Raw genomic sequence first — 45,057 nt, forward strand, 5'->3', positions numbered from 1 at the left:
GAATCGATAATTACCACTGGATGACACAACGAGATGCTCCAGAAGTAATTAATTATCTTAATCAAGAGAACGATTATTATGAAAAGATGACAGCTCATACTAAACAGTTGAAGGTTGATCTATTTGAAGAAATTAAAAGTCGCATTAATGAGGATGATGAATCAGTTCCTTATTTCTGGAATGGTTACTGGTATTACACTAAAATGAAAAAAGGAGAAAGTTATCCTTTTTACTATCGTAAAAAAGAATCTCTTTCTAATAAAGAAGAGCTGCTTTTTAATGTAAACGAGATGGCAATCGGTCATGAGTTTTTTCAATTAACTGGTATGAGTGTATCGCCAGATAATACAATGGTTTCTTATGGTGTAGATACTGTAGGAAGACGTCAATACACCATTTATATTAAAGACCTGCAAACTCATAAAGTTATGCCTCAGGCATTAGAGTTAACTACCGGTGGTGCTGTTTGGGATGCAAATAATAACACACTATTTTTTGTTAGAAAAGATGAACAAACTCTAAGAGCAAATCAGATTTTTAAATATAAATTGGGTGCTCATCCAGATACAGCCACTATTGTCTATCAAGAGGATGATGAGATTTACAATTGTTATGTATATAAATCAAAGTCTAGAGAATACATCATGATTAAATCATCATCAACATTAACTGATGAAGTAAGATTTATAAAAGCAAATCAACCTGATAGTGAATTTAAAGTAGTACAACCTCGTACAGACCAAATTGAATATAGTGTACTACATTACGGTGATCATTTTTATATAATGACTAATAAAGATGATGCGACCAACTTTAAAATAATGAAGACTGAGGTTACTAAACCTGAAATGGAGAATTGGGTAGATGTAATTCCTCATCAGTCAGATGTACTTCTAGAAGATTTTGAAATTTTTAAAAAATACCTTGTAATATCTGATCGTTTTAATGGTCTCAATAGAATCCGTATTAAATCGTGGGATGATACCGTAGATTACTTTCTGCCTTTTGATAATGAAACTTATACCGCATTCACTGGAGGTAATTATGATTTTGATACTGTAAAATTAAGATATCAATATAATTCATTAACCACGCCACCTTCTGTTATTGAATTTGACATGGATAGTAGGGAAGAAGAAGTACTTAAAATTCAAAAGGTACAAGACCCTAAGTTTACACCTGATGATTACACATCAGAACGAGTTTGGGCAACGGCCGCCGATGGTGTTAAAGTTCCAATAAGCCTTGTCTATAAAAAAAGTCTAAAGAGGAGTTCTGGTAACCCTTTACTATTATATGGTTATGGTAGTTATGGATCGACAATAGATCCTTACTTTTCAATCTCTAGATTAAGTTTATTAGATCGTGGTTTTATATATGCTATTGCACACATACGTGGAAGTGAGTATTTAGGTAGGCCATGGTATGAAGACGGTAAAATGTTTGCAAAACGCAATACTTTTACTGATTTTATTGCGTGTAGTGAACACCTTATTAATAACAACTTCACATCGCCATCACATTTATACGCAAGTGGTGGTTCTGCTGGTGGTTTATTAATGGGTGCCATTATGAATATGGCTCCACAATTATATAACGGTATTCTAAGCGCTGTTCCATTTGTAGATGTGGTCACAACGATGCTCGATGACTCCATTCCATTAACTACTGGAGAATATGATGAATGGGGAAATCCCAACCATAAAGATAGCTATGAATACATGTTGAGTTACTCACCATATGATCAAGTGGCTAAACATGATTACCCTAACGTACTTATCACAACCGGTTATCACGATTCACAAGTTCAGTATTGGGAACCTGCAAAATGGGTTGCAAGGTTAAGAGAACTTAAAACAGATAACAATTTATTGTTATTTAAAACAGACATGACTAGCGGTCATAGCGGTGCTTCTGGAAGATATGATGCTTTAAAAGAGGTGGCGATAGACTATGCATTTTTGCTAGATTTAGAACAAATAGAAAGCTAGCAAAATTTTATGTAAATTTGCCAAGTTTTTGGAATGTTCTGAACGTTCAAAAAATTAAACCCTATTTATGAATAAAGACATAAAAGCTTACGATAGTGTGCTAGATCTTATAGGTGATACTCCACTTATTAAACTATCAACTACAACAGCTCATTATACTGGAGAATTTTTTGCAAAAGTAGAAGCATTCAATCCAGGTCACTCCTCAAAGGATCGAATAGCTCTTCATATCATTGAAGAAGCAGAACGTAAAGGAATATTAAAACCAGGCGATACTATAATTGAAACTACCTCTGGTAATACAGGTTTTAGTATAGCCATGGTAAGTCGCATTAAAGGATATGATTGTATTCTTGCTGTAAGTTCTAAATCAAGTGCAGATAAAATTGACATGCTCAAATCAATGGGAGCAAAAGTTTATGTATGTCCTGCACATGTTAGTGCTGATGATCCTCGCAGTTATTACGAGGTCGCTAAGCGTCTACATGAAGAGATTAAAAATAGCATATACATCAATCAATATTTCAATGAACTTAATATAGAAGCTCATTATAGAAGTACAGGTCCTGAAATTTGGGAACAAACTGGCGGACAGATTACGCACCTAGTAGCCTGTAGTGGTACTGGTGGTACGATATCTGGTACCGCACGTTTTCTTAAAGAGCAAAACCCTGATATCGAGATTTTAGGAGTTGATGCTTATGGTAGTGTTCTTAAAAAATACCACGAAACTAAAGAATTTGACTCAGAAGAGATTTATCCATATCGTATTGAAGGTCTAGGTAAAAATTTAATTCCTACCGCAACAGATTTTGACAACATCGATTACTTTGTAAAAGTTAAAGATGAAGATGCAGCACATATGGCTCGTAAAATATCTCAAACCGAAGGCCTTTTTGTTGGGTATACTAGTGGTGCAGCAATGCAGGCAGTAAAACTTCTCAATGACGAAGGGCGATTTGATGAGAACTCTAAAGTAGTCATCATTTTTCCTGATCATGGCTCACGTTATATGAGTAAAATTTATAATGATCAGTGGATGCAGGATCAAGGCTTTTTTGACTCTAAATCGACGGCTACAGAGCAGCATATAGAGTACATTAAGTAATCTTAATATTTTTTTCACATAACATAAGCCACTGTCTTTTAATAAGATAGTGGCTTTTTTTTATGCTTCGCGAAAGCGTAAAAACTAACACATGTTAACTATCTATTTATCAACAGTTTATTGTTATAAACTTATTTCCTATGCATGCATAATGAATGGTCAATTTGCGTTTAGAATTGTATCTTTGCATGTTTAAAATATTCTTATGAAGGATTTATTTGATAAAATATACAAGGATAAAGGACCATTGGGTAAATGGGCTTCTGTGGCCGAAGGTTATTTTGTGTTTCCAAAGCTAGAAGGTCCGATTGCAAATCGTATGCAGTTTAAAGGTAGAGAAGTAATTACCTGGAGTGTGAACGATTACCTAGGGTTAGCAAATCATCCTGAAGTACGTAAAGTAGATGCAGAGGCTGGTGCTCAATTTGGTAGTGCTTATCCTATGGGTGCTCGTATGATGAGTGGTCATACAGATTTACATGAACAATTACAAAATGAGCTAGCTGCATTTGTACAAAAAGAAGCAGCTTATTTATTGAACTTTGGTTACCAAGGTATGGTGTCTACGGTAGATGCATTAGTGTCTAAAGATGATGTTATTGTATATGATGTGGATGCACATGCTTGTATCATAGATGGTGTTAGATTACACCATGGTAAGCGTTTTACCTATAAGCACAATGATATTGAAAGTATAGAAAAGAATTTACAACGTGCTACTAAAATTGCAGAACAAACTGGTGGTGGAATTCTTGTGATTTCTGAAGGTGTATTCGGTATGCGAGGTGAGCAAGGTCGCTTAAAAGAAATTGTTGCCCTTAAGAAAAAGTATAATTTCCGTTTATTTGTTGACGATGCACATGGTTTTGGTACCTTAGGTAAAACTGGTGCTGGAGCAGGAGAAGAGCAAGGAGTACAAGATGAAATTGATGTTTATTTTGCAACTTTTGCAAAGTCTCTAGCGAGTACAGGTGCTTTTATAGCAGCAGATAAAGAGATTATTGATTACTTAAAGTATAATTTAAGATCTCAGATGTTTGCAAAATCATTACAATCACAATTGGTTGTAGGTGCTTTAAAGCGTTTAGATATGTTACGTACCATGCCAGAACTTAAAGAAAAGTTATGGGTAAATGTTAACGCACTACAAAACGGATTAAAAGAAAGAGGTTTTGACATAGGGACAACACAATCTTGTGTGACTCCAGTTTATCTTAAAGGTAGTATTCCAGAGGCTATGGCACTGGTTAAGGATTTAAGGGAAAACTTTGGTGTTTTCTGTTCCATAGTGGTGTATCCTGTAATACCTAAAGGATTGATCTTATTAAGACTGATACCTACGGCATCGCATACGTTAGAAGATGTTAATGAAACACTAGATGCATTCTCTGCTATACGTGATCGATTAGAAGGTGGTATTTATAAAAGGTTAAGTGCTTCAGTAGCTGCTGCATTTGAATAAATAGATAATTTTACGCTTGTGCGAAAAAATATTATAAAAAAAGCTCTAGGAAACTAGAGCTTTTTTTGTTGTTTAAAATGACATTACTTTGATATACATTTTTAATTCATGAATATCAGAAAGGTTAATAAATAATCTTAAACTGCAAAAATTTTTAAGATGTGATTCAACTTACTACTCTTTAAACAATACAGCCTTTTGCATTACAGAAAGAGGATAGTTTTTTACAATGGCACTTTCTTCATTACCTGTCATAGACGTATCTTGAACACGAGCCATGGTAATCATAAATTCCATATAATCATCGTGAAATACTTCTGTACAGTTTAATAGGTTGCCCATTACCTCATAGGTGCTGAACAAAGTTTGATCTGCATATGCCGTTTCTAATACAATTCCATTATTCTCATCAACTAGGTATAGATTAGGATTATGTGTCTTTTTTAAATTATAAGCTCTTTCAGATCGCTCTTCACCATAGAAGATTTTATATTGATAGTTCAAACTGTCAGTCGTTTCTAATAAGTGAAACTCCATAGGTATGGATTCCTTACCTCTACTAGTGGTAATGTTGAGTTTACCTTTATAAGCACCTAGAAAATCTTGCGGAAATATTTTGTCGGTAGATAGTATGTTCTTATTGGCGGTTAATTGCGATTCTACATTATCGTTATAGACAGTGGTGCTAGTCTCTTGCGCTTCTTTACAGCCAACGCTAGAAATTAAAAGTAGTAAAAGGAGTAGTTGTTTCATGCCATAAAAATAGGTATAAATGAGGAAATCCCGAGTTGTCGCAATGACTTCTCAGGATTTCCTACTAACCAACCAAAAAACTTTATGAATGTAAATTACTCTAATAATTACCTTCATCTATTATATGACAAATTGCGTGCCAAACTATTATGCATGCATAGTTAATTTATAAACTGACAAGTCTATAAAAGAAGAATTCTCAAGAGCATAATGCACCTTGAGAATTCTCACTAACCAACCAAAAACTTTATGAAAGAAACTACTCTTACATTTTCTCTTTCAATTATAACAATTCAATTTGTGTGCCATAAATGGTAAAACTGAATTTACATTTTATAATATGTTAGTCTATGACGAGAGCGGTACCTTACAGTATATATAAGAATTTGAGTAGGTGAGATAAATTACATAATAAACTATTATCCATTACATCATCTTGCTAAAACTTGATATTAGATGTTGGATATCTGATAATGTATAATAATAAAAATTACAGCCATTTTTTCCATTTAAAGAAAGTAAGAAGCACTATAAAGATACCACCGCTCATAATCCAGAAATACTGATAACCGTCTTCCCAACTTAATTCTGGTATATGTTCAAAATTCATCCCATAAATACCAGCTAGAAATGTCAGAGGTATAAAAATAGAAGACATGATGGTTAACACCTGCATGATTTGGTTCATCTTATGGCTTACACTAGATAAATACATGTCTTTAAGTCCAGTATTGATTTCTCTATAGGATTCTATTGTCTCTGTGATTTGTATACAATGATCATAAGCATCATGAAAATAAGTCACAATTTTAGGGTCTATTAAATGACTTTGTTCTTTTAGCAATTTACTAATCGATTCTCTTAAAGGATATATAGCACGTCTTAAGGCTAGTAACAATCGTTTATTGCGTTGTACCTTATTAAGAGACTCTTTATCAGGTTCTTCAAAAATTTCGTCTTCTAGGTCATTTAAATATTCACCTATTTGTTCTACAGCAATAAAATAGTGGTCAATTATACTATCAATTAATGCATAAAAGAGATAATCATTTTTGCTGGACCTTATTCTGCCACGGCTAGTTTCTATGCGTTCCCTAATGTTTTCAAATACATCACCCGTTTTTTCTTGAAAGGTGATTACCGCATTATTTTTTAGAACAATAGATACTTGTTCTTCATTAAGTTCATGCTGCTCAGCATCGTAAGATATCATTTTAATACATTGATAGATACAGTTGTCAAAAAATTCGGTCTTAGGACGTTGAGTCGTATTTGCAATGTCTTCTACTAGTAAATGATGTAGGTCAAAGTCTTTCCCTAACTGTTCTAGTAGTTCAATATCGTGCACACCTTCTATATTAAACCAGTTAACCTGTTCACTTTCATCACTTACTAGATGAATGTTCTCGTACTTTTGATAAAAAGTTTCATCATAACATATGGTTTCAGTAGCTACATTTCCCTCTCTTTCTAGTCCTACATACGATATAGTACCAGGTGGTTGAAATACAGAGTTTCTAGATTTGGGTGTAGCTTTACGTTTACGTCTGCGCGCCATAGTTAATGCAATGATGAATAGTAAACTTACTAAAAGTTAATGGGATTATATGATTTAATAATCATGTTTAGAACTATATAAATATTATAGATACGCTTTCGCGAAATCGTATCTATAACATCACATAAACTTTCAAACGTTAAGCGATTTTTTCTGCAATATGCGGTGCCGTAATGCTCTTTTTAATTTTTGCAACTTCTTCTGGCGTACCCGTTGCCGTTAAATAACCACCATTCATACCACCATCTGGACCTAAATCAATAACATAATCGGCACATTTTACTAAATCCATATTATGTTCTATCACAATAACAGAATGTCCTTTCTCAATCAGTGCATTAAAACTATCAAGGAGCTTGTTTACATCGTGAAAATGCAGACCTGTTGTAGGTTCATCAAATATAAAAAGTGTTTTATCTGCTGTTGTTCCTTTTACTAAAAAGCTAGCCAGTTTAATACGTTGTGCCTCGCCACCAGATAGGGTAGAAGAGCTTTGCCCCAAGGTGACATATCCTAATCCTACATCTTGTAAAGGCTTTAATTTTCTGATGATTTTAGAAATTTCAGCTTCTTCAAAAAAGCTGATCGCATCATCAATAGTCATATTTAAAAGATCATCGATATTCTTATCTTTAAACTGAACCTCTAGAACGTCTTTTTTAAATCTTTTACCATTACAAGTCTCACAGGTTAAGGTCACGTCTGCCATAAACTGCATCTCAATAGTAACTTCTCCATCACCTTTACAGGTTTCACATCTTCCTCCTTCAACATTGAAAGAGAAGTGTTTAGGTTTATAGTTTCTTATTTTAGCAACTTTTTGATCTGCATATAGGTTACGGATGTCATCATATGCTTTTATATAAGTTACAGGATTAGATCTTGAGCTGCGTCCGATAGGGTTTTGATCAACAAATTCGACCGTTTTTATGTTTTCAAATTTCCCGTCTATACTGGTGAATTGTCCCGCTTTTTTACCGTAGCCACCTAGTTTTTTGAGAATCGCTGGATATAAAATTTGTTTAACGAGTGTACTTTTTCCACTACCAGAAACTCCAGTAATCATAGTTAGTACACCTAAAGGGAAACGTACATCAATATTTTTAAGATTGTTTTGTCTCGCACCTTTAATGTCTATATAATGTTTGAACTTTCTTCTTTTCTTAGGTAATGGTATTTCTAGATTACCATTTAAATAGCGCGCTGTGAGGCTAGATGATTTTAAAATTTCTTTTAAAGTTCCTGCAGCAACTACCTCACCGCCATGAGTACCAGCCTCTGGACCTATATCTATAATCATGTCGGCTGCCTGCATGATTTCCTCATCATGTTCCACAACGATAACTGTGTTACCCAAATCACGCAGATTTTTAAGAACTTTAATTAATCTCGCAGTATCTCTAGGATGCAATCCTATGCTGGGTTCATCTAGTATATACATACTACCGACTAAACTACTACCTAAAGAGGTAGCGAGATTGATACGTTGCGACTCTCCGCCAGATAATGAATTAGACTTTCTGTTAAGTGTAAGATAATTTAATCCAACATCTGATAAGAAATTGAGTCTACTTTGAATTTCTGCAAGTAGTCTTTTTGCTATATCTAGTTCGTTTTGAGATAATTCAACTTTTTCAAAGAATTCCTTGAGGTCTTTAATAGGTTGATTTACTAAATCTGATATAGAAACACCTGCAACTTTTACATAACTGGCTTCTACACGCAATCTTTTTCCTTTACAAACGCTACACTTCGTTTTTCCTCTATAACGAGAAAGCATAACGCGGTTTTGAATCTTATATGCTTTTGCTTCAAGCTCTGCAAAGAAGTCATTGATACCTTCAAAATGCTTATTTCCTGACCATACAAGATCCTTTTGTGCGTCTGATAATTCAAACCAAGGTCTATGAATAGGGAAGTCAAATTTACTTGCGTTTTTAATAAGTTGGTCTTTATACCAGCTCATATTATCACCACGCCATGGGAAAACAGCGTTTTCATAGATAGAAAGAGCTGTGTTAGGAATTACTAACTCTTCATCAATACCTATTACATCTCCATAACCTTCACAGTTAGGGCAGGCACCATATGGATTATTGAAACTAAACAAATGCGGATTAGGCTCTAAGAATTCCATGCCGTCCAACTCAAACTTATTACTGAACTCTCGGTGAGTGCTGCCGTCCATATGTTCTATCATACAAACTCCTTTGCCTTCAAAAAAAGCCGTGTCAATGGCATCTGCAAGTCGATTGAAAAAATCTTCATCATCTCGTTTAATGATACGATCTATAACTATAGAGACTTTATCTGACTTTTTAAAAGAATATTCTAATCCTTCAATACGTTCTACGGTATCATTAATTTTAATACGTGTGAAACCTTGTTGTAGTAAAACGTCCAGTTGATCCTTTACCTCACGTTTACCTTTTACTATGAGTCTAGTAAGCAGTAAAAGTTTAGTTCCTTCATCTTGTGTTTTTACATAATTAACGACGTCTGTAACGGTATCCTTTTTCACTTCATTACCTGAAATAGGTGAATAGGTGCGACCTACACGAGCAAAAAATAGTTTTAAGTAATCATAAATTTCTGTAGTCGTTCCTACTGTACTACGCGGATTTGTAGAATTTACTTTTTGTTCAATAGCGATTGCAGGAGCAATCCCTTTGATATACTCAACCTTAGGTTTATTGAGACGACCTAAGAATTGTCTGGCATAAGAAGAAAGACTTTCTACGTATCGTCGTTGACCTTCTGCATAAAGAGTATCAAATGCTAGTGATGATTTACCACTACCAGATAATCCTGTAATGACAACTAGCTTATTACGTGGTATTACAGCGTTTAAGTCTTTTAAGTTATGAAGTCCAGCTCCTTTAATAAGTATATTGTCTTTAGGGCTAAGCTCGTCAATGTTTGCAAATAAGGTATCGTGCGTCATATGCACAAAGATAAAACGCTCAACGACCAATAAAAACAATGTATTTCATATAATATGTTAAATTGTTGGGTAGTATTTTGTTGGTTTGGAACAAATGTTGTTATATTTAACCCGTTACTAATTCTAAACAGACTGCGTATAGCTATATAATTACTTTAAATCAGAGATCTTGAACCTTAATTAAGGTCTTAAAGTTTGTTATAGTTATGAAGTTAGAAAACACTACCACAGATGCGGTTCTAGTAACCCAGTACCTTAAAGGTGATGAAAGCGGCCTTGAGGTGCTTATCACAAGACATAAGCAAAGAATTTACAGTTTTATCTATTCCAAAGTATTGGATCGCGATGTGACGGAAGATATTTTTCAAGATACCTTCATAAAAGTAATTCGTACTTTAAAAAGAGGTAAGTATAATGAAGAAGGTAAGTTTCTTCCATGGGTCATGCGTATCGCCCATAACCTAGTTATAGACCATTTCCGTAGAAATAAGCGTATGCCTAAGTTTTCTTCTAGTAACAGCGACTTTGACATTTTTGACGTGATTAGTAATGGTCAAGAAAGTACAGAGAATGAGATGATATCTTTACAGGTGCAACAGGACGTTAAGAAACTTATTGAAGAATTACCTGATGATCAAAAAGAGGTCTTGATCATGCGCATGTATAAGGACATGTCATTTAAAGAAATAGCAGAATGTACTGATGTAAGTATTAATACCGCGTTAGGTAGAATGCGTTATGCATTAATCAACTTGCGCAAAGTGATTGATAAACACAATATCATATTAACAAATTAAAGGCTTGATTTTATAATAAAGTTTAAAATGCCTCGTTTATATTGAAAATAAACGCAACACATGGCAAAACTTTACAATGAATCAATTCCTGAAAGAGTGACTCCACTAGGACCAAAAGATGACACGGTGAAATTCCTGCTCAACTTCTCAAAAGCATTGAGTGTTATGAAGATAAAGAACATGACGTTTGAGACACTTAACAATTAATTTTCGTTTTCAGCTATAAAAACCCATTGAAACTTTAAGGTTTTAATGGGTTTTTTGTTTTAAATGAAGAAATTTTAACATGTGGAGAAATTTAGGTCATAACCGATATTATGAAATTATAACCTATACGTTTCTTCTGATAAGTTCTGTTTAGCGTCTACTTTTTCAACTTCTTATAGTATTCATCTAACACCGTTTTTCTTCCCACAGTTTTAGTAATGATATCCTTTTCTAGATCCCAACCACGCGCAGGACTATATTCACGACCGTACCAAATAATCTGAAGATGTAAATCATTCCATTTTTCTTCTGGGAAAAGGCGTTTTGCATCTTTCTCTGTTTGAACCACGTTTTTACCGTTGGTCAGATTCCAGCGGTACATTAATCTATGAATGTGAGTGTCCACGGGAAATGCTGGTATGCCAAAGGCTTGTGACAACACCACCGCAGCGGTTTTATGTCCTACAGCTGGCATAGCTTCAAGTTCTTCATAAGTCTGTGGCACTTTACCGTCATGCAAATCAATAATCATGTGTGACAGCCCATGAATTCCTTTTGCTTTCATAGGCGATAAGCCTACAGGTTTTATGATTTCTCTGATTTCATCTATTGACATTCTAATCATGTCATATGGATTATCGGCACGTTCAAAAAGTAAAGGTGTAATTTGATTAACGCGCACGTCCGTACTTTGAGCACTCATTAAAACGGCAATCAATAAAGTATAAGGATCTTTATGATCTAGAGGTATTGGAATTTGTGGGTAAAATTCTTCCAATTTATTTATGATAAAATTGACCTTTTCCTCTTTATTCATTTTTTAAATTTATGCTTTCAACAAAAATACAACTATGACGACATTAAAAGCAGGAGATAAAGCTCCAGATTTTTCAGTACTTAATCAAGATGGTAATACCGTTTCATTATCTGATTTCCAAGGTAAAAAGTTAGTGTTGTTCTTTTATCCTAAAGCGAGTACACCTGGTTGTACTGCCGAAGCTTGTAATCTGAGAGATAATGTATTACGCTTTCGCGAAAGCGGATATGAAATCCTAGGTGCCAGTGCAGATAGTCCTAAAAGGCAATTGAATTTTAAAAATAAATATGAATTGCCTTATGACCTTCTAGCAGATGAGGACCATTCCTTATTGAATGCTTTTCAAGTTTGGGGTCCTAAAAAGTTTATGGGTAAAGAATATGACGGAATTCATAGAACCACATTTGTGATTGATGAAAATGGTATTATTGAAGATGTTATTACTAAGGTGAAAACCAAAGATCACGCAGCTCAAATTCTGTAGTTGAGTAGATTTATAACTTCATAAAAAAAGACCGCTATTAAAGCGGTCTTTTTTATTATTATAATCATATGGTTTGTTATGATGTACCTAATAAATCTACGGTATTACATCCAAATAGATTTTGCTCATCAATAAGGTCAGCAATTCCAGGAGGTAACATTTCTCTCCATCCTTCTTCACCATCTGCAATCATGCGCAATACTTCTCTAGAGAATATATGCATGACTTCTTTATTATAGTCTTCTATATCAATAACGCGACCGTTATATTTAAAGAACTTATAAAGCTCTTTCATACGTGGATGAACTTTTATGTTATCGCTGGTCGTTAATTCACCAGTTTCTGCATCAATCATTGGGTATAGATAGACTCTTAAGTCTTTAAAGAATAATTTACCAAAGGCTTCTAATATCCCACCACTTAAATGTGTGTAGTATTTTGTGTCAAAAATATCTACTAGATTGTTGACACCCATAACTAGTCCGATACGCTCTTTGGTATAGTTATTAAAGTACTCAACAAGTCTATAGTATTCTTTAAAATTAGATATCATAACTGTCTGCCCTAGAGAACACAATAGTTCTGCACGGTGCATGAAATCTTCTTCATCAATTTCTCCTTGAGCCTTTAGATTAGAAAGTGTTATCTCAAAGATCGTCTCGAGCTTATCTTCTTTAACTTTACCAGACTTTATGAACATGGCCTTTGCAGTTTCATACATATCCATGTTTACTTTTGTAACAGGTCTAAAGCTACCTCTTAATGCTAGGACATTCTTCTTATATAGAATGCGTGCGCTTAATATATTTTTACCGTCTGGACCGAACATGACAGCCTCAGTCATGTCATTACGTAATAACTGTAGGGACATCAGGCGATTGTCCACTTGTTTAAAACGTGGTCCATCAAAGTTGATCATATCTATTTCAATCTTATCCTTATCGATATGATCATATAGATATTTCAATAATTTTTTAGGTTGATCATGTTTATAGAAAGCACCATAAATAAGATTAACACCTAATATTCCTAAAGTAATTTGCTGCAATCGAGCATCAGTTTCTTTAAAACGAACATGTAAAATAATTTCAGAGTATTCTTCTAAAGGAGCTGCTTGAAATTTAATTCCTACCCAACCATGACCTTTATACTTTTTTGCAAAATCAATAGTAGCTACGGTATTTGCATAAGTAAAAAACATCTTTTCTGGATGTTTATCACGTGCAATACGTTCTTCAATAAGGTCAGATTCGTGTTGAAGCATGCGTTTAAGACGTGCCTCAGTCACATAACGGCCATCATCTTGCACGCCATAAACAGCATCAGAGAAGTCTTTGTCATAGGCACTCATGGCTTTGGCAATAGTTCCAGATGCACCACCAGCCCTGAAAAAATGACGTACCGTTTCTTGTCCAGCACCTATCTCAGCAAATGTTCCGTAAATATTACGATTCAAATTGATTCTAAGCGACTTGTTTTTTATTGATGGAACTGATTCAAAATCATTATCTCCAGGTAAGGTAACTCCCATTATGGTGTTGTTATATCGTTTACACAAAGGTAGCAAACCACAACGTAGAACAAAAAAATATAGCTATTTTTAACCTAAAATAGTTCAAGTGAAAATCACCATTTTAGGAACAGGAACTTCACAAGGAATTCCTGTCATAGGAAGTGACCATCCCGTTTGTAAAAGTACTGACTCTAAAGATAAAAGATTGCGAGTAAGTGCTATGATAGAATATAAAGACAAAAGACTCGTAATTGATTGTGGACCAGATTTTAGACAGCAAATGTTGCGACATGATGTAAGCCATTTAGATGGTGTTCTTTTTACACATGAGCATGCAGATCATACCGCTGGACTCGATGATTTAAGACCCTTCTTTTTTAGACAAGGAGAGATTAATTGTCATATGACATCTCGTGTTCACAAAGCGTTGCAGGAACGTTTCAGTTATATGTTTGCTACCGTTAATAAATATCCAGGTGTGGCAGACCTAACGGTTCACGAATTTGAGAATGATTCTTTTATGGCCTCTGGCATTAAAATCATACCAGTACTAGCAGATCATGGATTTATACCTGTACACGGTTTTAGGATTGAGGATTTTGCTTATATGACAGACGTGAAAACCATTAGTACTAGCGAAAAGCAAAAACTGAAAAATCTAGATGTGCTAGTACTTAATATGTTGCGAGAACAAGAGCATCATACACATCTTAATTTAGAAGAAGCTCTTGAATTAGTAAGGGAATTACAACCACAGCGTACTTACTTTACACATATCAGTCATCATCTAGGATTCCATGAAGAAGTAGAGAAAAACTTACCAGAAGGAGTCTTTTTAGCCTATGATAATTTAGAAATCAATTTATAATATGAAACGTAACCTTTATTTATACCTATTTATTTTTGCCTCTTTAATAGCATTAATTCTATATGTAAATGGTAGAAATATACAAGAGTCACAAGACCGCGCTTATCGTACATTAGAAGAAAAACTAGAAAACACACAACAGCAACTAGAGGCAGCTCAAGCAGCAAAAGCAGATGCTACTGTGTTTTCACTAGATAATAATGAAGAAGCCTATAATTACTTTGAGTCATCAGGTCTAGATCGTAATAAAATAGAAACTGTGTTACAGGATTACCTACTAGAACAAAACCTTACTGATGGAGGCAATCCGCTTGTTGATTACATAGGTGAAGGACGTGGATATCAAATTAATGATTTACAGGTTTTAAATCACAAATGGTTAATTGCAAATTTTACTGATAATACTAATTGGGGTGAAGTATTGATACAATACAACTTTGACGAGAACAATAATTTATCCATGCAGACTTTAAAATCGGTACTTTATAATAAGTATCGATAATTAAAGATCTCTTTCTAACCATTCTTTCATGTCGTAAAAATTATCTCTAGCCACGCCGTGTCCTATAGGATAATCTTTAAACACATGGTCAATGTTTAATTTCTTCAAAAAATCTGGAGCCAGTTTTGCCCATGCATAAGGAACGACCTGATCTACTGTTCCGTGAGAGATAAAGTAAGATGGTTGATTTTCGCTTTCGCGAAAGCGAGATTCAAGATCTTCTGGCTGTTCAATCATTTCTTCATTTAAATAACCACTCATACAAACCACTTTATTGAATAATGCTGGATGAGAAAGGGATAGACCATATGAGAGAATAGCGCCCTGACTAAAACCAAGAATATTGATTTTATCTTTTGAAATAGGGTAGTGAGCTTTTAATTCTTCTATGAATTTAAGTAATAAGGCCATACTTTCTTTTGCCTGATTCACATCGCTAAACTTACCACCGGTTGCGTCAAAGTTAATAGCATACCAAGCTGCACCTTGAGGTACCATATTATATGGAGCTCGTGCAGATACTATAAAAAAGTCTTGAGAAATCTCTGGAGCAAAAGAAAATAAATCTTCTTCATTACTACCATATCCATGCAGGAGTAGAAGTAGAGGTGCATTTTCTTTATTTGCAGGTCTTATGACATGCTTAAGGGATAAATCTGTGAAAGTCTTCATTACTTGATAAAATTAAACCATTTCTGGAATAGTGGACCGACTATAGGTAATTCGTCTTTTTGATTTCGTAAAGCACTAACAAGTCCTAAAACGGCTAAAAGAACAAAGAAGCATATCATTAAAAGAGGTATAATACCCGTAGGGATAATGCTAGAAAAAGTACTTACAATAACTGCAGCAGCTATAATTCCAAACATTTGTCTTAAATGGAAAGCAGCAAATGGTTGATTTTTTCCATTGTTTAATATTATGGCTACACCAAAAATGGCAATACAAACGATTAAATGAAAAAATAGAAATAGCGCACTTGCATATGCTATGATTGCAATTGATTTACCTGCAGGTTCTTTAACCATTCCAAACTATTTTTTTGTTATTAATAATACCAAGAGCTTTACCTTTTAGTTTATTACCTACAATAGCACTGTTTTTAGAAATTGATAAAATATCTTTTTTCTCAAAGGTGTATTTTACGTCTGGTATAAAAAGACTCAAGTTAGCTAGTTCATCTACTTTAATTTGTGGTCTTTGTAATCCAAAAATTAGGTAACCAGATGTTAAGGCCTTAATCGCTGATTCTGTATCAAGCAATGATTGTAATATTCCATAACTACTTTCTAATCCAGTACTACCGTAACTTGCTTGATCAAATTCAACTGCTTTGTGTTCTACGTTCAAAGGTATGTGGTCTGACGTTACTGTGTCGATAACACCGCTCTTTAAACCATTTATTAAAGCGTTTTTTTGTTTCTCATCACGTAAGGGTGGTTGGATTTTGAAATGCGTATTAAAGTCTGATAGATTTTTAGTATCTAACAGTAAATGATTAGTAGATACACTACAGGAGATATTAGAATATTTCTTTTTTGCTTCCTTTATTAGTTGTACGCTTGCGGCAGTCGTTATGGTAGGTATATGCAACCTAGCACCCGTATATGCGGCCACTTGAATATCACGAGCGATTTGAACTTCTTCTGCAATTGCAGGTTTTGTTTTAATCCCTAAATGAATGGTCGTTTCATCTTCATTTACCATTCCCTTACCGGCAAGATAATTGTCTTGTGGAAAGGACTGAATGATGCCACCAAAGGATTTTACATATTGTAAACCTACTTTTAGTAAGTTAGTATTCTGTATGGATTGCTTGAAGTCATAGAAAGATATCGCACCAGCTTGTTGCATGTCATACAACTCTGCAAGGTGTTCTCCTTTTTGTTGCAAAGTGAAACTTCCAACAGGTAAAACGGTAACAGCTTCTCCAGATGTTTTCCCTTTTAAATAATTAATACCCGACTCATCCTGTGGATTAGGTTGATTATTTGGGTTTAACATCACTGTAGTAAAACCACTTTTTGCAGCAGTATCTAATCCATTTTTTATAGTTTGTCGTTCTTCAAAACCAGGTTCTCCAAAACATACACTACTATCGAACCAACCTATAGAAATGTGAAGATTTTCTTTTTCAATGATTCGAGCTTCCTCGCTTTCAATACGTGTCCCTATTTGAGAAATCTTTCCATTCTTAATTAAAAGATCTCTTTTCTTAAGATGTAGATCACTACCAGCATCAACTATAGTAACGTTCTTTAATAATATCATTTCAAAAACTTTAAAATCAATAATTCACATATTAAAAAGAAGAGAGCACCGATAACAAAATACCTCCATAGACTTAATACTCCATCTTCTTCATTCAATTTGTATACTAAATCCTCTACGGAATATGCAATATTATTACTGCCTAATTCTGATGCGGTAAAGTAATTAAGCTTATTTTCTTGACGACTGCTATTAAAGCTCAGTGTAGTAATACTTTCATTGTCTTTTATGACTTTATAGTTTCCTGAGTTATTTAATTCATCCTCAACCTCTATTAATACAAAAGATTCAAATGCACGTTGTTTTGGGATTATCGCATTACTTTCGTTTCTTAATTCCAAGATTTCATCACGGATTATCTTTTCTGGTATTGCAATAGAGTTTTTATCTCCTATGTGATAATATAATTGTTGTACTGGTAAACTATTGCGCCCCATATTATATAAAATAGGAACTATTAAAGGAGAATTCTTAAAATTAGAATTTTGATTATTTAATGGAGCTGTAAAGTTAAATACATTGCCTTTTTGAAATAAAAAGCTACTACCATCTTCAAATTTAAGAATCGGATTTAAAGCACTTATAGTGTTTGTTGTAGCGTTAACTTTAGGGTATTGAAAGTTTGAAATTTGTTTATTAAATACACCTCTTAATAAAGGATGATTATAATTAATTTCAGTGATACGCTTTTCCTTTTCACTAATGTTATCTGTACCTTTAATATTGTTAATAGAGCTATAACCCGATTGATCTAAAGCCGGTATCATTACTAGATAGCCACCATTTCTCAGGTAGGTATTTATTTCTTTAGCGAGATTAACTGATATACTATTTAATTCGTTAAGAATTATTAAGTTTTGTTCCTTTAAAAGATTGAAGTTTAGATCTCTAGATCTAACCGCTGTAAAGTCAAACTCGTCTTCGGTATAAATCCTTTTTAAAAAATCACCATCAACAGTATTTATCGCTAGTACTTTTATCTTACGATCTATATTGTTGCTGATAAAAAGTTCATTGTCAAATGAAAGACTATTGTCTTCAAGGTAAATGCGACCTTGTAAGGGTTGACTAGTTTCAAAATTAAAAATACCTGTATCTTTCAAATTAGTGAGGTCAACACTAGTCTTAGCTACTAGAACATCGTTGTTTTCTAAGCTCAACGTCACTGGATTATTAATGGCTTTATCACTTGTTACTGATACACTAATATCTATTGAGTTTGTTTCTCTTCTACTAATGTATGCCGTATCAATGGATATATTATTAGAGCCTTCGGCTTCAAGAAATACTAATTCTCTTTTTAAACCTTTAATGGTATCGGGAAAAGTTTCATCAATTTTTTGAAAATCTGAAATAATGATTAATTCCTTTCTCTTCTTATTATCGTTTAATAAGGCATTAGCTTTAAGCTGTATTTGCTCATAACTTAAAGGTTTGGATTGATATTCAGAATTTAATAAATCGTTAGCGACCTCTTTTTTAGTGGTGTTGGTGTAGGTATTACTATTTGTAAAAAGAGTGAATTTTTGATCATTAGGCAATCGCTCTAATAAATCTGTGACAGCTGTCTTAAAAAGCTCTCCTTTTGATCCACTAGATTGCATAGAGTAGGAGTTGTCTAAGTATATGGCAGTTTCTTTTTCTTGGGTAGCGACATTACTACCTGGTATAAATGGTTGAGCAAATGCTATTACAATACAAGCAATCACAGCCATACGTGCTAGTAATGTCAGCCATTTTTTAAGTTGTCTACTCTTGCGTGTTTGAGTAATGAGAGGTTTTAAAAAAGCAACATTTGTAAAAGGTACTTTTGTAAAACGCCTTAATTGAAATAAATGAACAATAATAGGGACGATAAGAAATAGAAGTCCGTATAGTATTGAAGGGTTTTTAAATATCATTTAAATCTAGGATTATTCAAAGATAATATCTTATCTCAGATTCACCTACTTTATTTTGATAGAGTAATGACGAATTCTGTTCCCAATCCAAGTTCAGAATTAACGGTAATCATACCGTTTAATTTTTTGACTAACTTTTGAACTGTGCTCAAGCCTATTCCATTACCACGTTTACCATTACGATCTGGCTGATTAAGAGTTTGAAACATTTTAAAAATCTCATCCTTTTTGTCGTCTGCGATACCTATACCATTGTCTGAAACTTTAATAATGTAGTACTCTTCCTTATCAATAATATCTGTTTTAACTTCAATGGTCTTCTTATCATTATACTTTAATGCATTACCAATTAGGTTAATTAAAATTTGCTCCAGAGCACTTTTATTGATTTGTAATTCAATATTGTCCTCTGGTAAAATATAATCGATATCATCTGGTATAGCAAGAATCTCGTGTATATGCTCTAATAATGTATATGCATCAAACGTTTCTTTTTCTTCCACGAGTAACGACTCACTTTCATAGTGTGCTAGTATTTGAGTTACATAATCAGATAAACCAAAGGCAGCATCTTTTATATAATTCAAATAATTTTTCCCAGCTTCATCTATATTACTGCCATATTTTTTTGCAACGATGTCAGTCGTTAAAACCATATTTGCGAGTGGCATTTTCATATCATGAGATACAGTATGGGCAAAACTCTTCAACATCTCATTATTCTCTTCAAGAATAGCGGTCTGTTTTAATAACTCAGTATTTTTTTTATGTAATTCTAATTGTCTTTTTGCTAGATCTGCTACCATTAATAGAGAAGCTCTTTCTTCTTCAGTTAATTTATGAGGTTTATTATCTAAAACACAAAGAGTACCCAGTGGTAGGCCTTGTTCACTTTCTAGTTTAACACCTGCATAAAAAATTAATGGATCAGGCGCATTAACAAACGGATGATCTTTAAATTCTTCTAATTTACGAGCATCTTCAATCAGGTAAATATCCTCTTCAGAATTAATTGCATGACTGCAAAATGATAATTCCCGAGTGCTGGAATTAAGCTCTAAACCTCTTTGAGATTTAAACCATACTTCTTCCTTATCCACTATGCTTATAAGAGATCTAGGAATTGAAGTAAGACGACATACTAATTCTGTTAAATCATCAAATACTTTTTCTCGCTCTTTAGAAATACCATATTCCTTTAAAGCTTTAAGTCTTTGATTTTCATTCTTATGAGCTATTGCGTTCATTCATTTACCGGTTAGTGGTCACAAAGGTAAACGAAACATTTGCGGTTTAAACTATATTCCTACAAATCATTAAAAACTCCTACACCAAATAATGCAAAGTCATACTTCACAGGATCATTGGGATCTAGTTTACGTAGGTAGGTATCTAATTCTGCGACTGCTTTGCCATCGTTTTGCTTTCTCTTAAGCATTTTTAATTTACGAGCAATATTACCGGTATGAACGTCTAGTGGTAAGGAAAGTGCACTCATCGGTATTTGATCCCATATTCCAAAATCTACACCAGCATTATCCTGACGTACCATCCATCTTAAAAACATATTTATACGCTTTGCACTGCTATTTTTCAAAGGATCACTAACATGTTTTTGTGTCCGTGGTAAGTGTTCAATTTCAAAGAATATTTCTTTAAATCTAGAGATAGCATGTTGAAGATGATTTTTTTCTAAATACGCTTTCGCGAAAGCGTTTTCTAAACCATCATATTCTAGTTCTATATTTCTTAAAGATCGTATAAAAGTCTTACAGTCCTCACTATTAAAGGTGCGATGCACAAACCCATCAAACCGATCTAAGTCATCAGGTTCATGATTTATTATAAAATCTGCAGGAGCGTGATCCATTAATTCCATCAATTTATTGGAATTATTAATAATAGACTTGCGATTTCCCCACGAGATTGTTGCAACTAGAAAACCTGCAATTTCAATGTCTTTTTTACTTGTAAAAAGATGTGGTATTTGAATAGGATCGTGTGGTATAAAGTCTGGAACATTGTACTGTTCCACTTTTGCATCTAGATATTCTTTGAGCTGTGCTCTATTCATTTGTTAAAAATCTACCATCCTGCATGACTAACTTTCTATCTGCAAGGTTTGCTAGTTCATCGTTATGCGTTACGATAACAAAAGTTTGGTTCAACTCTGATCGCAGTTTAAATATTAATTCGTGTAAATCATTTGCTGTATTACTGTCTAGATTTCCTGTAGGCTCATCTGCATAAATAACTTTAGGATTATTAATTAAGGCTCTAGCAACAGCTACTCTTTGTTGTTCACCACCACTTAAAGCGCCCGGTTTATGGTCGAAACGATCAGAGAGTTTTAAGTAATCTAGTAATTCTTTGGCCCTTTTTATGGCTACATCTTTAGGTGTTTTCTTAATAAAGGCTGGCAGACACACATTTTCTAAAGCACTAAATTCAGGTAATAACTGATGAAATTGAAATATAAATCCCAAAGATTCATTACGGAAACGACTCAACATTTTTGAATTTAACCTGGTAACATCTGTACCGTCTATTGTTAACGAGGTATTTGTATGAAGATCTGGACGTTCTAAAGTGCCTAGTATGTGCAATAATGTTGTTTTACCTGCACCAGAACTACCTACAACGCTAACAATCTCGCCGGTGTTAATTGTAAGATCTACATCTTTAAGTACTTGTAAATCACCAAAGCTTTTATATATATGTCGTGCTTGTATCATGTAAGACAAATGTAGCGAGTTTTAAGCTTTAAACCACTTTCTTGCAGCATTCACATCTAAAAAATAGGTGATGCGCAAGGACAGATTGTGTCGTACTGGTTCCATAAAAAGATTGTCCAGACTTTCTTCAAATTGGATTGCTCCTTGATTATCAAAATTAGAAATAGAATTACGATACAATAAAGAAGCTTCACTACCTGGTGCAAAACGCCATCTATATGATAAATCTAGATTCCACACATTAAAATTAGCATCTGGATTAAAATCCTCTTCAAGCTCATAATCACTATTTTCCAAAGAACCGTCTGATTGCAGTTCTTTAAAATCACGGCTAAAGGTAGCTCGAGACCAAAAGTTTCTAAATGAAATACTTAAGGCCTGTCGATTATTAAAATTATAAGTCCCAGTTAATCTATTCTCAACACTATGAGTGTCTCGTTCACTGAGTATAGAAGTGGTATCATCATCAGTTAGAGTGACATAGCTCATTCTGTCATTATTCTTATCCCAGTTTAAACTATAGATAAGTAAGAATTGATCAGAAAAACGATAGCGTGGTGCGATTCTAAAATCATAATTATGCTCTTTCTCATTGAGTCTTTTAAATCGACCAGCTCTTATATCAATTGCAAATTTTTTGCGATAATCACTAGAGATAAAACCACCTGTAAAAATTCCTTGTCCATATTTAACGACTAAGTCTTCTATTCTAGATTCAAACTGATCCTTGCGGTCTGTGTAATAATTAAAATCTGCTCCAAACGCAAAACGTTCTTTAGTAATAAAAAACGGATTTAAATTTATTTCAGAACCCGTATGATATCCAGGCGATGCTGCACGTCTATGTCTAGTGCGCAGACTAATTTCATATCTATTAAAAATACCTTTTTGAGTTAACTGCACATAATCCAAATCTGCTGCAAACGTGTGAAAATTAGTTTGAAAGTTTCTTCCTAGATCATTTGGGTTATAATTGCGATCTCTAAAGAAGTGTCCTAATCGAGGACGCCATTTACCGCTGGTTTTTCTCCAATTTGCTTCAGTGGCAAAACCTGTTTCTGTCCCGTCTGGTGTGAAGCGATTGGTCATTTTAACCTCTGCACTTATATTATCAGTTGCGGCCTTATTGTTATGATTAAGAACAATGGCATTTGAATTAGCATCTGTAAAAGAGCCATTGCGCAAGGTGCTAGCATTAACTAGGGCGATAGAAGAGTTGTTTCCATATTGCTGGTCTAGTACTAACATATTATAATTAGTTAGCGGTTCTGTCTCTACCTCGCGTCTTGTGCCGTCGACTCTATTTTGTATGGTTGCGTTTGTCTTTTCTGTAATAGCATTAAGAATTCCTATTCCTAGACCTTTCTCTGTACGACCTGTAACCTTAATAGCGTTTAATAATTGAGCGTTTCTAGGATTATTGATGATATCTTCATCATCGAGAACTTCTAGATTTCTAGATCCGCTAGGTCGTTGTCCTATACGTCTAGAGAAAAACAAATCACCTTTTCTAAAAAGGTCTGTTCCTTCTGTAAAGAAGGCTCTATTCTCATTAAAAGTTTGTTCAAATGGGCCCAAATTAAGTACTACCTGATCAAAAGCTACCTGTCCAAAGTCTGGAATTAAAGTGGCATCTAATGTAAATGCATCACTAATACCGTATTTTAAATCCATACCAGCATTAAAGCTAGTAGATTCTATACCGTCAAAACGATCATGTATGACAGATACATATGGATATAGATTTAATCGCAGTGGCGGATCTATATTTTCTATTCCCGTTAATAAGGCATCATATTGTGTATCAGTACCGGTAGTAACATCTATATAATTATATGTATACTCTTCATTAAGTGATTTAATAACACGCAATATTTGAAAACTCCAGTCTTGCACATCTTGTTCTGGAAAACGTAAGGTTCTATATGGAATCTTCATTTCAACATACCAGCCGCGTTCATCAAAAGAGACCTCAGATAAGAAAACTACATTATAGCTAAAATCTTGACTATTACCTTCGGCTATGGCATCTCCTAGAGCATTTGCACTAGTAGCATAAAAACGAGTTTGATTAATCTGGTTGTTATATGTATTAATAAAAAAGCCAAATAGATCTGCTTGCTCAAATACTTGGTCACGTTGAGAGAACTGTCTTAAAACAGATTCAGGATTCTCGTCATACATATAACCGGCTACATAAATAGCGGCATCATCATAGGCTACTTTGAATTCTGTTCTGTGTGTGTCCCTTTCGGCATCACCATTATTAGGTTGCGCCATTATAAAATTACCACCAGTAGTAACTCGATCCCATATTTTATCAAAAGGTTTACCGTCTATTTTGGGTGATGTGGATATACGAGTAGCTCGGTAAACTTTTCTCGCGATATCGGTTGTGTCTTGTAATGTTGTAGTCGTATTCGCTTTCGCGAAAGCGTAACTAAAAAATAACAATGTGAAAACAATAATTCTGAGCATGACTTTTTATGAATTTCCAAAGCTAAAAGCTAAAAACTATAGATTCATTAAACCCATGTTAATTTAACATATGATTTACAATCTGTAAATTAACTTGCTTAAAAAGCAATCATGAATATAGCAATTCTAGCAGGTGGATGTTTCTGGTGTACAGAAGCCGTATTTCAAAGAGTTAAAGGAGTAGAGGAAGTAAAGTCTGGTTTCTGCGGTGGACATATTAAAAACCCAGCTTATAGAGAAGTCGTAACCCAACGTACCGGTCATGCCGAAGCTGTTAAAATAACCTATGATCCTGAAATTATCAGTTATAAAGAGCTATTGATGGTGTTTATGGCGACTCATGATCCTACCACGCTTAATAGACAAGGACATGATGTGGGAACGCATTATCGTAGTGCCATTTATTACACAAGTGAACGACAACATGAAATCGCTTTGCGTTATATTAAAGAACTCACTGATCAAGGTGTTTTTGAAAATGCAATTGTTACTGAAGTAGCGCCAGCAACACCATTTTATGATGCAGATGACATACACGATGATTATTATAATAATAATCGTTTACAAGGCTATTGCCAGTATGTAATCGATCCTAAAGTGCGCAAATTAATGACGCAATATGCAGATCTTGTAAAATAATTATGATTCTACATCGATGACTTGTTTAGGGTCTTCTTTTTTAATAACATAAGTGTAGATCCACGTGATTGTAAATGTAGGGATTACATCTAGTCCTGGAACTAATTCTTCAATAGTGGTTATGATACCAGCGGTTACACCAGTTTTTCCTGGATAAAGTTTTGTCATTAAATAGCCGGCAACGGGTGCCCAACCTATATCGGTAAACTCACCTATACCAGGAATGATATAAGAGGCCATACCGACTAGGTCAAAGATGATTCCGAAAATAAGTTTAGAGCGTTTTGATTCAAACATGTAATTATAATTTAACTACTTAAAGATAGTCAAATAACGTTCCAAAAATGAATCTAGTGTAGTTTTGCCGTGATCAGTTTTAAGAATTCGTTACGTGTTTCTACTTTTTCAAACTGTCCTCTGAAACCACTTGTGGTAGTGACACTATTCTGTTTTTGCACTCCACGCATCATCATACACATGTGAGAAGCTTCAATAACAACGGCAACACCCAATGGTTTTAATGTATTATGAATACACTCTAATATATCGTGTGTTAACCTTTCTTGAACCTGTAGTCGACGAGCAAATACATCTACGATACGTGGGATTTTTGAAAGTCCTACGATATGTCCATTAGGTATGTAAGCGATATGTGCTTTTCCAAAAAATGGTAGCATGTGGTGTTCACATAAAGAATATAGTTCTATATCCTTAATAATGACCATGTCATTATAGTCTTCTGCAAACATGGCGCCTTTCAGAATCTCTGCAGGGTCCTTATCATAACCTGAGGTTAAGAACTGCATGGCTTTTGCAGCACGTTCTGGAGTTTTAATCAAGCCTTCACGTTCAACGTTTTCACCTATATTTTGAATTACTCCTTTATATTGATTTTTTATATCTTCTGTAACCTCGATATTGTACTCTTCAAAAACTCTGTAGGGCATTATTTAATATTTTTAGTAAAGTTACGTCATATTTGTTTAAGTAAATCAATATTTTGTTAAACATTATTTTGAAGTTTTTATTTTAATAATAAATATTATCAGATGAAAAACCTTGAAATATAGGGTAGTGGAGCACCGATTGTAAAAAGTGATTAAAAACATTTAATTTTTTAAATAAAATAGAGAGAGAGGTTGTAAAATATATATATATTTGCAACCGCTTAGAAATTAAGTGGTATTAGGTCGCGTAGCTCAGCTGGATAGAGCATCTGCCTTCTAAGCAGACGGTCACAGGTTCGAATCCTGTCGCGATCACAGATTCACAGTGTTATTGTGAGCATTCTAAAAAAAGTCCTGATCAATTTATTGATCAGGACTTTTTAGTTTAAATATGTTTTCTAATATTATAAGTTCATTAAAAGAGAATGTATTAATACATAGTATTAGGATTAGGAGCCTTTTTAGGGATCTGTTGAATAGCGTCCCAATGCTCACATATCTTACCTTCCTTATCAAATCTAAAAAAGTCCATGGTCACATATTGATCATCATCAGGCCATATTTGATGTGTGTGTAGTGCTACTAAATCATCTTGTGCAATAGCTCTAACAAACTCAATGGACTTTTGTGGATATTCTATTTGCATTCTTTCAAAATAATCAATAAAACCAGCTGTTCCATCTGCTACATCTGGATTGTGCTGTATATATTGCTTACCTACATACTTTGCTATAGCTTCCTTAGGATTTCCTTCATATGCCATTTTATAAAAAGCGATGGCATTACTCTTGTTAATTTCTAGTGACATAATATTATAATTTCAGTCCAAATCTTGCCAGCATCTTTTTCTCAAAAGCCCAAAAGAATTCAAACTGACCAAAAACCCATCCCATAACTACTAGTAGTACTTGATAAATAGGGAAGATAATTATAAGTCTTAATGGCCAGAAAAACCATCCAGACATAGAGTCTCTATCAATTCCTATAATATCTAGTAATGGAGCAGATAGTCTAGCAGATGCTGATCCAGTGATTGCAAACACAATGAATATAGCAATCATTTCCCAACGGTTTTTAATATTCCATTTATTTATTAATTTAGGAAAAACCCACATACAAAACCGATAAAACGCATATGCTAGTACTAGGGTAATTCCATAAATAAAAATATACTCATACGTTACGTCCTCAAAGGTAGAAGGCATGATGCGTGAAGCTACAAAATAGCCACAGCCCAATAAGCCTATAATACCTAAAAAAGGAAAAATGAGTTGCCAGTTACTGGTAATATCCCAGTTTTTTTTGAATGTTTGCATAGTGCAAAAATACACTACCGCAACTTCTGTCCATATCGTTTTTCAAAGAAAAGAAAATAATTATACAACAGATAATTGACTTCATAACCATAATCTACCTTACGATCATAATCGATACGCCATACGTACAGGTCTGGACTATAGTTGATAGAATTGTTAACTCTTAAGTTATACTCTCTTACATAAAAATCATTACGCAGTTCTAAAGTACTTTGTGAATAAAAACCACGAGGTGGTTGTGTTGCCAGCCAAGAGTTAAAGCCTGGTTCTATAATAATAACCTCATACTCTAAACTATCATTTGCAATACGCAATGTGTCCGTTACTGGTCCGTTAGCATTATTATTGTTCACAGTAGGCTGGTATGAGTTGCAGCTTATTATAATTGTGAGCAGTGCTATAAAAAAAAAGGTTGTTTTCATGTGGTAAAAGTACCTACATAAAAACAACCTTGCATGCCATAACTCGTCTATACTATATATGGATGAGCCTATGACCTGTTTCATTGAGTTAAAAATTATTTTCCAAATAAACCTCCTATAAGTCCACCTAGACCACCTTTCTTTTTATCTCCACCTAGTACCATACCAGCTACATCATCGATGATGCTACCATCACCATCTGCATCAAGAATTTGCTCTATAAAAGATTGATCATGTGAACCAGATTGTCCAAGAACAGATCCTAATAAATCACCTATTCCGTTTTGATCTACATTTGAAGTTTGTTTTTGCTTTCCTATAACACCCATTAAGATAGGAGCAGCTATTTTAATAATCTGGCTTACAGAATCCATATCCATACCACTAGATTTAGAAAGGGCATTTTCTACTTGTGGTTGTTTGGTCCCTAAAACATGACCTAATATACCAGCACCATCTTGTAAAAGATCGTCTGGGCTACCAGCACCATCACCAAAAAGACCACCTAGCATATCTAAAACACCACCACTGTGACGTTGATCGCTCAATGCATTATTTAATGCACTAGCACCTTCAGGTGTCGATGCGTTGCGTTGCATTGCACCTAGTATTAAAGGCATTGCTTGAGAAAGTACGTTTGCTGTTTTATCTGCAGGTTGACCTGTTTTTTGTGCTGCACCATTAATAAGAGTTTGTCCTATATCTGATTGTAATAAGTCTAATATTGAAGCCATTGTTGTTTAAATTAATTTAGGTTAATAATATGTAAATTACGATATAATAAGACTTTTATGCTTGTTTGGAAGACCTATTTAATTTCGCTTTCGCGAAAGCGTAATTAAAAGCCGATGAAAAGCATCTTTTTTATCGATAAAATACAATTGTAGTATTTCTGTAATATGATATCAGACTTATAATCCGACATTAATTAAAGGAGTCGAAATACTATTGCGTGATATTAAAGGGTAAACTAAACTTAAATGTACTTCCTTTATTAACGACACTTTCTACCCATAAGGTGCCATGCATTTTTTCTACAAACTCTTTGCAAAGAATTAGGCCTAATCCAGATCCTTTTTCACCTTCGGTACCTGGCTGTGATTTGTGTGTAGTTAAATTAAAGAGATCTGTCATATGTTCTGTAGACATTCCTACACCGGTATCAATCACGGCAATTTCTAGAAATTTATCTTTTTGTAGTGCAGTGATGTTAATAGATCCATTAGGATTTGTAAACTTGATGGCGTTAGAAATTAAGTTGCGTAGTACGGTCTTTAATAGATTGCTGTCGGTATAAAATTCTATGTCTTGTACAGCATTATATGTTATTGTAATATTTTTTGCTTGAGCGATTGATGTTTTAAAGTCAACGACTTGGGTAATGATGTTGGTAATATTTATGTTTTCTGGTCGATAACTAAGTTTACCAGTCTCAGTATATGCCCAATTTAATAGATTGTCTAATAGATTGAGCGTGTTTTTTGCCGTAGAATTTATAATCTTGATGCAATCACTATCTTGAGAATGATCTTTATTTATACTATTTTCAAGCATTAGTTCAGAAAATCCTATGATATGATTAAAAGGGCTTCTTAAATCATGTGCTATGATTGAAAAGATTTTATCCTTGGTGGCATTAAGGTGTTTTAACTCTAGTTGATTTTCTTTTATAGATTCTTCCGCAATCTTACGATAAGTTATGTCAGTTGATACGCCGCATAAGCCTATAACTTTATTTTGGTGTTTATCGTCATAAATAGGTGTTTTGATTTCCCAATACACCTTGCGATTACCATTTTGGTCAGTAGTATCTACTTCGTTTTCAGAGTCTTTCCCAAAATTAATAACTTCAGATTCAATAATTTTAATTTGATCGCATGTCGTTGGTGGAAAAAAATCTGCATCACTTAAAGATGGTAGTTCATGAGCGCTGCAATTAAATAGTGTGAGGCATTTTTTATTAGCGTATAAATATCTGCCGTTCATATCCTTTATATATACGTAGGTATTTAAATTATCTAAAGCAGTATTTAAATGAGTTAGTTTTAAATCAGCTTTAAGTACTTCGAGTTGAATTTCCTCACATTTTTTTTGATCAGTGGTATTCTCTAATTTAAGTTGTTTCAACTCGTTGGATAGCTCTACATTTTGTTTTAATAACTCTTCATATGTAGGTTTTTTTAACATCTGTTATGTATATATAGCTGAAAAATAAAAAAAAGTAATCAATGTATGATTCATTTTTTACGAAAAATTCAAGAAAATTCTTATCATTTTTATCAATTCTTACATATAAAGTTAGAAATAAATGCCTAGTGGTAAATATCTGTTTTAAGAATTAAGTTTTTGATTGATAATGCTTTATGAATAATACTATTAATTTTTCGTGATGCTATTGTTTTATGACCGTATGATTTAAAAGAATTAATTACTGTCGAGTCAATAAATCTAGAACGATTTTCAAATCCAATTCTTTAGAATATTTGAAGAAATAGTGGAGTTGCCATTTTTGAGTTTTAATGGCTTGTGTGTTGGTGGTCTTATCCCAACTAGGATATACTCTGAAACCTCTTTTTCCATCTTTGTAATTTGTTGAAAAGATTCCTTTTGCAATCAATACCGATTTAGGAAAAATAAATTGTCCATGTTGTTGATCTTTTTTAACATGAACGATTAGATAGTCTATGACATCATCTTGATGATATGGTTCAATAGGACCCAACTTACTACGTTTCCATATGGTAACAAATTGGCCTGTTTTTGTTGGAGTAATTTTGGCCGTTCTAAAAGCAATATGCAGATCGTTTAATTTAAAGGTACAAGCCTCATATTTTATGCTTTCACTATCAACTTGAAATGAGCTTAAATTAAAGCCTAGTTGGGTGTAAATTTTATCGTTGATATAAGCTAGATTAGTATTCATGCAATTTATGGATAAGCTTAAAAATTTCTAATCACTGGTTTTATTAGGTTTTGAAAAAAGGTTTTTAATCATTGATACATTAGAAAATAGTGCAGAAAACCCAAAACTAGTTAGTAAGGCAATGCCTGCTATTGTGCCTAATGCTCCACCGTATCCACTAAAAACATCACCTTTATGAAGATATATCAAACTAAATAAGCATCCTGCTAGTATGAGTTGAAAATAATTCACGTTAGTTTTAGCAGATACCATACCTATAAAAGAAGTTCCTATAAAAACAAACGGTATATGTATCGTGAGATAGCTGTTTAAGATATTAGGGAAGAAGTAAAAAAATACGGCTACTATGAGAGATAATAATGCAGATGCTCTTACTGCGCCTTGCTTTAATGGTGTGCTTATAAAATACGTGAGTACACTACCTATAACTCCTGTCAATACTATTATTAAGTCATTCATGCTACCATCCAATTTAAAAAAGTGATGAATACGACACTTGCAAACGCTATGGTTCCTAATTTTCCGCCTATTCCTAAAAAGAGGTTTTTAGATAACATTAGAAATAGAGCCGCAACTATACCTGCACTAATAACATAGCCTAATGAAGGTATAACAAAAACACTAGACATGCCCACAAATGTACCACAGTAGATAGGTACAGGCAATTGCTTTAAATAATTCGACTTGCTATTGATTGTAGGTAAATAAGATACCGCTGTACCAATAAAACCAGCTGCAATGACCGGTCCTAACTTTAAATGAATACTAATAAGATAACATAGCACAGCACCTATGGGCACCCATATCACAACGATTAGTTTCTCGTATTCATAATCTTCATGATGTAAGTCTAGATATCGATAGCCAAAAAGTAGGAGTAAAGAAATACTAATGATACCAACTAACGCGATGAAATTACTGATTTCATATTTCTCTTTTATAATCCATGCTAGAAATAGGAGCTGCAATAGCATCACCATCATAATCATAAAAAATCTAATCGCTTTATGTCTCTTCATTAAAGAATTTTAGTAATTCGACAAATATAAAGCGATTAAAAAACAATAAGCTTTTAAGCATATCGAGTACTTCAATTACTTGAATATGCGCCAGAAGAATAGGTCAACTCGTAACTATGTGTGTAAATTTCAAAAACAATACCAAATGGGTCTTCAACATAGCACATTTTAAACGGTTTATGGTCTGGTTAATAAGACCTTATAGGCATTCTTTGTTTACCACCATAAGCTACTATTTGCTCAATAAGATTTTCAATTTCAGGATCTTGAACAGAAAAGTGAAATAAACCAGTATGAAATGGTTGAAATGCTGGAGCTTCTTTTACGCCATGAGGAAATGAAAATAATTCTATACCTATACCGTCAGAAGTAGCAAGATGCGCAATTTCAAACTCTTCCCAGTCATCACCAAAGACATCAATACACATTTGACCTATAGCGGTTTCCTTTTCTTTCTTTACAATTGAAGGTTGCATAATAACGTACCATCCCATAACTTCAGAATAGAATTGAACTGCTTTATGAATATCAGGAACCGTTAGTCCTATATGAGAGAACGCTCTGGGATATTTTTTATCTGTTTTCATAGTTTAATAATTTTATCCAAAATTAATTTATATTTGCCTTATAGGCAATAACTTACTTTAAAGTAATATACACTACTAAAAGAGTTAATTGTTTGTTTTCAACACGTTATAATTTTATTTTGAAGAAAGAAATTACATGTCCGTTACATTATACCATGACTTTAATAGGTACTAAATGGAAACCCTTAATTCTATTTCATTTAATAGAAGGACCTTTAAGATCTGGAGTATTACAAAAACAAATTCCCGAGATTTCTAATAAGATGTTTACCCAATCGGTAAGAGAACTTGAGAAAGACGGATTAATTAATCGAAAAATATATCCAGTAGTTCCGCCTAAAGTAGAATATGAATTAACTAAAAAAGGATTATCGTTAAAATCTATTTTAAAAAGCCTCGACCTATGGGGTAGTGAACATTTTAAATTATAGCATAAAAAAACCGCAGCCTAATGTCTTTTGAGCATCGGGCTGCGGTTTATTTAAAATTTTTAAGTAAGAGAATTATATTTTTGGCTCGCCTTTAATCAATCTTACTGTAACTAGTACTCCTATTAATACTGCGATAATAAGACCAGTATAAGGACTTTGATTAGCTTCCCAGCTTAGATCATCAAAGTTCATTCGAGAGACATGAACGCCTATCAGAACAACCACTACGACTAGCAATACATATGCAAAATTCTTTTTCATGATCTTTATTTTTTCTCTTCTCGATTGAAGTATACTAGATAATAATACATCTGTTTTTCTTCATCCCAACCTTTTTCAAGATATTTTTCTGCACTTTCTGGATTGGTAAAGTCCATTTTAATCTGTACTTGAGTATCTAGATTAATAACACTTTTAATTCCTTTACGAGCAGCACTTACAGCGGTATTTGAAATAGGAAAATTAGATACATCTTCAATACTGTATTTAGGTCCTTTCTCAACCTTATAATTCTTAAACTCTGGTATCAATTCTGGATTGTCCAGTGTTTCATTTAAAAAGGTACTTTCTTCAAAATCATCATTCTTTGCAAAATAGTTCATAGAACGATTCATAAACATGACTTCTTCCTTTTTATCTTCGGCGGGTAGAACGACTTCTTTTGCAAAATCCTGGCAGAATTTTAAGTACTTCTTAGTAAAAAAGTTTTCATCTTCAAAGACATCCACACCTAGAAAACTTTCTAACCAGTATTTTGCATCATAGCGATTAGAATCTACAGATAGGATTTTATAACCGGTCTCTTCTTCAGTATTAAAGATAATAGCGCCTTTATCGAGTTTGTTTAAGTTAACACCTTGTTGCAATAGGATTCTTAAATCATCTTCGCCTTCTTCAAACTGCAAGAAATCTTGTTTCAACTCACTTTTAAAGATACCTATAGCGTCTACTTTATTGTTGTCTAACATGACGTTATCAAGATAACAAACGTATAACTCACCACTTCTTATATGTGGATGCACACTTTGCTCATATAACTGTTTTGCAATCTTTTTAGAATTATCTAATAGGGAAGCAGGCGTGTTAAAAATGGACTTTGCAAACGCATACAACTCGTGGAACTCTAGATCTTGCTCGTGCGTGAAGCTGTAATAGGTTTCTTCTTTTGAGCGAAAAGGCTTTAAGAAAAATTCTTTCAATAAGGCATGTAGCTCATCATCTAGTGGAGTGGTCGCAGCAGATGTTAAAAGCAACTCGCCTTTATTTTTATTACCTACACGGTGCAGTGCCAGTTGTTCAATACGTGTGTTGAAAAGGTTGATCATAGTATTTTAGTATAGGTCGTAATCGTCAAAAGTTTGTTCATCATAAAAATCGTCATCACCATCATCAATATCGCCGCGATATTCTTCATCACCATCAGTTTCATCTGCAAATCTTGGATCTGCTTCAAATTCTTTATCTGGCGCACTATCTGGCAGCTCTCCTATAGAGAATATTACCTGTGGATAAACGACGGCATCTTGCGGTCCAGCAACTTCGGCTAGCTCAATTAAGAAAGTCCACATGCTTAAAAAATCGTAGATGTAAACTAGTTGAGGTTGTGACTTGCTCACCACTTCTTCTATGGTAGTAGTTGCCATGGTACGAGAAGCACTACTGCCTTCACTCATGTCAAAAAGGCTGAACTCTTCATTCTGATTCCATTCCTCGTCACTGGCATAAAAACTAGCCATCTCATCTCCTGGTAATTGAAAACTCTGAGTAAGCACATTGTGAAAGTCTTCTAAACTAGCGCTACCTTCAATTTCTATATCACGGAAAACGTCTTGTGTCGCATCTAGAATAGCTCTAAATCTATAAATCATTTTTTACTTTTTAAGGTGGGCAAAGATACGTTTATCCTACTGTATGAGGAAAATGATGTATGGTAAATATAGATGTTTTTTATACGCTTTCGCGAAAGCGAATCCAACAATATTAATCTGTTTCATTCAAAACAAATCATCTATAATTTATGATTTTACAGCATTTTTTAAACGCATCATTAAATAAAACTGAAGTCCTAAAATTATCGAAGCTAGTACTAAGTGCGCTGCTTGAGAACCAAATGGGAAATCAACATAATTCATTAATATACCAGTAAAAACAGTAATAAGTAATAAGGCTATCAACCATGCATAAAAGGGTTGTGGATGCCCTAACACTTTTACAGCTTTGTAGACAAACCAGGCATGTATCGCTAGTAACAAAATAGAAAAAGACCTATGAATTAAAAATACTACTGGCGCGCTTTCTTCTAGCCATATCGATAGAAATGGATATCCCATTTCATCAATCATATGATCTAGATATTGTCTTACTTGGGTACCTAGGGCAACTTGCACTAGCGTTAAGATAATAAGCAGTATAGATATTTTATAGAATGATTTGCTGGATTGATATCTATGATCTGTAGGTTGTACTTCATGTAATAAATAAATCAAAAGACCTACTATCAGCAAGGCAACAATCATGTGAATGGTAATCAATACCGGTGATAATAAAGTGTCTACTACGATTTTACCTATTACCGCTTGGATTAACATGGCTAGTAATGCTACAATACTTAATATGGTTATCTTCTTGCGGTTTTTCCAGTATTTTAGTGAAAAAACGCACATGATAAGAACGACTAATCCACCTAAAGCGCCTATCAGTCTGTTGACATATTCTGTCCAGGTATGATAGACATTAAAAACGGCATAGTTATGTTTAGTATACGGTTTCCAGTCTGCTGGGTTATAAGTGCTTTGTGCCATAAAATTTGTCACAGCAACTCTTAATTCTTCTTCATGTATAATCACCATACCTTTTTTATATGGTGTATCTGGTGAGAACTCTAGTTGGCTTTCCTCAGTAGGTGGAATGTAATAGCCAAAACACTTAGGCCAGTCGGGACATCCCATTCCAGATCCAGTCATGCGCACCACAGCACCAGCAATGATAATAAGATATATAACGGCGATACTCCATCGCAATGCGACGCGGTAATTTCTATCTGAAAAAAAGGTGGTTGTACTCAATTTTATATTATTCTATTATTGTGGTCGCACGGTATTTAAAACCTTGCGTTTTTGTAACTCGATTAAGATGTGCGATATATGGCGACTAATGAATATTAATGCAGTCGATCACCACGTACTTCTAGGTCACCTATAAAGCTCGCTTCATAATCCAGCCAGTAGTTCCATCGTTCCATGACATCATCTTCTGGGAAGTGTGTTTTAGCAAGTTGTAGAAATAGTTTGTAGTGAGAAGCCTCTGCCACCATAAATTTATAATAGAACTCTTGTAGTTCTTCATCATCTAGATTTTGCCATAAGGTTTTAAAACGTTCACAGCTGCGCGCTTCTATCATCGCACAAATAAGGAGTTGATCTAGAAAGTAACCATCACGGCTTTGACCTTTTTTCTTTCCTTTTACGAGTTTTTTTACATATTCATCCTGACGCTGCAAGCCTAGTTCTAGACCACGTTTTTTAAGCATCGCAATAACCATTCTAAAATGTCCCCATTCTTCAGTCACTACAGGAGATAGGTGTTCTACAATCCCTTCACGTTCAGAATATTGCTGGATTAAAGAAATAATATTACTGGTTGCCTTTTGTTCACAAAAAGCATGATCGGTAAGTATATCTTGTAAGCTGATGGTAGAAATGTCTGCCCATCGTGGATCAGTAGGTAGTTTAAGACCTAAAGTAAATTTCTTTTCGGCTGTCATTTTCATATCGCAAAGGTCGTTCATGCGTTCTAGATGAGCAAGAATCCTTTAATGATTTCATAACCTACACGATAGAATTTATTTCATGAAATTTTATAACTTTAAGGAATCAAACAAATAATTAAATTATGACTACAGAGCAAGTTGCAAATCAACTGGTGGCCTATTGCCGCAATAACGAAGAATCTAAGGCTTATCAAGAATTATACAGCCCAGAAATTACCAGCATCGAGATGGTAGAGCCTATGAAAGAAGTTCAAGGTTTTGAAGGTCTGGCAAAAAAAGGTGAGTGGTGGAAAGAGAACTTTGAGGTACACGCAAACAAGGTATCAGAACCACTTATTGCAGATAATCACTTTACGGTTCGTTTCTGGATGGATACGACACATAAACCTAGCGGACAACGCACTCAAATGAATGAGTTAGCCGTTTATGAGGTGAAGGATGGTAAAATATGGAGAGAACAGTTTTTCTATAACACTGGAGAATAAATACAGTATCATATATAGTTCTAGAGTTTTGAAAGAAATTCTAGAACTTGTTTTACTTGATCTTCATCTAAATTGTTGATTAAAGATAGCTCTCTTGCATCTATATCGGCATCTAGATTCTCCAGAACTTGTAAACCTTTTTTAGTGATTTTAAGCTCGATCTGTCTGCGGTCAGATGGACATTGCTTGCGTTCTACATAATCCTTACTAATCAACTTATCGATAACTCTAGTAGTATTACTGTTGGAGTGAATCATCTTGCGGCTTACATCCTGTAGATTTGCCGCTTTCCCTTTGCGACCTCTTAAAATACGTAAAACATTAAACTGCTGTATAGTAAGACCTTCTTTCTTTACGATCTCACTTACAGATTCTGTCATTTCTGTACCTTTTTTTATTAATGTGGTTACTAAACGTCTTGCAATCGGCATCTCAGAATCTTTCATACACGTACAATATTAATATAGGGAATAATTGTCTTAACAAACTTAAGGTTGTAAGACATAAAACTGTGTTAAGGTCTTACAAAAAAGTACACTTTTGTTAACCTTAAATTCAACTGTAACAATGAAGAGAATAAAGTATCTTTATTATGCGTTTTAATAAAAGAGTATGAACTTAAATAGACGAATTATGAAAAAGGTATTTATTGCAATTATGTTTTTAACAGCAGCTATGGTACAGGCTCAAGAAGATGGTGGTTTTGGTATTAAGGCAGGATTAAATTATGGTTCTAATGGTGATTTATCTCAAAACGGTCAGACGATCATTGATAATCCAGATGAGAATTTTGGGTATCACTTTGGTGTTTTCGGTAAAATAGACTTAGGACCTATTTATTTAAGACCAGAGTTATCTTATACGGTACTTAATAGTGATTATGACAGTAGTGCGCTAGAGGTTAAAAAACTAGATGCACCAGTACTTGTTGGTTTTCAAGTGATAGGACCGTTGCATGTGTTTGCTGGTCCATCATTTCAATATATTCTAGACACAGAATTAGAAGATGTCGATTTACAAGACGTGCAAGAAGAATTTAGTATCGGATTGCAAATAGGTGTTGGTGTAAATATTGGTAATTTAGGTATCGATGTGCGTTATGAAAGAGGCCTTTCTGAAAATGAAGCCGAATTCTCTAATCTAGGTCAATTAGGGACTTTAGACACAAGACCACAGCAAATTATTGTAGGCCTGAGTTTAAATTTATAGATAAATTTGATGTCTCATTACGCTTTCGCGAAAGCGTAATGAGAATCATTCATTGAGCCAGAATAACTTTACAGGTACATTATAATATCTTGCTAGATGTTTTGAGAAGCAACTTTAAGCAACCTCTGTACCTAAAGAAGCGGTATAAATATCAAACCATTGCTCTAGACTCAACGTAGTATCTAAAGCGTCTACAGCTGTTTTTAAACGCTCAATCTTACCAGTTCCTAAAACAGGAATAATATGTGAAGGATGCATTAAGGTCCATGCATAGATAACTTTAGATAAATCGGTTTCTTCAATTTGTGATGCTACACGTGCAATCGCATCATGTATGTTTTTAGATTTTTCATCTTTGGGTTGTAGTAAAGATCCACCTGCTAGCGGTGACCATGCCATAGGTGAAACTCTTTTCTCTATTAAATAATCTAGATTACCATTTTCAAAATGCTCGAGCTGCGCTGGCGAGATTTCAATCTGGTTGGTCACTAGTGGTTCATTAAGATAAGATTGAAGTGATTCAAACTGTACTGGTGTAAAATTAGAAACGCCTAAGTGATTTACTTTACCGCTCGTTTTTAATTCATCAAAACCGGCAGCCACTTCAGCTGGATTAAAAAATGGTGATGGTCTATGCAGTAAAAGAACGTCTATATAATCTGTGTTTAAATTTTTAAGAGATTGTTCTGCCTGCTGTATGATATATTCTTTACTATAATCATAGTACTTAACACGACGATCTGGGAATTTTGAGCTTTTCAACTTGATACCACATTTAGTAATCAATTGCATTTGGGAACGCAAAGAAGGTTCTAATTGCAACGCTTTCCCAAAACCGGCCTCACATTCATAATCTCCATAAATATCTGCATGATCAAAGGTGGTCACGCCAGCTTCTATAGATTGTTTTAAGTAAGTCAGCAATTGCTGGTCAGAAATATTCCAATCCAACAATTTCCACATCCCTAAAACGATTCTAGAAATTTCTAACTGAGGTGCTATTTTTACGGTATTCATCAATGATATTTTTTAAGATTTACAAAGATAAGAAGTAGTTCCCGTAGACTACGTAGGATAAGGTCTTATAAAGCCTTGTTAATTACTACTAAACTAGAGTTAAACGAGCTTAAAAGCTTTGTATAGGCTTAAAACAGTAGTAAATTGAAGCATGGAAAATATATTAATAGCAGGTGCACATGGTACCACAGGAAAAAAAATAGTAAACCTTTTAAATCAATCTTCTCAATACAATCCTATTGCAATGGTAAGAAAACAAGAGCAAGTGGATTATTTTAAATCGCAAGGTATCGATACGGTATTAGCAGATTTAGAGAAGGACGTTTCTCCAGCTTTTGATAATTCGATAGATAAAGTATTATTTGCCGCAGGATCTGGCGGAAAAAAAGTTGTTGAAGTAGATCAAGAAGGTGCAAAGAAATTAGTTGACGCTTCAAAAAATAATGGAGTCAAGAAATTTGTCATGCTTAGTTCGCTAGGAGCAGAAAACCCAGAAGAAGCGACAGAACTAAAAGAATATTTAAAAGCAAAACATAATGCAGATGAGTATTTGAAGAGTAGTGGTCTTAACTATACCATTGTAAGACCAGGATCATTGACCAACGACTCATTAACAAATCACATTACATTAGAAAAGAGTCTAAGTAAGAGAGGCGAAATAAGTCGTAACGATGTCGCAATGACATTAACCACTTGTTTAACAGATCATCTAGCCAGCAATCAGACTTTTGAGATTATCAATGGTGATACACTCATTAATGAAGCTCTAGATAATATATCTGCGACACACGCATAGTAAGTCTAGTATATAAATTATTGAAATCCAGTTGTTGATTAAACAGCTGGATTTTTTTATGCTCTATTTTTGTACAATCTGCCGCCTTTTAAAATTGAAAATCTAGCTTAAATCATCGATATTTACATAAGATAAAACGCATAGTAGCGTCTATCGATAAAGTGAGAAATTATGCAAGATCAAGATAGAATAGCCGAGTTTAAAAAATCTGTTCAAAACAAATTCAATATCTATAATAGCCTGTTTTTAAACTTGCCTTATAGCAACATAGAAAATGTAGGGATGTTAATTCCATTACTGATGGAACAATCTCAAAAAGGCCTGAAAGAAGGACTTAATCCCAAAGAGATTATAGAAGCATTCTTTAATGGATTTGCAGACTTGCATACAGAGCAAGACCGCATCGATTTTATGTTTAGAATCATTCAGTATGTAGAGCGACAAGTGGTTTTATATGATAGTGTAGAAGATGCCGCTTTTCCTAAACTACAACAACACAGCAGTTCTTTATCTCTTAAGGACTATTTTCAAATAGTTGAAAAAAATAACTCTTGGGACGCGATAGAAAAGCAGCTCAATAACTTTAGTGCACGTATTGTATTAACCGCACATCCTACACAATTTTATACACCAGCGGTTTTAGATATCATCACTAACCTTAGAACGCTTATCAATGATAATAATATAGATGAGATTGATGTCGCTTTACAACAGCTAGGACTTACATCTTTAGTGAATTCTAAAAAGCCTACACCACTAGACGAGGCAAAAAATATCATTCACACCTTAAGACATGTCTATTATGATGCGATAGGCGAGATGTATACCCATATAAAATCTAGTGTTGGAAATGCACAATTTGATAATCACGACATTGTAAAACTAGGTTTCTGGCCAGGTGGTGATCGTGATGGAAACCCATTTGTCACCGCATCGATTACAAAAGAGGTTATGAATGAGCTGCGCGTGACACTTATGAAATGCTATTATAACGAGCTTAAAGAATTACAACGCAAGCTTAGTTTTAAAGAAATACTAGAACCTATAACCAATTTAAGAAACACGCTCTATGAAGCCATGTTTGATGCAACCGTGCATGTGGCTTATCAAGATATTATAGAACCGTTAATACAAATTAGGCAACTATTAGTAGCAAATTATCACGGACTTTATTTAAAAGATCTAGACCTGTTTATTGATAAAGTAAAGATTTTTAAAACCCATTTTGCCACCATAGACATACGTCAGGATCACAGTATGCATACGGTAGTGATGCAAGCCGTACTTAAAAAGTATGGATACATTAAAGAATCTATAGAAGAACTTACCCAGCAACAGTTGATTGATATCTTACTGCAAGAATCAATTTCGCTAGATCCTAATGATTATGAAGAAGACATTGTAAAAGACACCATTGTCAATATCTCGCAGCTGTCCACCATTCAAGAAAATAATGGCGAACAAGGCTGTAATCGCTATATCATCAGTAATTCTGAAGATGTGTACAGCGTTCTTTATGTATTTGCACTTTTTAGATGGTGTGGATGGGAAAATAGAGACATCACCTTTGACATTATTCCATTATTTGAGACCATGAAAGGAATGGACGACTCTCGAGCAACTATGGAGCAGTTATTTGAACTAGAAGCCTATAGAAAACATGTTGCTTTTAGAAATCATAAACAAACCATCATGTTAGGATTCTCTGATGGTACAAAAGATGGAGGCTATTTAAAAGCAAACTGGTCTATTTTAAAAACTAAAGAAAGCCTATCAGAAGTATGCAGTCAACATGATGTAGCAGCGATATTCTTTGATGGTAGAGGTGGACCACCAGCACGTGGTGGTGGTAAAACACATCGCTTCTATGCCGCACAAACCAGTAAGGTGGCAAATAACGAGATACAGCTTACCATTCAAGGGCAAACCATCACCAGTACCTATGGAACTAAAGAGCAATTTAAACACAACAGTGAGCAACTTTTAACCGCAGGATTGTCTAATTCTATACTCGATAAAGAGATTACCATATCGCAGGATTCTAGATCATTAATAGAAGAGCTATCAGAATTGAGTTTTAAAAAATACGATGCTCTTAAACACCACGATAAGTTCATGCCATATCTAGAAAATATGAGCACGCTTAAATATTATACAAAGGCAAACATAGGCAGTCGACCTGGTAAACGTGGTCACAAGGCAAAACTAGAATTAACAGACCTTAGAGCCATATCATTTGTAGGATCTTGGAGCCAGTTAAAGCAGAACGTGCCAGGATATTTCGGTATCGGTACGGCACTACAGACCATGCAACAGCAAGGTCGTTTTGATGAGGTAAAACAACTCTATAATGACGTGCCATTCTTTAAAGCACTGATGTTAAATAGTATGATGAGTTTATCAAAATGCTATTTTGAACTGACCAGTTATATGAAAGAAAATGAAGAATATGGTGCGTTTTGGCAAATTCTAGAAGATGAATATCTACTGTCTAAACGCATGTTGCTAGAGCTATCTGGTATGGAAATCCTTATGGAAAAAGAGACCATTTCTAGAGAGTCCATTAAAATAAGAGAAAATATTGTCTTGCCACTATTGGTCATTCAACAGTATGCATTACAGATGATTGCACAGCACAACGAGCATCAACCGGAATATGAAAAAATTGTAACACGTTCTCTTTATGGGAATATCAACGCGAGTAGAAACTCTGCTTAATAGGGTAGGATAGATGGTTATGCATACGCTTTCGCGAAAGCGTAATTAAAAAAAACAAGATTGCTCATCATGGAGTAAGTGGTAGATACTATTTAAAAACTATTTGCAAATGCCTGCTAACATGATGAGGTTAAGAACGGTCGAGAATTTAAAAATCAATTCTAGGAGCCTAGAATAATGAGGCCTCAATTTAACCTACAAACGAGTTGTTTTTTACTTCAGTTCTTTGTTGTAACACGTTTTTTCTTTTTTATTCTTTCCCCAGGCAATAACTTTTACTCCTTTTGAATATTGAATTTTGTTTGGTTCGTTTTTAATTAGTTTTTCAAATCTTGGATAAATAATATCTAAATTTTTCAAATCGATTTCATTAATTGCCCATTCCAAATGATGAATTTCAAATTCGTTAATAGACTTTTCTGTATCTTGAAAAAGAGCATATCTTTCAGTTAGCCATTTATCCAATTCTGTTTTCTCCGTAATTTCTTTTCCAATCGTAAACTCAATATTTAATTTATCATTAAATTCCAAGTTATTAGATTCGTATTGGTTTTCAGTCCGTTTAATTTTTGAAAATCTATATGGTAGTTCAGACATTCCTTTAGCAACTTTACAAGACAAATTTTTCCCACCTTCAATGCTCAAAAAATAGACTCCAGTTTTATTATTTGACTTTATATAAGTTCTAATATTAATTTCGTCAAAATCCGAAATTGGTGAAAAAGAAGGAAGATTTTTCGGTCTAATCTTTTCCATCGTAAATGCAACAACAGAAATCCAAGGTTTTCCTTCAAAAAGGTCAATTTCTAATTCTTTCGGTACAAACTTTTTCAGTTCGCTTAATTCCACTTGCCAATGAAGAAAAATTGCGTTATTCCACTCTTGATAAAATTTCCAACTTTCGGTTGGGATTTTCCAAGGTCTGTGTTCAGTTCTATTTAATATTTCTCGGATTTTCATTTTGATAGTAAGTTAGAACTGTTGATTATATAACTATTAATTACTTTTATCAATCTGTTTTTCGTAAACTATACCTTTACATTCATCTCCATCTCCAATTGTTATTAGTATGCCATATTTTCCATCTTTTATAGCAAATGGAACAACTCGTTCCTCCATATCGATAACACAATTATATGATTCATTATAACTAATTCTCCAAGTACCAGTTTTTACTGTTACATCTCCATTTTTATAATTTAAAATCCCGTCTTTGTCTAATTCGAGCATTGTTGTCCATCCACTAAGTTCCATATTCAAGTATTCTTTTGATTTTTCAGAAAGTTTGTAAAGTCCAAGTGTACTTTGAAAATCGGGTTGAGATTCCATTTGAGTATAACCTAATTCCCAAGAGCAAAATAAGGGTTTACAGCTTACTAAAAATAAAATAAGAATAAGGAAAGTTAAATGTTTCATCAAATTGGCTACAACGGTCTAGTGTATGATTTCGTTGCGTGTTTAAGCATTAAAGTTAGCAAACAAATCACAGATAGAAAATTCCAGCGGAATTTTCGTAAGTAGGCTCTAACTAGCAATGAATTATACACATTGTTGGCTACAGTTTTTCTATTTTATTTATTATCACTCTTCCTAATTCAAAGAAAGCATCATTCCAGTTTAATTTATATTTCTTTGCATATAACAATATTTGGTTCGGCCATCCTTGATTTGAGCCATAAATATTGTGTTCAGATTCAAGATAATCTTTGAGTAATGAAGTAAAAGACTTGTTGTCAGTACCAGCTTCAAATCCGTGAATAAAAGAAGTTATTGTGGTTCTATCAATTGGATTTATCCACATTGAAGTTCTATTAATAAATAAATCAAGTGTTTTAAGTTCTTTGTTAGTCATTTAGTTCTTTTTGCTCAATTCATTTGGGTCAAAACCATACATAAATTTATTCAGCAATCCATTTGAGCTTTCCAGTTCGACAATATCCATTAGTTCCTCAATGTATGAACAAACTCTTTCTCGGTCTTCGGTATCCAATTCTAAATAAACGTCCACAAAATTTGAAAGTCCAATTCTGATTTTTTCTTGATATTTTTTGTCCGTTGGTTTTTTTGATTCCGCAACAGTTTTAAAATCCGATGCGATTTGATTTATTTTTTCCGTAAAAACTGGTTGCATTTGTTCGTCTGCAATTCCAGGATAATGGTTTTCAGCCACGAACTTTTTCTTTGCAATAAATTCCGCAAACTTTTCATTCGCATTTTCTGGTGTTTTCATTTCATTCGCATTTTGTCCGCAAGCAGAAATGGTTAAAAGAATTATTAAAATTTGAACGTATTTCGTCATTTCTCAAATTGTAGCCAATGGCAAAGGTATAAGGCGAGTGAGGCGTTTTAGCCGGTACGCGTAGACCTTTTGTATGTTGGTTATTGGTTGG

48 protein-coding genes, 1 tRNA gene and 1 pseudogene (1 of these 50 cut by a window edge) are annotated in these 45,057 nt (G+C 34.0%); 15 read left to right on the forward strand and 35 right to left on the reverse strand.

The annotated features are described in order from the left end of the window. The 3 genes from IL45_RS00595 to IL45_RS00605 all read left to right on the forward strand — a co-directional run. Window positions 1-1,991, forward strand: partial view of a S9 family peptidase gene (locus IL45_RS00595; protein ID WP_036579056.1) — the 3' portion only. It extends 67 nt beyond the left edge of the window; only the last 1,991 of its 2,058 coding nucleotides appear in the window; its start codon lies beyond the left edge, outside the window; it ends in the stop codon at window positions 1,989-1,991. A 67-nt stretch (window positions 1,992-2,058) separates the two neighbouring features. Continuing rightward, window positions 2,059-3,099, forward strand: a complete 1,041-nt coding sequence (locus IL45_RS00600) for a PLP-dependent cysteine synthase family protein (RefSeq protein ID WP_036579057.1) — start codon at window positions 2,059-2,061, stop codon at window positions 3,097-3,099. Window positions 3,100-3,304: 205 nt separating this feature from the next. After that, the gene (locus tag IL45_RS00605) at window positions 3,305-4,561 is read left to right on the forward strand and encodes an aminotransferase class I/II-fold pyridoxal phosphate-dependent enzyme (protein WP_036579059.1); all 1,257 of its coding nucleotides are present in this window, start codon (window positions 3,305-3,307) and stop codon (window positions 4,559-4,561) included. Between the two features lie 174 nt (window positions 4,562-4,735). Here IL45_RS00605 and IL45_RS00610 read toward each other — a convergent pair whose 3' ends face one another. The 3 genes from IL45_RS00610 to uvrA form a co-directional block, all read right to left on the reverse strand. Next, window positions 4,736-5,314 (reverse strand): hypothetical protein, encoded by a 579-nt coding sequence (locus tag IL45_RS00610; RefSeq protein ID WP_036579061.1) that lies wholly within the window; start codon window positions 5,312-5,314, stop codon window positions 4,736-4,738. A 490-nt stretch (window positions 5,315-5,804) separates the two neighbouring features. Next, window positions 5,805-6,872, reverse strand: coding sequence for a magnesium/cobalt transporter CorA (gene corA, locus IL45_RS00615; RefSeq protein WP_036579063.1), 1,068 nt, complete (start codon window positions 6,870-6,872; stop codon window positions 5,805-5,807). 139 nt (window positions 6,873-7,011) lie between these two features. After that, window positions 7,012-9,816, reverse strand: coding sequence for an excinuclease ABC subunit UvrA (gene uvrA, locus IL45_RS00620; protein WP_036579064.1), 2,805 nt, complete (start codon window positions 9,814-9,816; stop codon window positions 7,012-7,014). Window positions 9,817-10,022: 206 nt separating this feature from the next. Between uvrA and IL45_RS00625 the strand changes: the two genes are divergently transcribed. Beyond that, window positions 10,023-10,613: an RNA polymerase sigma factor gene (locus IL45_RS00625; protein ID WP_036579066.1), complete on the forward strand. Its 591-nt coding sequence runs from the start codon at window positions 10,023-10,025 to the stop codon at window positions 10,611-10,613. Between the two features lie 60 nt (window positions 10,614-10,673). Then, a complete protein-coding gene (locus tag IL45_RS15205) occupies window positions 10,674-10,820 on the forward strand; it encodes a hypothetical protein (protein WP_170062963.1) in 147 nt (48 codons plus the stop codon). A gap of 157 nt (window positions 10,821-10,977) precedes the next feature. Here IL45_RS15205 and IL45_RS00630 read toward each other — a convergent pair whose 3' ends face one another. After that, a complete protein-coding gene (locus IL45_RS00630) occupies window positions 10,978-11,637 on the reverse strand; it encodes an endonuclease III domain-containing protein (RefSeq protein WP_036579069.1) in 660 nt (219 codons plus the stop codon). A 34-nt stretch (window positions 11,638-11,671) separates the two neighbouring features. On the opposite strand from IL45_RS00630, the gene bcp reads away from it, so the two are divergent. After that, a complete protein-coding gene (bcp, locus tag IL45_RS00635) occupies window positions 11,672-12,121 on the forward strand; it encodes a thioredoxin-dependent thiol peroxidase (RefSeq protein WP_036579071.1) in 450 nt (149 codons plus the stop codon). Window positions 12,122-12,197: 76 nt separating this feature from the next. On the opposite strand, the gene IL45_RS00640 is transcribed toward bcp, so the two are convergent. Then, the gene (locus IL45_RS00640; RefSeq protein WP_036579072.1) at window positions 12,198-13,652 is read right to left on the reverse strand and encodes a nucleotidyl transferase family protein; all 1,455 of its coding nucleotides are present in this window, start codon (window positions 13,650-13,652) and stop codon (window positions 12,198-12,200) included. Window positions 13,653-13,740: 88 nt separating this feature from the next. Here IL45_RS00640 and IL45_RS00645 point away from each other — a divergent pair, with 88 nt between their 5' ends. Continuing rightward, window positions 13,741-14,502: an MBL fold metallo-hydrolase gene (locus IL45_RS00645; RefSeq protein WP_036579074.1), complete on the forward strand. Its 762-nt coding sequence runs from the start codon at window positions 13,741-13,743 to the stop codon at window positions 14,500-14,502. Window position 14,503: 1 nt separating this feature from the next. Continuing rightward, window positions 14,504-15,004, forward strand: a complete 501-nt coding sequence (locus IL45_RS00650) for a hypothetical protein (protein ID WP_036579076.1) — start codon at window positions 14,504-14,506, stop codon at window positions 15,002-15,004. On the opposite strand, the gene IL45_RS00655 is transcribed toward IL45_RS00650, so the two are convergent. Genes IL45_RS00655 through IL45_RS00690 form a run of 8 tightly spaced genes read right to left on the reverse strand, consistent with a single transcriptional unit; the run spans window position 15,005 to window position 24,389 of the window. Further along, complete coding sequence (locus IL45_RS00655; protein WP_036579078.1) at window positions 15,005-15,676, reverse strand: alpha/beta hydrolase; 672 nt, start codon at window positions 15,674-15,676, stop codon at window positions 15,005-15,007. It lies immediately after the preceding gene. Next, a complete protein-coding gene (locus tag IL45_RS00660) occupies window positions 15,676-16,032 on the reverse strand; it encodes a hypothetical protein (RefSeq protein ID WP_036579080.1) in 357 nt (118 codons plus the stop codon). The genes IL45_RS00655 and IL45_RS00660 overlap by 1 nt, the downstream gene beginning before the upstream one ends. After that, window positions 16,025-17,275 (reverse strand): dihydroorotase, encoded by a 1,251-nt coding sequence (locus IL45_RS00665; RefSeq protein ID WP_036579081.1) that lies wholly within the window; start codon window positions 17,273-17,275, stop codon window positions 16,025-16,027. Before IL45_RS00665 ends, IL45_RS00660 begins: the two co-directional genes overlap by 8 nt. Further along, entirely contained in the window at window positions 17,272-19,176 is a 1,905-nt protein-coding gene (locus IL45_RS00670; protein ID WP_036579083.1) for a BatA domain-containing protein, read from the reverse strand. Before IL45_RS00670 ends, IL45_RS00665 begins: the two co-directional genes overlap by 4 nt. A gap of 50 nt (window positions 19,177-19,226) precedes the next feature. Then, a complete protein-coding gene (locus IL45_RS00675) occupies window positions 19,227-20,423 on the reverse strand; it encodes a sensor histidine kinase (RefSeq protein ID WP_036579085.1) in 1,197 nt (398 codons plus the stop codon). 59 nt (window positions 20,424-20,482) lie between these two features. After that, the gene (locus IL45_RS00680) at window positions 20,483-21,250 is read right to left on the reverse strand and encodes a TIGR02757 family protein (RefSeq protein ID WP_036579086.1); all 768 of its coding nucleotides are present in this window, start codon (window positions 21,248-21,250) and stop codon (window positions 20,483-20,485) included. Next, window positions 21,243-21,911: an ABC transporter ATP-binding protein gene (locus IL45_RS00685; protein ID WP_036579088.1), complete on the reverse strand. Its 669-nt coding sequence runs from the start codon at window positions 21,909-21,911 to the stop codon at window positions 21,243-21,245. The genes IL45_RS00680 and IL45_RS00685 overlap by 8 nt, the downstream gene beginning before the upstream one ends. A gap of 21 nt (window positions 21,912-21,932) precedes the next feature. Further along, a complete protein-coding gene (locus IL45_RS00690) occupies window positions 21,933-24,389 on the reverse strand; it encodes a DUF5916 domain-containing protein (RefSeq protein ID WP_036579089.1) in 2,457 nt (818 codons plus the stop codon). 111 nt (window positions 24,390-24,500) lie between these two features. Here IL45_RS00690 and msrA point away from each other — a divergent pair, with 111 nt between their 5' ends. After that, entirely contained in the window at window positions 24,501-25,028 is a 528-nt protein-coding gene (gene msrA, locus IL45_RS00695; protein ID WP_036579090.1) for a peptide-methionine (S)-S-oxide reductase MsrA, read from the forward strand. On the opposite strand, the gene IL45_RS00700 is transcribed toward msrA, so the two are convergent. Further along, window positions 25,029-25,325 (reverse strand): hypothetical protein, encoded by a 297-nt coding sequence (locus IL45_RS00700; RefSeq protein WP_036579092.1) that lies wholly within the window; start codon window positions 25,323-25,325, stop codon window positions 25,029-25,031. It lies immediately after the preceding gene. A gap of 53 nt (window positions 25,326-25,378) precedes the next feature. Further along, window positions 25,379-25,975 (reverse strand): GTP cyclohydrolase I FolE, encoded by a 597-nt coding sequence (gene folE / locus IL45_RS00705; protein ID WP_036579093.1) that lies wholly within the window; start codon window positions 25,973-25,975, stop codon window positions 25,379-25,381. 241 nt (window positions 25,976-26,216) lie between these two features. On the opposite strand from folE, the gene IL45_RS00710 reads away from it, so the two are divergent. Next, a tRNA-Arg gene (locus tag IL45_RS00710) sits at window positions 26,217-26,290 on the forward strand. A 115-nt stretch (window positions 26,291-26,405) separates the two neighbouring features. Here IL45_RS00710 and IL45_RS00715 read toward each other — a convergent pair. The 9 genes and pseudogenes from IL45_RS00715 to IL45_RS00755 form a co-directional block, all read right to left on the reverse strand. After that, window positions 26,406-26,783, reverse strand: a complete 378-nt coding sequence (locus tag IL45_RS00715; RefSeq protein ID WP_036579094.1) for a nuclear transport factor 2 family protein — start codon at window positions 26,781-26,783, stop codon at window positions 26,406-26,408. Between the two features lie 4 nt (window positions 26,784-26,787). Beyond that, entirely contained in the window at window positions 26,788-27,291 is a 504-nt protein-coding gene (locus IL45_RS00720) for a DUF6787 family protein (protein WP_036579096.1), read from the reverse strand. Between the two features lie 14 nt (window positions 27,292-27,305). Continuing rightward, entirely contained in the window at window positions 27,306-27,713 is a 408-nt protein-coding gene (locus IL45_RS00725) for a DUF6146 family protein (protein WP_036579097.1), read from the reverse strand. A 95-nt stretch (window positions 27,714-27,808) separates the two neighbouring features. Further along, window positions 27,809-28,447, reverse strand: coding sequence for a DUF937 domain-containing protein (locus IL45_RS00730; protein ID WP_036579098.1), 639 nt, complete (start codon window positions 28,445-28,447; stop codon window positions 27,809-27,811). Window positions 28,448-28,658: 211 nt separating this feature from the next. After that, entirely contained in the window at window positions 28,659-29,900 is a 1,242-nt protein-coding gene (locus tag IL45_RS14660) for a PAS domain-containing sensor histidine kinase (RefSeq protein ID WP_051788592.1), read from the reverse strand. Between the two features lie 241 nt (window positions 29,901-30,141). Beyond that, a complete protein-coding gene (locus IL45_RS00740; RefSeq protein WP_036579100.1) occupies window positions 30,142-30,636 on the reverse strand; it encodes a MepB family protein in 495 nt (164 codons plus the stop codon). A 27-nt stretch (window positions 30,637-30,663) separates the two neighbouring features. Further along, window positions 30,664-31,095: a membrane protein gene (locus tag IL45_RS00745; protein ID WP_036579131.1), complete on the reverse strand. Its 432-nt coding sequence runs from the start codon at window positions 31,093-31,095 to the stop codon at window positions 30,664-30,666. Then, the gene (locus IL45_RS00750; RefSeq protein WP_036579101.1) at window positions 31,092-31,655 is read right to left on the reverse strand and encodes a hypothetical protein; all 564 of its coding nucleotides are present in this window, start codon (window positions 31,653-31,655) and stop codon (window positions 31,092-31,094) included. The genes IL45_RS00745 and IL45_RS00750 overlap by 4 nt, the downstream gene beginning before the upstream one ends. A gap of 71 nt (window positions 31,656-31,726) precedes the next feature. After that, window positions 31,727-32,242 (reverse strand): annotated as a pseudogene (locus IL45_RS00755) (VOC family protein). A gap of 119 nt (window positions 32,243-32,361) precedes the next feature. Between IL45_RS00755 and IL45_RS00760 the strand changes: the two are divergent. Then, window positions 32,362-32,673, forward strand: a complete 312-nt coding sequence (locus tag IL45_RS00760) for a winged helix-turn-helix transcriptional regulator (RefSeq protein ID WP_036579103.1) — start codon at window positions 32,362-32,364, stop codon at window positions 32,671-32,673. Between the two features lie 72 nt (window positions 32,674-32,745). Here the strand turns inward: IL45_RS00760 and IL45_RS14970 are convergent, their stop codons facing one another. The 5 genes from IL45_RS14970 to IL45_RS00780 form a co-directional block, all read right to left on the reverse strand. Beyond that, on the reverse strand, window positions 32,746-32,934 hold the full coding sequence (locus tag IL45_RS14970) for a hypothetical protein (RefSeq protein ID WP_042248929.1): 189 nt from the start codon (window positions 32,932-32,934) through the stop codon (window positions 32,746-32,748). A 5-nt stretch (window positions 32,935-32,939) separates the two neighbouring features. Further along, window positions 32,940-33,998 (reverse strand): nucleoid-associated protein, encoded by a 1,059-nt coding sequence (locus tag IL45_RS00765; protein WP_036579104.1) that lies wholly within the window; start codon window positions 33,996-33,998, stop codon window positions 32,940-32,942. A gap of 6 nt (window positions 33,999-34,004) precedes the next feature. Continuing rightward, window positions 34,005-34,541, reverse strand: a complete 537-nt coding sequence (locus IL45_RS00770; protein ID WP_036579106.1) for an IS1096 element passenger TnpR family protein — start codon at window positions 34,539-34,541, stop codon at window positions 34,005-34,007. A 147-nt stretch (window positions 34,542-34,688) separates the two neighbouring features. Beyond that, window positions 34,689-35,738 (reverse strand): COX15/CtaA family protein, encoded by a 1,050-nt coding sequence (locus IL45_RS00775; protein ID WP_036579107.1) that lies wholly within the window; start codon window positions 35,736-35,738, stop codon window positions 34,689-34,691. 95 nt (window positions 35,739-35,833) lie between these two features. Further along, window positions 35,834-36,460, reverse strand: coding sequence for a tRNA-(ms[2]io[6]A)-hydroxylase (locus IL45_RS00780; protein ID WP_235183303.1), 627 nt, complete (start codon window positions 36,458-36,460; stop codon window positions 35,834-35,836). Between the two features lie 104 nt (window positions 36,461-36,564). Between IL45_RS00780 and IL45_RS00785 the strand changes: the two genes are divergently transcribed. Further along, entirely contained in the window at window positions 36,565-36,927 is a 363-nt protein-coding gene (locus tag IL45_RS00785; protein WP_036579110.1) for a nuclear transport factor 2 family protein, read from the forward strand. Window positions 36,928-36,947: 20 nt separating this feature from the next. Here IL45_RS00785 and IL45_RS00790 read toward each other — a convergent pair whose 3' ends face one another. Further along, window positions 36,948-37,373, reverse strand: a complete 426-nt coding sequence (locus IL45_RS00790) for a MarR family winged helix-turn-helix transcriptional regulator (RefSeq protein WP_036579111.1) — start codon at window positions 37,371-37,373, stop codon at window positions 36,948-36,950. Between the two features lie 187 nt (window positions 37,374-37,560). On the opposite strand from IL45_RS00790, the gene IL45_RS00795 reads away from it, so the two are divergent. Beyond that, window positions 37,561-38,136 carry a porin family protein gene (locus tag IL45_RS00795; protein WP_036579113.1) on the forward strand — a complete coding sequence of 192 codons (576 nt, stop codon included), beginning with the start codon at window positions 37,561-37,563 and terminating at the stop codon, window positions 38,134-38,136. 114 nt (window positions 38,137-38,250) lie between these two features. Here IL45_RS00795 and IL45_RS00800 read toward each other — a convergent pair whose 3' ends face one another. Next, window positions 38,251-39,153, reverse strand: a complete 903-nt coding sequence (locus IL45_RS00800; protein ID WP_036579115.1) for an aldo/keto reductase — start codon at window positions 39,151-39,153, stop codon at window positions 38,251-38,253. Window positions 39,154-39,304: 151 nt separating this feature from the next. Here IL45_RS00800 and IL45_RS00805 point away from each other — a divergent pair, with 151 nt between their 5' ends. After that, complete coding sequence (locus tag IL45_RS00805) at window positions 39,305-39,949, forward strand: SDR family oxidoreductase (protein ID WP_036579116.1); 645 nt, start codon at window positions 39,305-39,307, stop codon at window positions 39,947-39,949. A gap of 171 nt (window positions 39,950-40,120) precedes the next feature. After that, on the forward strand, window positions 40,121-42,667 hold the full coding sequence (locus tag IL45_RS00810) for a phosphoenolpyruvate carboxylase (protein ID WP_081866503.1): 2,547 nt from the start codon (window positions 40,121-40,123) through the stop codon (window positions 42,665-42,667). A gap of 213 nt (window positions 42,668-42,880) precedes the next feature. On the opposite strand, the gene IL45_RS00815 is transcribed toward IL45_RS00810, so the two are convergent. From IL45_RS00815 to IL45_RS00830, 4 genes are all read right to left on the reverse strand, one after another. Further along, entirely contained in the window at window positions 42,881-43,627 is a 747-nt protein-coding gene (locus IL45_RS00815) for a YqjF family protein (RefSeq protein ID WP_036579119.1), read from the reverse strand. A gap of 36 nt (window positions 43,628-43,663) precedes the next feature. Beyond that, window positions 43,664-44,083, reverse strand: coding sequence for a hypothetical protein (locus IL45_RS00820; protein ID WP_146128693.1), 420 nt, complete (start codon window positions 44,081-44,083; stop codon window positions 43,664-43,666). 139 nt (window positions 44,084-44,222) lie between these two features. Then, window positions 44,223-44,519: a hypothetical protein gene (locus IL45_RS00825; protein WP_036579122.1), complete on the reverse strand. Its 297-nt coding sequence runs from the start codon at window positions 44,517-44,519 to the stop codon at window positions 44,223-44,225. After that, complete coding sequence (locus tag IL45_RS00830; RefSeq protein WP_235183304.1) at window positions 44,520-44,897, reverse strand: DUF4844 domain-containing protein; 378 nt, start codon at window positions 44,895-44,897, stop codon at window positions 44,520-44,522. It abuts the gene before it with no gap. Window positions 44,898-45,057: the final 160 nt, after the last annotated feature.

It is taken from the genome of Nonlabens ulvanivorans (assembly GCF_000732625.1).
GTDB classification, from domain to species: domain Bacteria; phylum Bacteroidota; class Bacteroidia; order Flavobacteriales; family Flavobacteriaceae; genus Nonlabens; species Nonlabens ulvanivorans.

What these genes read in the sequence shown, in the direction of transcription:
- IL45_RS00600 (WP_036579057.1), top strand. Translation starts at nt 2,059, where the DNA reads ATGAATAAAGACATAAAAGCTTACGATAGTGTGCTAGATCTTATAGGT.
- IL45_RS00605 (WP_036579059.1), top strand. Translation starts at nt 3,305, where the DNA reads ATGAAGGATTTATTTGATAAAATATACAAGGATAAAGGACCATTGGGT.
- IL45_RS00610 (WP_036579061.1), bottom strand. Translation starts at nt 5,314, where the DNA reads ATGAAACAACTACTCCTTTTACTACTTTTAATTTCTAGCGTTGGCTGT.
- corA (WP_036579063.1), bottom strand. Translation starts at nt 6,872, where the DNA reads ATGGCGCGCAGACGTAAACGTAAAGCTACACCCAAATCTAGAAACTCT.
- uvrA (WP_036579064.1), bottom strand. Translation starts at nt 9,816, where the DNA reads ATGACGCACGATACCTTATTTGCAAACATTGACGAGCTTAGCCCTAAA.
- IL45_RS00625 (WP_036579066.1), top strand. Translation starts at nt 10,023, where the DNA reads ATGAAGTTAGAAAACACTACCACAGATGCGGTTCTAGTAACCCAGTAC.
- IL45_RS15205 (WP_170062963.1), top strand. Translation starts at nt 10,674, where the DNA reads ATGGCAAAACTTTACAATGAATCAATTCCTGAAAGAGTGACTCCACTA.
- IL45_RS00630 (WP_036579069.1), bottom strand. Translation starts at nt 11,637, where the DNA reads ATGAATAAAGAGGAAAAGGTCAATTTTATCATAAATAAATTGGAAGAA.
- bcp (WP_036579071.1), top strand. Translation starts at nt 11,672, where the DNA reads ATGACGACATTAAAAGCAGGAGATAAAGCTCCAGATTTTTCAGTACTT.
- IL45_RS00640 (WP_036579072.1), bottom strand. Translation starts at nt 13,652, where the DNA reads ATGGGAGTTACCTTACCTGGAGATAATGATTTTGAATCAGTTCCATCA.
- IL45_RS00650 (WP_036579076.1), top strand. Translation starts at nt 14,504, where the DNA reads ATGAAACGTAACCTTTATTTATACCTATTTATTTTTGCCTCTTTAATA.
- IL45_RS00655 (WP_036579078.1), bottom strand. Translation starts at nt 15,676, where the DNA reads ATGAAGACTTTCACAGATTTATCCCTTAAGCATGTCATAAGACCTGCA.
- IL45_RS00660 (WP_036579080.1), bottom strand. Translation starts at nt 16,032, where the DNA reads ATGGTTAAAGAACCTGCAGGTAAATCAATTGCAATCATAGCATATGCA.
- IL45_RS00665 (WP_036579081.1), bottom strand. Translation starts at nt 17,275, where the DNA reads ATGATATTATTAAAGAACGTTACTATAGTTGATGCTGGTAGTGATCTA.
- IL45_RS00670 (WP_036579083.1), bottom strand. Translation starts at nt 19,176, where the DNA reads ATGATATTTAAAAACCCTTCAATACTATACGGACTTCTATTTCTTATC.
- IL45_RS00675 (WP_036579085.1), bottom strand. Translation starts at nt 20,423, where the DNA reads ATGAACGCAATAGCTCATAAGAATGAAAATCAAAGACTTAAAGCTTTA.
- IL45_RS00680 (WP_036579086.1), bottom strand. Translation starts at nt 21,250, where the DNA reads ATGAATAGAGCACAGCTCAAAGAATATCTAGATGCAAAAGTGGAACAG.
- IL45_RS00685 (WP_036579088.1), bottom strand. Translation starts at nt 21,911, where the DNA reads ATGATACAAGCACGACATATATATAAAAGCTTTGGTGATTTACAAGTA.
- IL45_RS00690 (WP_036579089.1), bottom strand. Translation starts at nt 24,389, where the DNA reads ATGCTCAGAATTATTGTTTTCACATTGTTATTTTTTAGTTACGCTTTC.
- msrA (WP_036579090.1), top strand. Translation starts at nt 24,501, where the DNA reads ATGAATATAGCAATTCTAGCAGGTGGATGTTTCTGGTGTACAGAAGCC.
- IL45_RS00700 (WP_036579092.1), bottom strand. Translation starts at nt 25,325, where the DNA reads ATGTTTGAATCAAAACGCTCTAAACTTATTTTCGGAATCATCTTTGAC.
- folE (WP_036579093.1), bottom strand. Translation starts at nt 25,975, where the DNA reads ATGCCCTACAGAGTTTTTGAAGAGTACAATATCGAGGTTACAGAAGAT.
- IL45_RS00715 (WP_036579094.1), bottom strand. Translation starts at nt 26,783, where the DNA reads ATGTCACTAGAAATTAACAAGAGTAATGCCATCGCTTTTTATAAAATG.
- IL45_RS00720 (WP_036579096.1), bottom strand. Translation starts at nt 27,291, where the DNA reads ATGCAAACATTCAAAAAAAACTGGGATATTACCAGTAACTGGCAACTC.
- IL45_RS00725 (WP_036579097.1), bottom strand. Translation starts at nt 27,713, where the DNA reads ATGAAAACAACCTTTTTTTTTATAGCACTGCTCACAATTATAATAAGC.
- IL45_RS00730 (WP_036579098.1), bottom strand. Translation starts at nt 28,447, where the DNA reads ATGGCTTCAATATTAGACTTATTACAATCAGATATAGGACAAACTCTT.
- IL45_RS14660 (WP_051788592.1), bottom strand. Translation starts at nt 29,900, where the DNA reads ATGTTAAAAAAACCTACATATGAAGAGTTATTAAAACAAAATGTAGAG.
- IL45_RS00740 (WP_036579100.1), bottom strand. Translation starts at nt 30,636, where the DNA reads ATGAATACTAATCTAGCTTATATCAACGATAAAATTTACACCCAACTA.
- IL45_RS00745 (WP_036579131.1), bottom strand. Translation starts at nt 31,095, where the DNA reads ATGAATGACTTAATAATAGTATTGACAGGAGTTATAGGTAGTGTACTC.
- IL45_RS00750 (WP_036579101.1), bottom strand. Translation starts at nt 31,655, where the DNA reads ATGAAGAGACATAAAGCGATTAGATTTTTTATGATTATGATGGTGATG.
- IL45_RS14970 (WP_042248929.1), bottom strand. Translation starts at nt 32,934, where the DNA reads ATGAAAAAGAATTTTGCATATGTATTGCTAGTCGTAGTGGTTGTTCTG.
- IL45_RS00765 (WP_036579104.1), bottom strand. Translation starts at nt 33,998, where the DNA reads ATGATCAACCTTTTCAACACACGTATTGAACAACTGGCACTGCACCGT.
- IL45_RS00770 (WP_036579106.1), bottom strand. Translation starts at nt 34,541, where the DNA reads ATGATTTATAGATTTAGAGCTATTCTAGATGCGACACAAGACGTTTTC.
- IL45_RS00780 (WP_235183303.1), bottom strand. Translation starts at nt 36,460, where the DNA reads ATGAACGACCTTTGCGATATGAAAATGACAGCCGAAAAGAAATTTACT.
- IL45_RS00785 (WP_036579110.1), top strand. Translation starts at nt 36,565, where the DNA reads ATGACTACAGAGCAAGTTGCAAATCAACTGGTGGCCTATTGCCGCAAT.
- IL45_RS00790 (WP_036579111.1), bottom strand. Translation starts at nt 37,373, where the DNA reads ATGAAAGATTCTGAGATGCCGATTGCAAGACGTTTAGTAACCACATTA.
- IL45_RS00795 (WP_036579113.1), top strand. Translation starts at nt 37,561, where the DNA reads ATGAAAAAGGTATTTATTGCAATTATGTTTTTAACAGCAGCTATGGTA.
- IL45_RS00800 (WP_036579115.1), bottom strand. Translation starts at nt 39,153, where the DNA reads ATGAATACCGTAAAAATAGCACCTCAGTTAGAAATTTCTAGAATCGTT.
- IL45_RS00805 (WP_036579116.1), top strand. Translation starts at nt 39,305, where the DNA reads ATGGAAAATATATTAATAGCAGGTGCACATGGTACCACAGGAAAAAAA.
- IL45_RS00810 (WP_081866503.1), top strand. Translation starts at nt 40,121, where the DNA reads ATGCAAGATCAAGATAGAATAGCCGAGTTTAAAAAATCTGTTCAAAAC.
- IL45_RS00815 (WP_036579119.1), bottom strand. Translation starts at nt 43,627, where the DNA reads ATGAAAATCCGAGAAATATTAAATAGAACTGAACACAGACCTTGGAAA.
- IL45_RS00820 (WP_146128693.1), bottom strand. Translation starts at nt 44,083, where the DNA reads ATGAAACATTTAACTTTCCTTATTCTTATTTTATTTTTAGTAAGCTGT.
- IL45_RS00825 (WP_036579122.1), bottom strand. Translation starts at nt 44,519, where the DNA reads ATGACTAACAAAGAACTTAAAACACTTGATTTATTTATTAATAGAACT.
- IL45_RS00830 (WP_235183304.1), bottom strand. Translation starts at nt 44,897, where the DNA reads ATGAAAACACCAGAAAATGCGAATGAAAAGTTTGCGGAATTTATTGCA.